Annotated in this window: 57 protein-coding genes and 1 tRNA gene; 26 read left to right on the top strand and 32 right to left on the bottom strand. The window is 71.3% G+C overall.

The features are described from left to right. Positions 1-37: 37 nt before the first annotated feature. Together glpK and BIU90_RS13945 are read right to left on the bottom strand one after the other, a co-directional pair. On the bottom strand, positions 38-1549 hold the full coding sequence (gene glpK / locus BIU90_RS13950) for a glycerol kinase GlpK (RefSeq protein ID WP_071300783.1): 1512 nt from the start codon (positions 1547-1549) through the stop codon (positions 38-40). 71 nt (positions 1550-1620) lie between these two features. Further along, positions 1621-2343, bottom strand: a complete 723-nt coding sequence (locus BIU90_RS13945; RefSeq protein WP_071300782.1) for an MIP/aquaporin family protein — start codon at positions 2341-2343, stop codon at positions 1621-1623. A 304-nt stretch (positions 2344-2647) separates the two neighbouring features. Between BIU90_RS13945 and dhaK the strand changes: the two genes are divergently transcribed. Genes dhaK through dhaM form a run of 3 tightly spaced genes read left to right on the top strand, consistent with a single transcriptional unit; the run spans position 2648 to position 5028 of the window. Beyond that, entirely contained in the window at positions 2648-3649 is a 1002-nt protein-coding gene (gene dhaK, locus BIU90_RS13940) for a dihydroxyacetone kinase subunit DhaK (RefSeq protein ID WP_071300781.1), read from the top strand. A gap of 27 nt (positions 3650-3676) precedes the next feature. Then, positions 3677-4303, top strand: a complete 627-nt coding sequence (gene dhaL, locus BIU90_RS13935) for a dihydroxyacetone kinase subunit DhaL (protein ID WP_071300780.1) — start codon at positions 3677-3679, stop codon at positions 4301-4303. Continuing rightward, positions 4300-5028: a dihydroxyacetone kinase phosphoryl donor subunit DhaM gene (dhaM, locus tag BIU90_RS13930; RefSeq protein WP_071300779.1), complete on the top strand. Its 729-nt coding sequence runs from the start codon at positions 4300-4302 to the stop codon at positions 5026-5028. The genes dhaL and dhaM overlap by 4 nt, the downstream gene beginning before the upstream one ends. A gap of 59 nt (positions 5029-5087) precedes the next feature. On the opposite strand, the gene BIU90_RS13925 is transcribed toward dhaM, so the two are convergent. Continuing rightward, positions 5088-5921 carry a helix-turn-helix domain-containing protein gene (locus BIU90_RS13925; protein ID WP_071300778.1) on the bottom strand — a complete coding sequence of 278 codons (834 nt, stop codon included), beginning with the start codon at positions 5919-5921 and terminating at the stop codon, positions 5088-5090. A gap of 102 nt (positions 5922-6023) precedes the next feature. Between BIU90_RS13925 and BIU90_RS13920 the strand changes: the two genes are divergently transcribed. Further along, positions 6024-6704, top strand: coding sequence for an SDR family NAD(P)-dependent oxidoreductase (locus tag BIU90_RS13920; RefSeq protein WP_071300777.1), 681 nt, complete (start codon positions 6024-6026; stop codon positions 6702-6704). Between the two features lie 130 nt (positions 6705-6834). Here BIU90_RS13920 and BIU90_RS13915 read toward each other — a convergent pair whose 3' ends face one another. After that, a complete protein-coding gene (locus BIU90_RS13915) occupies positions 6835-7443 on the bottom strand; it encodes a copper resistance CopC family protein (RefSeq protein ID WP_071300776.1) in 609 nt (202 codons plus the stop codon). 42 nt (positions 7444-7485) lie between these two features. Here BIU90_RS13915 and BIU90_RS13910 point away from each other — a divergent pair, with 42 nt between their 5' ends. After that, positions 7486-8526, top strand: coding sequence for an alcohol dehydrogenase catalytic domain-containing protein (locus BIU90_RS13910; protein WP_071300775.1), 1041 nt, complete (start codon positions 7486-7488; stop codon positions 8524-8526). 296 nt (positions 8527-8822) lie between these two features. On the opposite strand, the gene BIU90_RS18770 is transcribed toward BIU90_RS13910, so the two are convergent. After that, positions 8823-8975 (bottom strand): hypothetical protein, encoded by a 153-nt coding sequence (locus tag BIU90_RS18770; protein WP_175470220.1) that lies wholly within the window; start codon positions 8973-8975, stop codon positions 8823-8825. Positions 8976-9100: 125 nt separating this feature from the next. Then, complete coding sequence (locus BIU90_RS13905) at positions 9101-11467, bottom strand: excinuclease ABC subunit UvrA (RefSeq protein WP_071300774.1); 2367 nt, start codon at positions 11465-11467, stop codon at positions 9101-9103. 78 nt (positions 11468-11545) lie between these two features. On the opposite strand from BIU90_RS13905, the gene BIU90_RS13900 reads away from it, so the two are divergent. Continuing rightward, positions 11546-11938: a VOC family protein gene (locus tag BIU90_RS13900; RefSeq protein WP_071300773.1), complete on the top strand. Its 393-nt coding sequence runs from the start codon at positions 11546-11548 to the stop codon at positions 11936-11938. Here the strand turns inward: BIU90_RS13900 and BIU90_RS13895 are convergent. Both BIU90_RS13895 and BIU90_RS13890 read right to left on the bottom strand, forming a co-directional pair. Next, a complete protein-coding gene (locus BIU90_RS13895; protein WP_071300772.1) occupies positions 11922-12395 on the bottom strand; it encodes an NUDIX hydrolase in 474 nt (157 codons plus the stop codon). The genes BIU90_RS13900 and BIU90_RS13895 overlap by 17 nt on opposite strands. Before the next feature lies 1 nt (position 12396). Beyond that, positions 12397-13161, bottom strand: a complete 765-nt coding sequence (locus tag BIU90_RS13890) for an SDR family oxidoreductase (RefSeq protein ID WP_071301047.1) — start codon at positions 13159-13161, stop codon at positions 12397-12399. Positions 13162-13330: 169 nt separating this feature from the next. Here BIU90_RS13890 and BIU90_RS13885 point away from each other — a divergent pair, with 169 nt between their 5' ends. After that, complete coding sequence (locus BIU90_RS13885) at positions 13331-13804, top strand: NfeD family protein (RefSeq protein WP_071300771.1); 474 nt, start codon at positions 13331-13333, stop codon at positions 13802-13804. Next, positions 13801-15045, top strand: a complete 1245-nt coding sequence (locus BIU90_RS13880) for an SPFH domain-containing protein (protein WP_083403959.1) — start codon at positions 13801-13803, stop codon at positions 15043-15045. The genes BIU90_RS13885 and BIU90_RS13880 overlap by 4 nt, the downstream gene beginning before the upstream one ends. A gap of 66 nt (positions 15046-15111) precedes the next feature. On the opposite strand, the gene BIU90_RS13875 is transcribed toward BIU90_RS13880, so the two are convergent. The 9 genes from BIU90_RS13875 to BIU90_RS13835 all read right to left on the bottom strand — a co-directional run bounded on the left by BIU90_RS13875 (position 15112) and on the right by BIU90_RS13835 (position 25572). Next, positions 15112-15462 carry an RNA polymerase-binding protein RbpA gene (locus BIU90_RS13875; protein ID WP_071300770.1) on the bottom strand — a complete coding sequence of 117 codons (351 nt, stop codon included), beginning with the start codon at positions 15460-15462 and terminating at the stop codon, positions 15112-15114. A gap of 70 nt (positions 15463-15532) precedes the next feature. Continuing rightward, on the bottom strand, positions 15533-17086 hold the full coding sequence (lnt, locus tag BIU90_RS13870; protein ID WP_139195279.1) for an apolipoprotein N-acyltransferase: 1554 nt from the start codon (positions 17084-17086) through the stop codon (positions 15533-15535). Positions 17087-17097: 11 nt separating this feature from the next. Then, complete coding sequence (locus tag BIU90_RS13865; protein WP_071300769.1) at positions 17098-19581, bottom strand: RNA helicase; 2484 nt, start codon at positions 19579-19581, stop codon at positions 17098-17100. Then, a complete protein-coding gene (gene tatC, locus BIU90_RS13860) occupies positions 19578-20399 on the bottom strand; it encodes a twin-arginine translocase subunit TatC (protein ID WP_368086282.1) in 822 nt (273 codons plus the stop codon). The genes BIU90_RS13865 and tatC overlap by 4 nt, the downstream gene beginning before the upstream one ends. A 348-nt stretch (positions 20400-20747) precedes the next feature. Then, positions 20748-21707: a YafY family protein gene (locus BIU90_RS13855; protein ID WP_254787076.1), complete on the bottom strand. Its 960-nt coding sequence runs from the start codon at positions 21705-21707 to the stop codon at positions 20748-20750. 1 nt (position 21708) lies between these two features. Further along, the gene (locus BIU90_RS13850) at positions 21709-22728 is read right to left on the bottom strand and encodes a YafY family protein (protein ID WP_071300766.1); all 1020 of its coding nucleotides are present in this window, start codon (positions 22726-22728) and stop codon (positions 21709-21711) included. Between the two features lie 8 nt (positions 22729-22736). After that, positions 22737-23642, bottom strand: a complete 906-nt coding sequence (locus BIU90_RS13845) for an FKBP-type peptidyl-prolyl cis-trans isomerase (protein ID WP_071300765.1) — start codon at positions 23640-23642, stop codon at positions 22737-22739. A 44-nt stretch (positions 23643-23686) separates the two neighbouring features. Beyond that, positions 23687-24739, bottom strand: a complete 1053-nt coding sequence (locus tag BIU90_RS13840; protein ID WP_071301045.1) for a tRNA (adenine-N1)-methyltransferase — start codon at positions 24737-24739, stop codon at positions 23687-23689. Between the two features lie 44 nt (positions 24740-24783). After that, on the bottom strand, positions 24784-25572 hold the full coding sequence (locus BIU90_RS13835) for an HAD family phosphatase (protein ID WP_254787055.1): 789 nt from the start codon (positions 25570-25572) through the stop codon (positions 24784-24786). Positions 25573-25749: 177 nt separating this feature from the next. On the opposite strand from BIU90_RS13835, the gene BIU90_RS13830 reads away from it, so the two are divergent. Further along, complete coding sequence (locus tag BIU90_RS13830) at positions 25750-26673, top strand: proteasome assembly chaperone family protein (RefSeq protein ID WP_071301044.1); 924 nt, start codon at positions 25750-25752, stop codon at positions 26671-26673. Positions 26674-26878: 205 nt separating this feature from the next. On the opposite strand, the gene mshC is transcribed toward BIU90_RS13830, so the two are convergent. From mshC to BIU90_RS13815, 3 genes are all read right to left on the bottom strand, one after another. Beyond that, entirely contained in the window at positions 26879-28120 is a 1242-nt protein-coding gene (mshC, locus tag BIU90_RS13825; RefSeq protein ID WP_071300764.1) for a cysteine--1-D-myo-inosityl 2-amino-2-deoxy-alpha-D-glucopyranoside ligase, read from the bottom strand. Further along, positions 28117-28944, bottom strand: a complete 828-nt coding sequence (locus BIU90_RS13820; RefSeq protein WP_071300763.1) for an undecaprenyl-diphosphate phosphatase — start codon at positions 28942-28944, stop codon at positions 28117-28119. Before BIU90_RS13820 ends, mshC begins: the two co-directional genes overlap by 4 nt. 74 nt (positions 28945-29018) lie before the next feature. Further along, on the bottom strand, positions 29019-30341 hold the full coding sequence (locus tag BIU90_RS13815; protein ID WP_071300762.1) for a M20/M25/M40 family metallo-hydrolase: 1323 nt from the start codon (positions 30339-30341) through the stop codon (positions 29019-29021). A 147-nt stretch (positions 30342-30488) separates the two neighbouring features. Between BIU90_RS13815 and BIU90_RS13810 the strand changes: the two genes are divergently transcribed. Beyond that, positions 30489-30574 (top strand) — tRNA-Leu (locus BIU90_RS13810). Positions 30575-30738: 164 nt separating this feature from the next. On the opposite strand, the gene BIU90_RS13805 is transcribed toward BIU90_RS13810, so the two are convergent. The 7 genes from BIU90_RS13805 to BIU90_RS13775 all read right to left on the bottom strand — a co-directional run bounded on the left by BIU90_RS13805 (position 30739) and on the right by BIU90_RS13775 (position 38702). Next, positions 30739-31320 carry a hypothetical protein gene (locus BIU90_RS13805; protein WP_071301043.1) on the bottom strand — a complete coding sequence of 194 codons (582 nt, stop codon included), beginning with the start codon at positions 31318-31320 and terminating at the stop codon, positions 30739-30741. Between the two features lie 17 nt (positions 31321-31337). After that, on the bottom strand, positions 31338-32477 hold the full coding sequence (locus tag BIU90_RS13800; protein ID WP_071300761.1) for a zinc-dependent alcohol dehydrogenase: 1140 nt from the start codon (positions 32475-32477) through the stop codon (positions 31338-31340). Between the two features lie 172 nt (positions 32478-32649). Next, positions 32650-33975 carry an NAD(P)/FAD-dependent oxidoreductase gene (locus BIU90_RS13795; RefSeq protein WP_071300760.1) on the bottom strand — a complete coding sequence of 442 codons (1326 nt, stop codon included), beginning with the start codon at positions 33973-33975 and terminating at the stop codon, positions 32650-32652. Positions 33976-34101: 126 nt separating this feature from the next. Then, entirely contained in the window at positions 34102-34305 is a 204-nt protein-coding gene (locus tag BIU90_RS13790) for a hypothetical protein (RefSeq protein ID WP_071300759.1), read from the bottom strand. Between the two features lie 19 nt (positions 34306-34324). After that, the gene (locus BIU90_RS13785) at positions 34325-36130 is read right to left on the bottom strand and encodes a DEAD/DEAH box helicase (protein ID WP_071301042.1); all 1806 of its coding nucleotides are present in this window, start codon (positions 36128-36130) and stop codon (positions 34325-34327) included. 119 nt (positions 36131-36249) lie between these two features. Next, complete coding sequence (gene dinB, locus BIU90_RS13780) at positions 36250-37500, bottom strand: DNA polymerase IV (RefSeq protein ID WP_071300758.1); 1251 nt, start codon at positions 37498-37500, stop codon at positions 36250-36252. Next, on the bottom strand, positions 37497-38702 hold the full coding sequence (locus BIU90_RS13775) for an acyl-CoA dehydrogenase family protein (protein WP_071300757.1): 1206 nt from the start codon (positions 38700-38702) through the stop codon (positions 37497-37499). The genes dinB and BIU90_RS13775 overlap by 4 nt, the downstream gene beginning before the upstream one ends. Positions 38703-38737: 35 nt before the next feature. On the opposite strand from BIU90_RS13775, the gene BIU90_RS13770 reads away from it, so the two are divergent. Continuing rightward, positions 38738-39529 carry an SGNH/GDSL hydrolase family protein gene (locus tag BIU90_RS13770; protein WP_071301041.1) on the top strand — a complete coding sequence of 264 codons (792 nt, stop codon included), beginning with the start codon at positions 38738-38740 and terminating at the stop codon, positions 39527-39529. Between the two features lie 31 nt (positions 39530-39560). Here BIU90_RS13770 and BIU90_RS13765 read toward each other — a convergent pair whose 3' ends face one another. Continuing rightward, positions 39561-40793 carry a D-alanyl-D-alanine carboxypeptidase family protein gene (locus tag BIU90_RS13765; RefSeq protein WP_083403958.1) on the bottom strand — a complete coding sequence of 411 codons (1233 nt, stop codon included), beginning with the start codon at positions 40791-40793 and terminating at the stop codon, positions 39561-39563. 112 nt (positions 40794-40905) lie between these two features. Continuing rightward, positions 40906-41724 (bottom strand): RNA methyltransferase, encoded by an 819-nt coding sequence (locus BIU90_RS13760; protein ID WP_071300755.1) that lies wholly within the window; start codon positions 41722-41724, stop codon positions 40906-40908. A 94-nt stretch (positions 41725-41818) separates the two neighbouring features. Between BIU90_RS13760 and BIU90_RS13755 the strand changes: the two genes are divergently transcribed. Then, the gene (locus BIU90_RS13755; protein WP_071300754.1) at positions 41819-42673 is read left to right on the top strand and encodes a Sir2 family NAD-dependent protein deacetylase; all 855 of its coding nucleotides are present in this window, start codon (positions 41819-41821) and stop codon (positions 42671-42673) included. Positions 42674-42680: 7 nt separating this feature from the next. Then, positions 42681-43319, top strand: coding sequence for a histidine phosphatase family protein (locus tag BIU90_RS13750; RefSeq protein ID WP_071300753.1), 639 nt, complete (start codon positions 42681-42683; stop codon positions 43317-43319). A 46-nt stretch (positions 43320-43365) separates the two neighbouring features. Here BIU90_RS13750 and BIU90_RS13745 read toward each other — a convergent pair whose 3' ends face one another. Then, positions 43366-43587 (bottom strand): hypothetical protein, encoded by a 222-nt coding sequence (locus BIU90_RS13745; RefSeq protein ID WP_071300752.1) that lies wholly within the window; start codon positions 43585-43587, stop codon positions 43366-43368. A gap of 173 nt (positions 43588-43760) precedes the next feature. Between BIU90_RS13745 and BIU90_RS13740 the strand changes: the two genes are divergently transcribed. Further along, positions 43761-44519 carry a hypothetical protein gene (locus BIU90_RS13740; RefSeq protein WP_071300751.1) on the top strand — a complete coding sequence of 253 codons (759 nt, stop codon included), beginning with the start codon at positions 43761-43763 and terminating at the stop codon, positions 44517-44519. A gap of 73 nt (positions 44520-44592) precedes the next feature. Here the strand turns inward: BIU90_RS13740 and BIU90_RS13735 are convergent, their stop codons facing one another. Then, complete coding sequence (locus tag BIU90_RS13735; RefSeq protein WP_071301040.1) at positions 44593-45660, bottom strand: glycosyltransferase family 1 protein; 1068 nt, start codon at positions 45658-45660, stop codon at positions 44593-44595. A 5-nt stretch (positions 45661-45665) separates the two neighbouring features. Further along, the gene (locus BIU90_RS13730; RefSeq protein ID WP_071300750.1) at positions 45666-46694 is read right to left on the bottom strand and encodes an alpha/beta fold hydrolase; all 1029 of its coding nucleotides are present in this window, start codon (positions 46692-46694) and stop codon (positions 45666-45668) included. Between the two features lie 96 nt (positions 46695-46790). Here BIU90_RS13730 and treS point away from each other — a divergent pair, with 96 nt between their 5' ends. The 12 genes from treS to BIU90_RS13670 form a co-directional block, all read left to right on the top strand. Beyond that, positions 46791-48503, top strand: a complete 1713-nt coding sequence (gene treS, locus BIU90_RS13725; protein WP_071300749.1) for a maltose alpha-D-glucosyltransferase — start codon at positions 46791-46793, stop codon at positions 48501-48503. A 185-nt stretch (positions 48504-48688) separates the two neighbouring features. Then, on the top strand, positions 48689-49369 hold the full coding sequence (locus BIU90_RS13720) for a 3'-5' exonuclease (protein ID WP_254787075.1): 681 nt from the start codon (positions 48689-48691) through the stop codon (positions 49367-49369). A 72-nt stretch (positions 49370-49441) separates the two neighbouring features. Beyond that, the gene (locus tag BIU90_RS13715) at positions 49442-50563 is read left to right on the top strand and encodes a DUF475 domain-containing protein (RefSeq protein ID WP_071300747.1); all 1122 of its coding nucleotides are present in this window, start codon (positions 49442-49444) and stop codon (positions 50561-50563) included. 39 nt (positions 50564-50602) lie between these two features. Beyond that, positions 50603-51187 carry a TerD family protein gene (locus BIU90_RS13710; protein WP_071300746.1) on the top strand — a complete coding sequence of 195 codons (585 nt, stop codon included), beginning with the start codon at positions 50603-50605 and terminating at the stop codon, positions 51185-51187. 49 nt (positions 51188-51236) lie between these two features. Then, positions 51237-51818: a TerD family protein gene (locus tag BIU90_RS13705; protein WP_071300745.1), complete on the top strand. Its 582-nt coding sequence runs from the start codon at positions 51237-51239 to the stop codon at positions 51816-51818. Between the two features lie 49 nt (positions 51819-51867). After that, positions 51868-52446: a TerD family protein gene (locus BIU90_RS13700; RefSeq protein WP_071300744.1), complete on the top strand. Its 579-nt coding sequence runs from the start codon at positions 51868-51870 to the stop codon at positions 52444-52446. 54 nt (positions 52447-52500) lie between these two features. Continuing rightward, the gene (locus BIU90_RS13695) at positions 52501-53718 is read left to right on the top strand and encodes a toxic anion resistance protein (protein ID WP_139195277.1); all 1218 of its coding nucleotides are present in this window, start codon (positions 52501-52503) and stop codon (positions 53716-53718) included. 3 nt (positions 53719-53721) lie between these two features. Beyond that, positions 53722-54276, top strand: a complete 555-nt coding sequence (locus tag BIU90_RS13690) for a hypothetical protein (protein WP_071300742.1) — start codon at positions 53722-53724, stop codon at positions 54274-54276. After that, entirely contained in the window at positions 54273-54830 is a 558-nt protein-coding gene (locus BIU90_RS13685; RefSeq protein ID WP_071300741.1) for a TerD family protein, read from the top strand. Before BIU90_RS13690 ends, BIU90_RS13685 begins: the two co-directional genes overlap by 4 nt. Before the next feature lie 203 nt (positions 54831-55033). Continuing rightward, complete coding sequence (locus tag BIU90_RS13680; protein WP_071300740.1) at positions 55034-55555, top strand: hypothetical protein; 522 nt, start codon at positions 55034-55036, stop codon at positions 55553-55555. Between the two features lies 1 nt (position 55556). Continuing rightward, positions 55557-56720, top strand: a complete 1164-nt coding sequence (locus BIU90_RS13675) for an HpcH/HpaI aldolase/citrate lyase family protein (protein WP_071300739.1) — start codon at positions 55557-55559, stop codon at positions 56718-56720. Then, positions 56717-57634, top strand: a 918-nt coding sequence (locus BIU90_RS13670) for a phosphoribosyltransferase domain-containing protein (RefSeq protein WP_217640926.1), incomplete at its 3' end; no start/stop codon positions are given. The genes BIU90_RS13675 and BIU90_RS13670, both read left to right, overlap by 4 nt.

Raw genomic sequence — 57634 nt, 5'->3', positions numbered from 1 at the left:
CCGGCACCGGGCCTCCTGTCAGTGCGTCAGCAGCGGACTACTGGACGTCCTCGTCGACCCAGTCGAAGGTCTTCGTGACGGCCTTCTTCCAGAGGCGGAGCGTGCGGTCACGCTCCGCGGCGTCGAGCTGCGGCTCCCAACGACGGTCCTCCTGCCAGTTGGCACGGAGCTCGTCGAGGTTCGCCCAGAAGCCGACGGCCAGGCCGGCGGCGTAGGCGGCACCGAGCGCGGTGGTCTCGGCGACCACCGGACGGACGACGGGCACGTTGAGCATGTCGGCCTGGAACTGCATGAGCTCGTTGTTGGCGGTCATGCCGCCGTCGACCTTGAGCTCGGTGAGGTCCACACCGGAGTCCGCGTTGACGGCGTCCAGGACCTCGCGGGTCTGCAGCGCGGTCGCCTCGAGGGCGGCACGGGCGATGTGGCCCTTGTTGACGAAGCGCGTCAGGCCGACCAGGGCGCCGCGGGCGTCCGGACGCCAGTACGGCGCGAAGAGCCCGGAGAACGCCGGCACGAAGTACACGCCGCCGTTGTCCTCGACGGTCTTGGCCAGGGCCTCGACCTCCGGCGCGCTCTGGATGATGCCGAGGTTGTCACGGAGCCACTGGATCAGCGACCCGGTGACGGCGATCGAGCCCTCGAGCGCGTAGTGGGTCTCCTGGTCGCCGAGCTTGTACCCGACCGTGGTCAGCAGCCCGTTCTCCGAGCGCACGATCTCGGTGCCCGTGTTGAAGATCAGGAAGTTGCCGGTGCCGTACGTGTTCTTCGACTCGCCCTGGTCGAACGCGGCCTGACCGAACGTCGCGGCCTGCTGGTCGCCCAGGATGCCGGCGATCGGGACCTCGCGGAGCAGGTTCGACGACTCGACGTGGCCGTAGACCTCGGAGGAGCTGACGATCTCGGGCAGCATCGACTTCGGCACACCGAAGTCGGCCAGGATGTCGTCGCGCCACTGCAGCGTCTCGAGGTCCATGAACAGGGTGCGCGAGGCGTTCGTGACGTCCGTCTTGTGCACGCCGCCGTCGACGCCACCGGTCAGGTTCCAGAGGACCCAGGTGTCGGTCGTGCCGAACAGCAGGTCCCCGGCCTCGGCCTTCTCACGGGCACCCTCGACGTTCTCGAGGATCCACATGATCTTGGTGCCGGCGAAGTAGGTCGCCAGCGGCAGGCCGACGATCGCCTTGTAGCGGTCGGTGTCGCCGTCGGCGAGCTTGTCGACGAGCGCCTGGGTGCGGGTGTCCTGCCAGACGATGGCGTTGTAGACCGGCTTGCCGGTCGTCTTGTCCCACACGACCGCGGTCTCGCGCTGGTTCGTGATGCCGACCGCCGCGACGTCGTGGCGGGTGATGTCGGCGCGGGACAGGGCCTGGCCGATGACCTCACGGGTGTTGTCCCAGATCTCCGACGGGTCGTGCTCGACCCACCCGGCGCGCGGGAAGATCTGCTCGTGCTCCTTCTGCCCGACCGAGATGATCGAACCGGAGTGGTCGAAGACGATGGCACGGGTGCTGGTCGTGCCCTGGTCGATGGCGACGATGTAGTCGGCCATTGGTGCTCCTTACGGGTGTTCGGTGCCGGTCGGCCCCGACGATGGGGCCGGCCGCCGTGGACGGGTGTGGGTCAGGCGAGGGGGAGGAGCGCGTACGACAGACCGGCTGCGAGCGCACCACCGATGAGCGGTCCGACGACCGGGACCCAGGCGTAGGACCAGTCGCTCGAGCCCTTGCCCTTGATGGGCAGGAAGGCGTGGGCGATGCGCGGGCCGAGGTCACGGGCCGGGTTGATCGCGTAGCCGGTCGGGCCACCGAGGGAGACACCGATCGCGATCACCAGGAAGGCAACGGGGATCGCACCGAGCTCGGCGGGGGTCTTGCCGTTGGTGAAGGCGATGACCACGAACACGAGCACGAAGGTGCCGATGATCTCGGTCACGACGTTCCAGGCGTAGGAGCGGATCGCCGGGCCGGTGGAGAACACGCCGAGCTTGGCGGCCGGGTCGGGCTCTTCGTCGAAGTGCTGCTTGTACGCGAGCCAGACGATCACGGCGCCGATGATCGCGCCGATGAGCTGGGCGAGCCAGAAGAGCAGCATCGCGCCGACGGTGATGTTGCCGAGGATCGCCTGGGCCAGGCTGACCGCCGGGTTGAGCTGGCCGCCGGACTTGTAGGAGACGGTCACACCGGCGAAGACCGCGAAGCCCCAGCCGATCGTGACCATGAGGAAGCCTGCGCCGAAGCCCTTGGACTTCTTGAGGGAGACGGCTGCGACCACGCCACCACCCAGGATGATGAGCATCGCAGTGCCGACGAGCTCGGAAAGGAACTTGACTCCGATGTCGTCCATCGGTGACCTCCAGTGCTGTGAGAGGGGGTCCGGGCTGCTCCGGCACTCCCCGTCGAGTGATTGGGGCGAGCATACTGCCGGGTTTTCACGCGGCGCGATGGACACGTGAGCGATCGGTACGAAAGTGCACGAACGTGCAAGGGAGGTGTGCGCGAGGGGTCGCGGAGGCCGGTCTGCGCGGCAGCGGCGATGCACGAACGTGCATGACGGCCGAACGCCCGCCCGTTGTAGATTGGCGGCACTCCGGACGACGTCGGCGGTGTGCTGGCCGGTGTCCGTGTGTCCCGACCGTGGAGGCCAGCTCATGAAGAAGCTCATCAACGACCCGCACGACGTGGTCATCGAGACGGTCCGCGGGTTCGCCGCGGCGCACGCAGGACACGTCGTCCTGGTCGAGGACCCGATCCACCTGCACCGAACCGGCGCCCCGGTGTCGGGCAAGGTCGGCATCGTCAGCGGTGGTGGCAGCGGCCACGAACCCCTGCACGCCGGCTTCGTCGGGTTCGGCATGCTGGACGCCGCCGTGCCCGGCCCGGTGTTCACGAGCCCGACGCCCGACCCGATCGTCGCCGCGACGAAGGCCGTCGACGGCGGCGCCGGTGTGCTGCACATCGTGAAGAACTACACCGGCGACGTCCTGAACTTCGAGACGGCGGCCGAACTCGCCGGCATGGACGACGTCCGGGTCGAGACCGTCGTGGTCGACGACGACGTGGCCGTGCAGGACTCGCTCTACACGGCCGGACGCCGTGGGGTCGCCGGCACGGTCGTCGTCGAGAAGTGCGCGGGCGCGGCTGCCGAGCGCGGGGACGACCTGGACGCGGTGGCCGCCGTCGCCCGGCACGTCAACGACGTCACGCGGTCGATGGGCCTCGCGATCGCCCCGGGCACGGTGCCGCACGCGGGCGAACCGTCCTTCACGCTCGGCGACGACGAGGCCGAACTCGGCATCGGGATCCACGGCGAACCCGGCCGCGAACGCATCGCGATGGCGCCCGTCGACCAACTCGTCGACCGCGTCCTCGAGCCGGTGCTGACCGACCTCGCCGCCCCCGCTGGTTCGCGGCTGCTGCTCTTCGTCAACGGCATGGGCGGCACCCCCGAGTCCGAGCTCTACATCGTCTACCGGCGCGCCGCCGAGGTGCTGGCGGACCGCGGCTTCGAGGTCGCGCGTAGCTTGGTGGGCGACTACGTCACGTCCCTCGAGATGCAGGGCTTCTCGATCACCGTCACGGTGCTCGACGACGAACTGACCACGCTCTGGGACGCACCGGTCGAGACCCCGGCCCTGCGCTGGGGCCGCTGAGACCGACACACCACGAAGGGACACGCATTGGCGCTCGACACCGCATGGGCCATCGACTGGGTACGCCGCACCGCCGCGACGATCGACGAGCACCGGGCGGAACTCGTCACGCTCGACCGTGAGATCGGCGACGGGGACCACGGCGAGAACCTCGACCGGGGCTTCCGCGCCGTGGTCGAGGCCCTGGACACCGGCTCGTTCGACACCCCGGGATCGGTCTTCAAGACCGTCGCGACGAAGCTCATCTCCACCGTCGGCGGGGCGGCCGGTCCGCTGTTCGGCACCGCGTACCTCAAGGCCGCACAGGCCGCCGGCGACGCGGCCGCGCTCGACGCCGACACCCTGGTCGCGGTCCTCACCGCCGCCCGGGACGGCGTCGTGTCGCGCGGCAAGGCCGCCGTCGGCGACAAGACGATGATCGACGCGTGGACGCCGGCCGTCGACGCCGCCGCCACTGCTGCCGGCGCCGGTGAGTCGCCGGAGCGGGTCCTCGCCGCTGCGGCCGACGCCGCGGTCACGGGCGCCGAGTCGACCGAGCCGCTCGTCGCCCGCAAGGGCCGCGCGAGCTACCTCGGGGAACGCGCGGTCGGCCACCGCGACCCGGGCGCCCAGTCGACGGCGTACATCCTCCGCGCCGCGGTGGACGCGGCGTGACCGTCGGGATCCTCGTCGTCTCGCACAGCCGCGCGGTCGCGACGGGGACGGTGGAACTGGCTCGCCAGATGGCCGCCGACGTGCCGCTCGTCGCGGCCGGCGGGACCGACGACGGCGGGATCGGCACCTCGTTCGAAGCGATCACCGCCGGCATCGAGGAACTGTCCTCGGCCGACGGCATCGTCGTCCTGTGCGACCTCGGCTCGGCGTACCTGACGACGGACACCGCGCTCGACTTCCTGGACGACGACCTGCGCGCCCGGGTGCACGTGTCCGACGCCCCGCTCGTCGAGGGCACGGTCGCTGCAGCGGTCGCGGCCCAGACGGGTGGTGACGTCGCGGCGGTGCTCGCCGCTGCGGCATCGGCCGCAGGCAGCGGGGCGGACGACGGGACGGCCTCCGATCCGGACGCTGACCAGGACCGGACAGGAGGCCCGGCACCGGCCCCGTCCACCGGTCCGGCCACCGACGTGGCCGCGTCCACCACGGTGGAGCTCGTCAACGAGAGCGGGCTGCACGCCCGTCCGGCCGCCGAGTTCGTGAAGACGGCCGCGAAGTACGACGCCGCGGTCCGGGTCAACGGCGTCGACGCGAAGAGCCTGCTCGGCATCATGGCGCTCGCGCTGCCGCAGGGTGCGACCGTCACGATCGAGGCGTCCGGCGACGACGCGACCGAGGCCGTCGCCGCGCTGGACTCGCTGGTGCGGTCGGGCTTCGGGGAGTGACCCGGCGCAGGCGCTGACCGTCGGGGTCGCTGGCCTGCGTGGCTGCTGACTCCTGGGGCTCAGACCACGTCGAGGGACTGCAGCCCGGTGACCCGCACCAGGTCGAGTGCGGCGGCGTCCGGGGACCCGGGCACGACCGTGTAGACCACGATCCGCAGATCGCCCCCGGGCACGCTCAGGGTGTCGCAGTCGACCTCGATCGGGCCGACCGGCGTGCGCAGGGTCTTGCGGCTCGCTCGGTGCTCGGCCACGCGTGCCACGGCCCAGCGGCGCTCGAAGTCCGGTGACTCGCGACGCAGTCGTGCGACCAGGTCCACCAGGGCCCGGTCGGCCGGGTAGCGACCGAGCGCCGAACGCAGGTCGGCCACCAGGTCGCTGGAGAACTCCTCCTGGTGGTCGTCGTCGTACTCCACACCGTCGTGTCCGACCATGAAGTGCCGCCACACCAGGTTGCGCTCGATGCCGACCAGACGCTCGGGGTCGCCCGTCAGCGCGGCCCACAGGTCGTTCCACAGCAGGATGTCGTGCGTCGCGGTGAACACGGCGAGCGGCACGTCGCCGAGTCGGTCGATCAGGCGCTGCACCCCGGGCGTGACGTGGCGCGGCACCACCCCGCGGGACGGCGGTGCGGCCCCGGCGACGCGGAACAGGTGGTCGCGCTCCTCGGTGCTCAGACGCAGTGCCGTCGCCAGGGACCCGAGCAACTGTGGCGAGGGGTTCACCGACCGGCCCTGCTCGAGCCGGACGACGTAGTCGACGCTCACCCCGGCCAGCGCGGCCAGTTCCTCGCGTCGGAGACCCGGGGTCCGTCGGCCGGGACCCGCGGGCAGCCCCACGGCCTCCGGCGACACCCGGTCCCGCCAGGCGCGGAGCACGGTCGCGAACTCGGTCATGCGACCCATCCTGCCCCGGCGCCGGACCGGGCAGGTGGTACTGCCGGTCCCACCGTCGACCGGCACCTGGGAACGCGGGTGTGCGGCGAGCATGGTGGACGCATGACCACCACACTCATCACCGGAGCCAACCGGTCCCTCGGACTCGAGACCACCCGTCGGCTGCTCGACGCCGGCCACACCGTGTACGCCGGCATGCGCGACCCCGCGACCGGGGACGCTGCCCGTGCCCTCGGCGCGCACGTGCTGCAGCTCGACGTGACGGACCAGGCCAGCATCGACGCCGCGGTGACGTCCCTGCCCGAGCTCGACGTGCTCGTGAACAACGCGGGCGTCCTCGGGACCTCGTTCGGCGTCGAAGACCTGGACGCGGCGGCGATGGCGTCCGTCCTCGACACGAACGTGACCGGGATCGTCCGGGTCACGCAGGCGGCGCTCCCGTTGCTGCGCGCCTCGTCCACGCCGGTCGTGGTGAACGTCGCCTCGGGCGTCGGGTTCACCCGGTGGCTCACGACGCCGGGGCACGACGAGTACCCCGTCCCGTCGATCCCGTACGCCGCGTCGAAGGCGGCCGTCATCGCGCTGACCGTGCAGTACGCCAAGAATCTGCCGACGTTCCGGGTCAACGCGAGCGACCCCGGGTACACCGCGACGGAGTTCAACGGCTTCGGCGGCCACCAGACGGTGACCGAGGGCACGGACGCGACCGTCGCGCTCGCGACACTCGGGACCGATGGCCCCACCGGGGAGTTCCACGACCGGAACGGCCGGATCGCCTACTGACCACGGGACGGACGGGAGGCCCGCTGCGGGCCAGTGCCGTGCCTCCCGTCCGGGAGGTGCGGTGCAGGCCGACACCCTGGCTCCCGTCCGGGACGTGTCCGGTGACGGGCGGGGCCCGACGCGCGTCGGCTCAGTCGTCCGAGGGGGCGCGCCCGCGACGCGACGCGAGGACCAGGACCGCTGCGACGAGCAGGATCCCGGCGCCGCCGGCGATGAGGACCGGCAGGCTGGACGGCGTCTCCTCCGCCATCGGGACCGGCGTCGCATCGAGCGTCACGTCCATCTCGGTGGCCTCGTCACCGGGCTCGGCCGTCGCGCTGGTGGACGGTGTCGGAGTCGTCGCCGCTGCGGGCAGGTCCACCGCGAACGCGAGTTCGCCGGTGATCGGGTGGCCGTCGGGGGAGACGTACCGCCAGAGCAGGGTGTAGTCGCCGTCCTGGGGGTCGACGGCCTTGGACATCGTGGCGCCGTCGACCGCGACGTCCCCGGTCGAGACGTCGGTACCGCCGGCATCGCGGACCTCGATGCGCAGGCCGGAGTCCAGGCCCGCGAGTGGTGCCTCGGAGAACGTCAGGGCGACGCGGTCGAGCTGCTCGGTGACCGTCTGCCCGTCGGCCGGGGTGCTCGACACCAGGCCGGAGTGCGCATCGGCGCGGTCGGCGACCACGAGGCTGGTGAGGGCGACGACGACGGCCACGACGGACATCCGGACGCTGCGGCGGACCGCGGTGGAGGACATGCGCAGCATCCTACGGGGGCGCGCGGATGGCAGGATGACCGGATGCGTGCAGTCAGCTACTCCGAGTTCGGTTCCGTGCCCGAGGTCGTCGAGGTCGATCGCCCCGCCTGCCCGGCGGACGGCGTGGTCGTCCGGGTCGCCGCGACGGGTGTGTGCCGGAGCGACTGGCACGCCTGGCGTGGACACGACGACTCGGTCCGGCTGCCGCACACGCCCGGGCACGAGTTCGCCGGAGTCGTCGTCGCCGCCGGTGACGGCGTCCGGTCGCACGGCGTGGGGGACCGGGTCACCGCGCCCTTCGTCTTCGCGTGCGGGACCTGCGACGAGTGCCGCTCCGGCGCCACCCAGGTCTGCACGCAGCAGCAGCAGCCCGGCTTCACCCTGCCCGGCTCGTTCGCCGAGGAGCTCGTCGTGCCGCACGCCGACGTCAACCTGGTGACGCTGCCCGGCGCGGTGCCCTTCGTCGACGCCGCCGGACTCGGGTGCCGCTTCGGGACGGCCTACCACGCGCTGCACGCACGCGGCCGGGTCGCAGCAGGGGAGCACGTCGTCGTGGTCGGCTGTGGCGGTGTCGGCCTGTCGGCGGTCATCGTCGCCGTCGCGGCCGGAGCGCACGTGATCGCAGTCGACGTCTCACCGGGAGCGCTCGACCGTGCCCGGGCCCTCGGTGCCACGACGGTCGTGTCGGGACCGGACGCCGTCGACGAGGTCCGACGGCTGACCGGCGGCGGCGCGCACGTCTCCGTCGACGCCTTCGGCAGCCGGGCGACCTCGGTGACCGCCGTCGCAACGCTGCGTCCCCGGGGACGCCACGTACAGGTCGGGCTGCTGCTCGACGACGAGGCAGCCCCGGCCATCCCGATGGGCCGCGTCATCGGCGAGGAGCTCGAGCTGCTCGGCAGCCACGGCATCTCGGTGGGGGAGTACGCCGCGATGCTCGACGACATCGTCGCCGGACGGCTGCGCCTGGACGCCACGGTCGGAGCGACGATCACCTTCGACGAGCTCCCTGCGGCGCTCGTCGCCATGGACCGTCCCGCGATCACCGCCGGCATGACGGTGGCGGTGATCGACGCCGGGTGAGTCGGACCCGGGTGGAGCTCGGTCGCCGCGAAGACCTGAGGGCCGACTGGGCCGACTGCGCCGACTGCGCCGACTGCTTCGGGCTGTGCTGCGTCGCGCTGGCGTTCGCACGGTCCGCGGAGTTCCCGGATGGACGGCGTCGGAGGACTGACCGCGTCCCCCTGAGTTGACATAATATGCATTATCGGCGCCTCGGGATCTCGTCGGTGGGGCCAAAGGCGTCCGCACAGCAGAAAGCACCCGACGCCGTGGATTCCCATGGCGTCGGGTGCTTCTGGTTGTGCGAGCGAGACGGCTCAGGCGTCCGAGGTCGGCACGTCCTCTGCGTCGATCTCGAGCGCGGCTTGCTCGTCGCCGTGCTCTTCGAGCGTGCTGGGATCGGTGTCGGGCTGCTCGGGTGCCTCGTCCTGCGTGGTCTCTTCTGCCGGGTCCGGCTGGCTGTAGCTCATGCGCGGCACGCTACGCGCGCCGACCTGGGACGGTCGTCGGACGTCCGGTGGACGCACTGGTCGCGACCGGCATCGGACTGGAGGCTCGGTGTCGGCCCGACACGGAGCCTCCTGTCCGACGCCGGTCAGGCGCCGACGTACGCGGCGAGGTGCTGGCCGGTCAGCGTGGACCTGGCCGCGACGAGCTCTGCCGGGGTGCCCTCGAACACGACGCGCCCACCGTCGTGTCCCGCACCGGGCCCGAGGTCGATGAGGTGGTCGGCGTGTGCCATGACCGCCTGGTGGTGTTCGATCACGACGACCGTCCGACCGGCGTCGACGAGGCGGTCGAGCAAGCCGAGCAACTGGGCGACGTCGGCCAGGTGCAGGCCCGTGGTCGGTTCGTCGAGCACGATCACCCCGCCCGGCTCCCCCAGGTGCGCAGCGAGTTTCAGCCGCTGCCGTTCACCCCCGGACAGCGTCGTCAGGGGCTGGCCGATGGTGAGGTACCCGAGCCCGACGTCCACCAGCCGTTGGAGGATCGTGTGGGCGGCCGGGATCTTCGACTCCCCCGAGGCGAAGAACTGCTCGGCTTCGGACACCGGCATCGCCAGCACCTGGCTGATGTCCTTCCCGCCGAGTCGGTACCCGAGCACTGCGGCATCGAACCGTCTGCCCTCGCACTCCACACACGTCGTGGAGACTCCGGCCATCATGCCGAGGTCCATGTAGACCACGCCCGCGCCGCTGCACGCCGGACATGCGCCCTCGGAGTTGGCGCTGAACAGGGCCGGCTTCACGCCGTTCGCCTTGGCGAAGGCCTTGCGGATCGGTTCGAGCAGCCCGGTGTACGTCGCCGGGTTGCTCCGCCGCGACCCCTTGATGCCGCTCTGGTCGACCGCGACGACGTCGTCGCGGCCGGACAGCGAGCCGTGGATCAGCGTGCTCTTGCCTGATCCGGCGACCCCGGTGACGACCGTGAGCACCCCGAGCGGGACGTCGACGTCGACCGACTGCAGGTTGTGCCGGTCGGCTCCACGGATCGCGATGGCGCCGGTGGGCTGGCGGACGGTGTCCTTGACCGTGACCCGGTCGTCCAGGTGGGCACCCGTGACGGTCCCGCTCCCCCGGAGTCCGGAGACCGGGCCTTCGTAGCAGAGCGTCCCGCCCGCGGTGCCGGCACCAGGCCCGAGGTCGACCACGTGGTCGGCGATGGCGATGACCTCGGGCTTGTGCTCGACGACCAGGACGGTGTTGCCCTTGTCACGCAGGCGGAGCAGCAGGTCGTTCATCCGTTCGATGTCGTGCGGGTGCAGGCCGGTGCTGGGCTCGTCGAACACGTACGTGACGTCGCTCAACGACGACCCGAGGTGCTTCACCATCTTCACGCGCTGACCTTCGCCGCCCGACAGGGTGCCGGTCGGGCGGTCGAGCGACAGGTAGCCGAGGCCGATCTCGACGAACGAGTCGACCGCGGCACGGAGTCCGTCGAGCAGGGGGCCGACGGACGGTTCGTCGAGCGTGTGCAGCCACGCGGCGAGGTCGGTGATCTGCATCGCGCAGACGTCGGCGATGCTCGCACCGGCGATGGTGGACGACCGGGCGACGTCGTTCAGCCGGGTGCCGTCGCAGTCCGGGCAGGTGGTGAACGCCACAGCGCGGTCGACGAACGCGCGGATGTGCGGCTGCATCGCCTCGCGGTCCTTCTGCAGGAACGACCGACGGACCCGGTGGACGAGTCCCTCGTACGTCATGTTGATGCCGGCGATCTTCTGCTTCGTCGGTTCGCGGTACAGGAAGTCCGCCCGCTCCTGTTCGGTGAAGTCACGGATGGGCTTGTCACGGTCGAAGTACCCGGACTCGGCGTACAGCCGCACGTTCCAGCCGTCGGTGCCGTAGCCGGGGATCGTCAGGGCACCGTCCGACAACGCCTTGCTGTCGTCGTAGAGCTGGGTCAGGTCGATGTCGGTCACGCTCCCCCGGCCTTCGCACCGGGCACACATGCCGCCGAGCCGACTGAACGAGACCTTCTCGGCCTTGGCGTCGAGCCCACGCTGCACCGTGATGGCCCCGCCGGCAGTGACGGTCGCCAGGTTGAACGAGAACGCGTTCGGCCCACCGATGTGCGGCTGACCCAACCGGCTGAACAGCACACGGAGCATGGCGTTGGCGTCGGTCACCGTCCCCACGGTCGAGCGCGGGTCGGCGCCGATGCGTTCCTGGTCGACGACGATGGCCGTGGTCAGGCCGTCGAGCACGTCGACGTCGGGGCGCCCGACCGACGGCATGAACCCCTGCAGGAAGGCGCTGTACGTCTCGTTGATCATGCGCTGCGACTCGGCGGCGACCGTCGCGAAGACCAGCGAGCTCTTGCCGGAGCCCGAGACCCCGGTGAAGACCGTCAGGCGACGTTTGGGCAGGTCGACGTCGACGTCACGCAGGGTGTTCTCGCGTGCCCCGCGCACCCGGATGCGGTCGTGGCTGTCGGCGACCGGCGTCGTGGAGGTGTCCATGGCGATCAGGGTACCGACGAGTACCGGCCCGGCAGAAGGGCCGGCCACGACCTGTGGAGAACGGCCATACTGTGCCGCATGGCACTCCGCTGGTACTCGATCGTCGTCGACAGCCACGACCCGCACGCCCTCGCCCGCTGGTGGGGCGAGACCCTCGACTGGCCCGTCGTGTACGAGTCGGACGACGAGGCCGTCATCGCGCCGGCGTGGTCGCTCGACCTGGCAGGGACGGTACCGCGGGAGCAGCAGCCGCAGGGTCTGGTCTTCGTCCCCGTCCCGGAGGGCAAGACCGTCAAGAACCGCCTGCACATCGACCTGGCACCGGCACCGGACGACGCGCACGACGAACAGGTCGAGGCGCTCGTCGCCCGCGGTGCCGAGCGGGTGGACGTCGGCCAGACCGACGTGCCGTGGGTGGTGCTGGCCGACCCCGAGGGCAACGAGTTCTGCGTGCTCACCCCTCGGGAGTGAGTCGTCCCTCCCCCGCGTGGCGGACCAGCTCGGGCAGCTCGGCGGGCTCGAACGGCTCGTCAGTCGCCTCGAGTTCGTCGGCCGTCCACCAGCGGGCGTCGAGGATGTCGACGCGCTCGTCGTCGGTCCACTCGGCGTCGGACAGCGTGAAGCCGGCGGTCCGCACCACGTAGAACTCGGCGTGTCCGCGGTCGTGGTCGGCTTGGTCCCACGTGACGTCGAAGTCCCACGCCCAGACGGACGCGCCCGGATCGTCGATGACGATGCCGGTCTCCTCGCGGAGTTCACGGATCGCCGCGTCGCGATGCGACTCGCCCGGGTCGACTCCCCCGCCGGGGGTGATCCAGCGGTGGAACCCGTCGGAGGACGGTGCGTTCGTGTCCATCAGGAACACGCGGCCGTCGGGGTCGAGCAGCAGGATCCGCGAGGTGCGACGCAGACCGGGGCGGGCCGTCACGTCAGGCCTGCGTGAAGCCGGAGACGTCGCCGACCAGCCGGGTGTGGTCGGCCGGGACGGGCTCGACCGCGGCGAGGGCGATCTCGGCCGCGAACTCGGAGACGCTGTAGAGCTTGCCGACGGCGCCGCGGCGTTCCTCGATCGCACCGGGGTTGATGCGGTTCAGCAGCGTCGCGGTGATCGTGCCCTCGATCATGTCGCCGGACACGACGACGAACTCGATGCCGGCGGCCTCGAGCTGCGGCACGAGTTCGCGCAGCGCGGTCTCGCCGGCGTACTTGCTCTTCGCGACCGGCAGGTACTCCGGCAGGGTCTCGGCGGTCTCGACGAAGTGGGCCTGGTGGCTCGTGACGAAGACGACGCGCGACCCCGCGGCCATGTGCGGCACGGCGGTCTGCAGCATGTCGACCTGGGCGTCGCGGTTCAGTCGGAGCGCGTAGTCCTCACCCATCCCGGACTCCATGCCGCCCGAGGCGTTGAGCACCAGCAGGTCGATCCCACCCCAGGCCTGGACGACGGCGTCCACCATCGCCTGCACCGAGTCGTGGTCGGTCAGGTCCGCGCCGACGGCCAGGGCGTCTCCACCCGCGGCGACGACGCCCTCGGCGATCTGCTCGGCACGGCGGGCCTTGTTGCGGTAGTTCACGACGACCTTGGCGCCGGCCTCGGCCAGGTACCCGACCGTGTCAGCGCCGATGCCGCGCGACGAACCGGTGACGAGGGCGCGCTTGCCGGCGAGGGCTCCGGCGGCGAGGGGGTTGCTCACGGTGGTGTTCTCCTGTTCGGGGTCGTACACGGCCGCTCGAGCCTACCAATCCCCCCGGAGCCGACCGCCCCTGCCGACGATGTCGGTCGTCATCAGATATGTTGAACGGACTTGAACCGGTCGTCGCGACGCAGCGTGAGCCGTGCGCGTCCGAGGGAGGGAGGATCGCGTGACCATCACCGAATGGGTCCAGGCACTCGTCTGGATCGCCCTGGTCCTGGTGCTGGGGGTGGTCGAGGTCTTCACCCTCGACTTCATCTTCATCATGCTGGCCGCGGGGGCCGCCGGCGGGCTGATCGCCGCGCTCATCGGCGCACCCTGGTGGCTGTCCGCCATCATCGCCGCCGTGCTGGCGCTCGTGCTCCTCGGCCTGGTCCGGCCGCGCGTGCTGCAGGCACTCGGACGGAACGCCGACCCGCACCGCACCGGCGTCGAAGGGCTGGTCGGCATGCCCGGCACGGTCGCCGTGGCCTTCACGTCCTCCGCCCCCGGCCAGGTCCGCCTGGCCAACGGCGAGACCTGGAGCGCCCGGATCGACGCCGCAGCACCCGAGCGCGCACCCGCGCTCGGCACCCATGTCGTCGTCGAGTCCATCGAGGGCTCGACCGCCGTCGTCCGCATCCAACAGAAGGCAGCTCCATGACCCTCGCACCCGGGACGATCGTGCTCTTCGTACTGATCGCCGTCATCGTCATCTTCGTGATCGTCGTCCTCGCCAAGGCGATCCGGATCGTCCCCCAGGCGACGGCGGGCATCGTCGAGCGACTCGGCAAGTACCACAAGACCCTCGACCCGGGGTTGAACCTCTTGGTCCCCTTCATCGACCGGCTCCGCCCGCTGCTCGACATGCGCGAGCAGGTCGTGTCGTTCCCGCCGCAGCCGGTGATCACCGAGGACAACCTGGTCGTGTCCATCGACACGGTCGTCTACTTCCAGGTGACGGACGCGCGTGCGGCCACGTACGAGATCGCGAACTACCTCGGTGCCGTCGAGCAGCTCACGACCACCACGCTCCGCAACGTGGTCGGTGGCCTCAACCTCGAAGAGGCGCTGACCAGCCGTGACAACATCAACGGCCAGCTGCGCGTCGTCCTCGACGAGGCGACCGGCAAGTGGGGCATCCGTGTCGGCCGTGTCGAGCTCAAGGCGATCGAGCCGCCCGTGTCGATCCAGGACGCGATGGAACAGCAGCTCCGAGCGGAGCGCAGTCGTCGTGCCGCGATCCTGCAGGCCGAGGGCACGAAGCAGTCGCAGATCCTCGAGGCAGAGGGCCAGCGTCAGGCAGCGATCCTCGCGGCCGAGGGTGACGCCAAGGCCCAGGTGCTCCGTGCCGAGGGTGAAGCCCAGGCCATCGCCACGGTCTTCGACGCGATCCACGCCGGCGACCCGGACGAGAAGCTGCTGTCGTACCAGTACCTGCAGACGCTCCCGAAGATCGCCGAGGGCACCTCGAACAAGCTCTGGATGATCCCGAGCGAGTTCACGGAAGCGCTGTCCGGCATCGCCAAGGGCTTCACCACGTCACGTGCCGGCGGCGCCGCTGGCACAGGGGGCGCCGGTGCGGCTGCGTCCGGCGGGACCGACTTCCTCGAGAAGATCTCCAAGCTCGCGAACGAGAGCCTCGCCAACACAGCGGCCGCGAACGCCGCCGGCGGATCCTCGCTGCCGGACGCCAACGCCACCGCGGCGGACATCGTGCCGGACTCGGCGCTGGACGAACGCCTCGCCGAGTCGAACCGCAGCGTCGACGAGAAGCTCGCCGCAGCGGCCGAGGCCACCCGCCGCCAGCTGCGCGACGACGAGCGAAGCGCCGCCCAGCACGACAGGAACGCGCAGCAGGACCCGAACGGCCAGCACGACCCGAACGCCCAGCAGAACAGCTAGGCGCCGACAGCCAGCACGACGAAGGCCCGCTCCCCCATCGGGGAGCGGGCCTTCATCGTCAGTCGGCTACGCGCCGCGCCGAGCACGCAGGAACGCCAGACGCTCCTGCAGCAGTTCCTCGAGCTCTTCGCGTGAGCGACGCTCGAGCAGCATGTCCCAGTGGGTACGCGGTGCCTTGACGTCCTCGGCTGCGACCTCGACGGGGACACCGTCATCGCCGAGCAGCCGTCCTTCACGCCCGCTGCGCGGGTCGTTCCAGCTCTGCGGGACCTCGGCATCGGCCGAGAAGACCACGTCGAACGTCTCGCCGGACTCGTCCTGGTAGACCGCACGCTTGCGGTCCGAGAGCTCGACGCCCTCTTCGCTCTGGAGGCTCTGACTCCCGAGCCGCATGCCGCGGAGACTCCGATCAGCCATGGTGGACTCCTCTCAGTCGTTCACCCCTTGCAACACTGTCCCACGCGGGTTCGTTCCGACCCGGCTGCATTCACAGACGCTTCCCAGTGCGACGACGTCGACCCCACGGCGCACACGCGAGCAACACGAGCAGCCCGCCGAGCGACAGCACGAGCGTCACGAGGCCCGAGGCCACCGTCGCCGGGGTCGTCGAGGTGCCGAGCGGGACGTCGGTCACCATCGAGGTCGCGGTGTACTCGGGCACCCGGTCGATCGTCCGACCGGTCGGGTCGATCACCTGCGAGGCGCCCACCGTCGAGATGTTCACGAGCGACCGACCGGTCTCGATCGCCCGCATCCGCGCGATCTCCAGTTGCTGCAGGTTCTCGTCGGTGCCCGAGAAGTCGGCGTTGTTCGTCTGCGCGAGGATGACCTGCGCTCCCCCGCGGGCCATGTCCTGCGTCAGCCCGTCGTCGACGATGTCGAAGCAGATCGCGATCCCGGCCTTGATGCCCGCCACGGACAGCACGTTCGGCTTCGTCCCCGGGGTGTAGTCCCGCTGCAGCAGCCCGATCAACGACGGGGCCAGCTTCGAGAAGAACCACCGATCGGGCACGTACTCGCCGAAGGGCACGGGGCGCTTCTTGTCGTAGGACGACTGCCACCCGTCGGCGGTCCACACGAACGACGTGTTGTGCAGCACCCCGGTCGAGGTCTGCGTGATCGCCCCGGCGACGATCGGCGCGTCCACCGAGCGGACGACCGAGTCGAGCGCACCCGCGATCACGGGCTGCACGCGGGGATCGAACTCGGCAGACGCCTCGGGCCAGACGACCAGGTCCACGCCCTTCGCGTCGACGTCGGTCGCGGCGACCTGGGACTGCAGCACCTCGCCGGGTGCTGCGCGGTCGAAGTACCCCGCCGGCCCGTTGCCCTGGACTGCCTCGATGCGGATGCTGCCACGCACGGCGGTCGGCCACGCGGGCACGGCGAGCACTGCGGCGACCAGGACACCGGCCAACGCGACGCGGACGCGCAGTTGCAGTCCGCCGACCAGCCCGAGCGACACGACGACGGCGACGCAGTACACGACGACGAAGGACACCCCGAGCACGCCGACCCAGGCGGCCAGGTGGGCGAAGGGGCTCTCCGACTGCGACAGCGCGACGCGTCCCCAGGCGAACCCGCCGTAGGGCCAGCTGCCTGAGAACCACTCGCGTCCGGTCCACAGCGCGGCGATGACGGCCGGGAGGCCCCACACGCGTCCAGCGGTCGTCGTCACGACACGCCCGACCCATCGGTACGCGAGTGCCACGGCGACGCTGCCGAGCGCGAACAGAGCCGCCTCGAACAGCGCGAGCGCTAGCCACGGGACCGGCCCGAGGTACCGTCCGGCCCAGGAGATGGCCGGGACCCAGAAGGCGACGCCGCCCAGGTAGCCGAGCCAGGCGGCACGCCGCCAGCCCTGTCCCATCGCCGACAGGAGCAGACACGCCACCGCCGGGTACGCCAGGAACCACCATCCGGGCGCCGGGAAGGACAGGGCGAAGAGCACCCCGCCGATGACCGCGAGCGGGGCGGCCTGCCGCACCGGCAGCGCTGCGAACGGCGCGCGCGGACGCACGCCGACGTCGGGGACCTGCACTGGGCCTCCTGTCAGACCGTCGCGTAGGCGACGATGCCGCGGCGGACCGCGTCCGTGGCCCGGCGCGCGGTGTCGGCGAGGTCCGGGTCCCCGGCGTTCTTGATCTGGTCGAGCAGGTCGATCACCTGCTTGCACCAGCGGACGAAGTCGCCGGCGGCCAGGTCGAGCGAGCGCAGGACGTCGTCGAGCGGTGACCCGGACGCCCAGCGGAACATGCCGAGCGCGATGGCGGGGGTCGGCGGCTGCGAGCCGGACAGCCGGGCGTCACGTTCGATGTCGTCGAGGCGCGACCAGATCGTCAGCGTCGCGTCGAGTGCCGCTCGGAACGATCCGCGGGGCAGGGCGTGCTCGGTGCCCGGTGCGTCCTCGCGACGCGGCTGGTACACGATCGTCGCCGCCATCCCGGCGAGCTGACCCGGCGTCAGTTCCTTCCAGACCCCGGTTTCCAGGCACTCGGCCACCAGGAGGTCTCGTTCGCCGTAGATGCGCTGCAGGCGACGTCCACCGGCTGCGACCCGGAGCTCGCCGTCACCACGCGCGAGCACGGCGTCGGACTGGTCGGCGGTGGCGCGGTCGGCGGGCACCAGGTACCCGAGCTGCAGCAGCACGTCGGTGACCCGGTCGAACGTGGTGGCCACGGCCCCGGTGCGCGACCGGATCTGCTGCACCAGCTTCTCGTTGACGCGCTTGAGCTTGTACCAGCGCTCGGCCCAGCGGGCGTGGGCCTCACGCTCGGGGCAGGCGTGGCAGGGGTGCCGCTGCATCGACCGACGGACCTCGGTGATCGCGGCCTGTCGTTCGGCGCGGGCACCGTGCGAGGCCTCGCGGCCGCCGGGCACGTTCGTGCGCTCGAGGTCGGACAGGCGACGACGGAGTGCCGCGTACTCGGTGAAGTCACCGAGGTGACACTGCATCGACTTCTGGTAGCCGTCGAGGGACTCCTGCTGCGAGCGGACCTTGCGCGCCAGGTCGACGACCGACCGGTCGGCCTGGAACTGCGCGAACGAGGTCTCGAGGACCTCGCGCGTGCGCCGGCGGCCGAACTGCTCGATGAGGTTGACCGCCATGTTGTAGGTCGGCTTGAACGAGGAGTTGAGCGGGTACGTCCGACGGCTGGCCAGCGACGCGACGGCCTGCGGCTCGAGGCCGTCGGACCACTGGATGACCGAGTGCCCCTCGACGTCGATGCCCCGGCGACCGGCGCGCCCCGTCAGCTGGGTGTACTCGCCCGGCGTGATGGGGACCCGGGCCTCGCCGTTGAACTTCTCGAGCTTCTCGAGCACCACGGTGCGGGCAGGCATGTTCACACCGAGGGCCAGCGTCTCGGTGGCGAAGACCACCTTGAGCAGCTTGCGCTGGAACAGGTCCTCCACGACCTCTTTGAAGGCAGGGAGCATGCCGGCGTGGTGCGCTGCGACGCCGCGCTCGAGCCCCTCGAGCCACTCCCAGTAGCCCAGCACGGCCAGGTCCTCGTCGAGCAGCGTGCGGCAGTGGTACTCCGCCGTCTCGCGGATCTCGTTGCGTTCGTCGCGGGTCGTCAGGGACAGGCCGGACCGGACCACCTGACGGACGCCCTGGTCGCAGCCGTTGCGGCTGAAGACGAAGAAGATCGCGGGCAGCAGCATCCGCTCGTCGAGCATGTGCGCGATGTGCTCGCGGTGCGCCTTCTCGGTGCGCGGGCCACGGCGGTCGACGTAGCCGCCCCGACCGCGACTCCCCCGGTGACCACCGCGGGAGTCGTTCCGCGAACCGCCTCCGACCAGGCGCAGCAGCTCCGGGTTGACGCGGTTGGTCGCCGCGGCGCCGGACGAGTCGAACAGGTCGACCATCTTGTTGCCGACGAGCACGTGCTGTTCGAGCGGGACCGGGCGGTCCTCGGACACGATGACGTCGGTCTCCCCACGGACCGTCTGCAGCCAGTCGCCGAACTCCTCGGCGTTCGACACCGTCGCCGACAGCGAGACGAGACGGACCTCGGTCGGCAGGTGCAGGATGACCTCTTCCCACACGGCACCGCGGAACCGGTCGGCCAGGTAGTGCACCTCGTCGAGCACCACCCACGCCAGGTCGTCGAGCAGGTCGGAGTCGGCGTAGATCATGTTGCGCAGGACCTCGGTCGTCATCACGACGACGCGGGCGCGCGGGTTGACGTTCGTGTCGCCGGTGAGGAGCCCGACCTCGGTCTCGCCGTAGACCTGCACCAGCTCGGCGTACTTCTGGTTGCTCAGTGCCTTCATCGGCGTCGTGTAGAACACCTTGGCCGTCGGCTGGCGCATCGCCAACCAGATCGCGAACTCGGCGACGATGGTCTTGCCCGCGCCCGTCGGGGCAGCGACGAGGACGCTGCGGCCCTGGTCGAGCGAGTCACACGCCGCGAACTGGAACGGGTCGAGGTCGAAACGCAGGTCGTCGCGGAACAACTCGAGGTTCCGGGAGCGGTTGCGGACCCGCGCTGCCTGGAACCGTTCCGCAGCGCTGAGCCCCGTGCCCGTCACAGGCCGTACTCGGCGTCGAGCTTCGCCTGGCGCTTGGCGAGGCGCCGGTCGTGGAACCACGTCACGACGCAGGCGGCGACGTAGAGCACCGTCATCGGCACCGCGAGCAGGAACATCGAGATGACGTCGGCGCTCGGCGTGACGATCGCGCAGAACACCAGGATGCACAGGATCGCGACGCGCCAGGACTTGATGATCGCGTCCGCCGTGAGGACCCCGACGAAGTTGAGCAGCACGAGGAACACCGGCAGCACGAACGCGATGCCGACCGCCACGATGAGCTTGATCGTGAAGTCGTAGTAGGCCTTGGCGTCGACGATCGACGTGTCCTGGCTCGACACGAAGCTGCCGAGGATGCCGACGATGTGCGGCAGGACGTACCAGCCGAAGGCACACCCGGCGAAGAACAGCGGGATCGCGGTGCCGAGGAAGCCCCACACGTACTGCTTCTCGCGCCGCACCAGCGCCGGGACGATGAACGCCCAGATCTGGTAGAGCCACACCGGGCTGGCGAGGACGATGCCGATGGTGATCGCGATCTGGAGCCGCAGGTCGAAGGCCCCGGTGATCATGGGGAAGTTGAGCTCGGCGGTGTGCCCGCCGACCTTCGCCAGCTCGGTCACGGGGGCACGGAGCGAGTCGAGCACGAACGGCGTGAGGAACCACCCGCCGACGGCACCCACCACGACCGCGAGGACCGCCTTGAACAACCGGTTGCGGAGCTCGATCAGGTGCTGTCCGAGGGACATGCGGCCTTCGGGTTCCTTGGGACGGCGACCCTGCCGCTTTGCTCGCCCGCTCGCGGTCGTCGAAGCCATGCCCCGATCCTACGACAGCGGGACCGACAGTCCGCGGCAGTGCCGAGAACGCACAGCCGCGCCTGCCGACTGGCGTCCGCGCCGCGGGCCGACGTCGGCGTCCTGGTGCGTGGGATCCGGAAGGCGCGCTGGACGGGAGGCTCGGGGCGGGCCCGACCCGCGCCTCCCGTCCGGTCGCGTGGTCGCGACACCCCGTGGGCGGCCGGCGAGGTGCCAAGACTCGCCGTCCTCGTCATGTCGAGGTGGCGCGATCTGTCGCCCGCGTGCCCGTCGAGCGACGGATCGCGGCACCTCAGCAGAACCGAGCGGCGTGTTGCGCGATCTCAGGCCGGGCCGAGCGTCGAGCGGTCAGGCGTCGAGCGCGCTGAGGGCGAACGCGCGAACCGCTTCGCGCGCGGCCGGCGGGTCGAGCACGACGGCGCGGCCGGGCAGGCCCGCCACCAGGCGGACGACTCCGTCGAACCCGGCCGAAGCGGCCAGGCGGATGCGGACGCGTCCGTCGCCGTCGGGGGCGTCGGCCGTGTCGGCGAGGAAGTCAGCGACGAGGGGCAACGACGACGCTTCGAGCTCGACCGTCACGATGACGTCCGTCGCCGACTGCTGGAACAGCGTGTCCGGGATCTCGACGTCGTCGATCGAGCGGGTGGCGGCGCGGTCGTCGACCCGCACGGCGGACATCCGGTCGAAGCGGAAGGTGCGGAGGGCCTGCCGGTCGAGGTCCCACGCGCGGAGGTACCAGTCGGTGTCGATCGACTCGACACGCAGGGGGTCGACCCGGCGGGTGCTGCCCTGGGTCCGCGGACCGGCGTAGTCGAACACCAGACCCCGGCACTCGGACATCGCCTGGCGGATGGTCGTCAGCGTGGCGTCGTGGAGTTCCTGTCCCACGGCGACGGTGCCGGCGGCACCCCCGGCACCCCGCGAGAGCTTCGCCATCAGCGCACGGATCGCGTCACGGTCGGCGGCCTCGGGCAGGGCGGACAGGTACTGAAGGCCGGCGATGAGCGCCGAGGCCTCGCGCGCGGAGAGCCGCGGGGAGTCGTCGATCGCCACCAGGTTGGTGAGCACGATCATGTCGTTCTGCTCGAAGTCGTCCCAGGCGATGTCGAACAGGTCGCCGTGCTGGTACTGCATGGTCTCGCCCGGGATGCCGGACACCGCGATCAGCTCCACGGCACGACGGATGCGGGGCTCAGGGACACCGAAGTGCCGTGCGGCCTCGGCCACCGAGACTCGTTCTCGGTCGATCAGGTACGGCACGAGGGCCAGCAGGAACGCCAGCTTGTCCTGCGCCTGCAACGGTTGCACGTCAGCCAAGGTCGGCCCCCTCGCTGTGGTCGGCGACGAGTCCGCGCAGGCGTGCGGTGACGCGCTCGCGCAGGTCCTGCGGTTCGAGCACGTGGACCTCGGGTCCGAACGCGGCCAGCTCCTCGGCCAGGATCTGCGGGTCGACGTAGTGCACGAGCAGCACGCCCGGGTCGCCCACCGTCGTGTCGCGCCGGCGTCCGAGCCGACGTTCTGCGTCCGAACCGGCAGCGACCGCGATCGTCGCGGTGCGCTCGGCCCAGATCCGGTCGAGTTCGGCCAACGCACGTTCGCCGGCGCCGGCTGGTGCCGGGTGCTGCCCGACCGCGAACTGCGACACCGGGCCGACGATGCGTGAGAGCAGGTAGTTCTTGACCCCGTCGGTCGAGGGCTCGTACGCGGTGAGCATCCACCGCCCGCCGTGCTGGACGAGCGCCAGGGGGTGCAGCTCGCGCCGACGTGCCTGGTGCTCCCCCGGGGTGATGTAGTCGAAACGCACCGCAGCCGCACGGTCGAGCGCGGAGCGCAGCGGTTCGAACCCCGCGTCGCGCGCCCGGAGCCGCGGAGCGTAGGCGGCGGTGCCGATGCCCCCGACGGCTTCGTCGCCGCCGGCGGATCGGACCTTGAGCAGCGCACGACGCGAGTCGTTGGACAGCGCGCCCTCACGCCAGGCCATCGCCGCGAGCGACAGCAGCGCGGACTCGTCCGGGGTGAACCGGACGTCGAGGGGCAGGTCGTACTCACCCTTCGGGATGCGGTAGCGCAGCGTCTGGTTGTTGCCGGCCGCACCCGGGGTCTCGATGGTCTCGAGTGGGATCCCGAGATCACGGACGTCGTCCTTGTCCCGCTCGAACTGCCGCTCGAGCGAGGCGTTGTCACCGCCCGGCGTGAACCGCTGCCGGTAGCCCTGCACGTTCGCCAGGATCTCCGACTTGGTCAGACCGGACTCGGTCGACAGCAGCGCGAGCACCAGGCTGAACAGCCGCTCTTCCGCGGGTACGCGGGGCACACGGGTGGTGGGCACGGACCGTCCTAGGACCTGATGGACCCGAGCACGTCGATGACGTACGCGTAGGCGGCACCCTGCTGGTGGACGACGGCGAGCACCTGGTCACCGACGTGCCGACCGAGGAGCGCAGTGCGCACGCCCTCGGCGATCTGGCCCTTCGCCAGCGGGATGGTCGCCGCGCCGGTGCCGTCGGTCCAGCTGGACCCGGCGACGGTGGAGTCCGCCTGCCACGTCACAGCGGTGTACTTCACGACGGCGGTGTCCTTGTCCGTCAGGACCGACCCCGACCCCTTGCGGAGCAGGTGGGTCTCGTCGCCCGAGGGCGCGGAGGTCGACGGCACCGTGATGCCGGGGGCGCCGTCCGGTGCCAGCACGACGGCGGGCATGCCGTCGCCGGCGAGCTGCGGGGTGCCGGTCGCGCGGGCGTCGAAGGCCTTCTTGACGTCGATCACGGCGATGACCGCGTCCTGCGTCCCGCTGGTCGGCGCGCCGGAGCTGCTCAGGGCGCTCTGCGGCAGTGCCACGGCCAGGCGGTCGCCCACCTTGGCGCACTCGAGCGCCTTGCCGAGCGCGCCGGCGTTCTTCGAGCCGGCGGTGACGGGGGCGGTCTGTCCGGCGTAGCCGCTGGTCTGGGCGACCTTGCCGCTGGCGCCGTCGACCAGGGTGTACTCGATCAGGACGGGGGTGCCGTCTCCGATCGTGCGCCCGGTGCCGTCGCGCACGACGGACACCTGCGTCCCCTTCGTGGTGAGCCCCTTCGGGATCGACACCTTCGGTTCCTTGCCGAACGCACCGGTCGCGGTCACGGCCTTGGACGCGGCACCTGGTGCGGCGCACGTCGACGGAGTCGAGCCGGCGCCGTTCGACGCGCACGCGGTCAGCGATGCGGCCAGGGCGATGGTGACCAGGAGTGCGGGGATGGTGCGCACGGACCCTCTTTCCGTTCGGTGCAGGACGAGCGACGCCAGGTAGCCTACCGGTCCGCGCTCGGCGTCTCGGCCGTGTCCACAGGCGCGGACGACGCGGCTTCGGCAGCGGCGACCTTGCGGGCCTGGGCAGCCGACTGACGCGCCACCTTGCGGAGCTTCTTGTCGCTCGCCGACCGCTCGCCGACGGCGCCGGGGGTCCAGGCCTCGACGTCCTCGTCGGAGAACTCGGCCTTGCCCGCTCGCCGCTTGAGGTTGGGGAGCACGACCCCGTCGGCCAGGCGTCGGGCCGTCACGAGGAAGCCGGTGTGGCCGACCATGCGGTGGTCCGGGCGGACGGCGAGCCCCTCGACGTGCCAGGTGCGCACCAGGGTCTCGCTCGACTGCGGGTCGGTGAAGCGGCCGGTGTCGCGCAGGGCCTCTGCGGTCCGCGACAGCTGCGTGACGGTGGCGACGTAGCAGACGATGAGGCCGCCGGGCACGAGCGCGTCCGCTGCGGCGTCGACGCACTCCCACGGCGCGAGCATGTCGAGCACGACGCGGTCGACGCTCTGCGGCTCGGTGGCGTCGGGCAGTTCCTCGACCAGGTCGCCGACGGTCACGCTCCAGTTGTCCGGCACGGCGCCGAGGAAGGTGCCGACGTTGCCGCGGGCGATCTCGGCGAACTCCTCTCGCCGCTCGAATGACTGCAGACGACCGGTCGGACCGATCGCACGGAGCAGCCAGAGCGACAGCGCACCGGAACCGACGCCGGCCTCGACCACGCGGGCACCGGGGAACACGTCCGCGAAGGCCACGATCTGGGCCGCGTCCTTCGGGTAGACGATCGCGGCGCCGCGGGGCATCGACATCACGTAGTCGTTGAGGAGCGGGCGGAGTGCGAGGTACTCGTCCCCGGAGCTCGCCGTGATGACCGACCCGTCCGGCTGCCCGATGACGTCGTCGTGCGCGAGCATGCCGCGGTGCGTGTGGTAGATCACGCCGGGCTCGAGCGACAGCGTCGTGAGCTTGCCCTTCGGACCGGTGAGCTGCACGCGGTCACCGGCCCGGAACGGGCCGCGGGGCGGCGTGTGCGGCGCGCCGCCGGCGGTGTGGGGCAGGCCCGAGGTGTCGAGCAGGCCGGTGGTGTCGGGCAGCTCGGCGTTCACGAGGTGACCCCCTCGGTGTCGGTGGCGGACCGGTCGTCGGCACCGGGGCCTCCAGGCCGTCCTGCTCCGGACCCACCGGACGCTCCGGACCCACCGGCGCGCGCGGCCAGGGCCGGCGACGTCAGCGCGACCAGGCGGTCCACGTCGACCCCGGCGAGCGAGGTCAGGTAGACGTCCCCCGCGGTCTCGGGCAGCGGGACGATGTGCTCGACGGCGATGGTCACGGCGCCGGACGCGACGGCCGCGGCGACGCCCGTGGCGGAGTCCTCGATCGCGACGCAGGCGGTGGCGTCGACGCCGAGCTGGGCCGCTGCGCTGAGGTAGGCCTCGGGGTGCGGCTTCGGGTGTTCGACGTCGTCACCGGCGACGACCACCTGGAACGCGTGGTCGGCGAGGGCGTCCGCGGCGACGAGCGCCATGTTCCGACGGGACATCGTGACGAGGGCCGTGGGGATGCCGCGGGTGTGGAGCTCCTGGATGAGCTCGCGGGCGCCCGGACGCCAGGGCAGGTCGTCGCCCTGCAACCGCTCCATCACGTACGAGGTCATCCACTGGACGATCTCCTCGACCTCCATGTCGACGCCCTTGTCGCGGAGGATCTCCCCCGAGCGCTCGAGGCCGCTCCCCACCAGGGAGAGTCCGTCCTCGTGGGTCCACTCGGCGCCGTACCGGCCGGTCAGCTCCACTTGGGACTGCTGCCAGATCGGCTCGGTGTCGATGATCGTGCCGTCCATGTCCCACAGCACGGCTGCGGGCTGGACGAGGGCGGGAGGATGCGCGGTCACGGGCGACGAGTCTACCGGCGCGGCGGTGCCGCGCCGCATGCCCGGTGCTGCCCAGCGACGCCGCGCCGTGTGCGGGGTGCGACCCAGCGACGCCGCGCCGTGTGCGGGGCCTACAGTGGATGCCTGATCGTGTCGGGCGTCGGTGGCGCCCCACTCCACCTCCAGGAGGTCCGCTCCGTGCCACAGCACTCCCCCTTCCACGACGGCCGGCTGCTCGTCGTCGCGTTCGAGGGCTGGAACGACGCCGGCGAAGCGGCCAGCGGCCTCGCCCGGCGGATCGTCGACGCGCTCGACCTCGACGAACTGCGGGAGATCGACGGCGAGCAGTACGTCGACTACCAGTTCAACCGGCCGAACGTGGGCAGCGACGACGACGGCGCGCGCGGCATCCAGTGGCCCCGCATCGTGCTGCACGGCCCGGGCGCGGCGGGACGCCCGGTCATCGGTGCCACCGGGTCCGAGGCGGCGCGCGACGTCTTCGTGCTGGTCGGCCCGGAGCCGTCGCGCACGTGGCGGGCGTTCTGCGCCGAGGTCATCGACCTGGCGGACGTGTACGCGATCGACGCGGTCGTCTTCGTGGGCGCGATGCTCGCCGACGTCCCGCACACCCGGCCGATCTCGGTGTTCGTCTCGAGCGAGAACGCCTCGGTGCGGCAGGCCTTCGACGTCGACAAGTCCTCCTACGAGGGCCCGACCGGCATCCTCGGCGTGCTCTCCGACACGATGGACAAGGCCGGTCTGACCACGCTCTCGCTGTGGGCGTCGGTCCCGCACTACGTGCACAACGCCCCCTCCCCGAAGGCCACGCTCTCGCTGCTCGACAAGATCGAGGAACTGACCGACGTCACCGTCCCCCGTGGCACGCTGCTCGACGACGCGACCCAGTGGGAGGAGGGCATCGACGCCCTCGCCGCGGACGACGAGGACATGGCGTCCTACATCGGGCAGCTCGAGCAGGCGCGGGACACGGTCGACTCCCCCGAGGCCTCCGGGGACGCGATCGCGCAGGAGTTCGAGCAGTACCTGCGGCGTCGGGAGCGCAAGGACGGGCCCGGTCAGGCCGGCGAGGGGCCGTGGCGGCCCCCGCAGCCGCCGCAGTAGCCGCGAGTCCACCGGACGGGAGGCCGGGTGCCAGCTGGCACCGGGCCTCCCGTCCGTCTGTGGTCACGTCGCGGACCGCCCCGGTGACACGACACGCCGCTCAGGTCCGCCCAGGTGCCGATCGTCGTCGGTCCTGCCCGTTGAGGTGCCAGAATTCTGGCACCTCAACGGGGCGGGCCGGTTGATCGGCCGCGTGCGGAGCAGGTCAGCCGATGCGGATGCCGAGCAGGGCGTCGACCGCGTCGACGAGCTCGGGCGTGGCGCGGGTCCCCCCGGCGACGGCCGTGTCGACCGCCGCGACCGCCCCGGGCGTGTCGAGGTCGTCGGCGACCCGGGCGCGGAGCCGTGCGACGACGTCGTCGGCATCGTCGGCGTGTCCGACGCTGCCCGCAGCCCACGCGTCCCAGGTGGTCAGGCGGCGCGTCGCGCTGTCGAGCTCGGCGTCGAACCACTCCCAGTCGTCCGAGTAGCGGTGCGAGAGCAACGCCAGCCGGATCGCGCGCGGGTCGGCGCCGTCGTCGAGCAGCCCCCGCACGGTGACCAGGTTGCCGAGCGACTTCGAGATCTTCTCGCCCTGGTACGCGATCATCCCCGTGTGCACGAACGCCCGCGCCAGGGGCTGGTGCGCCAACGCTGCCGCGTGTCCCGCGCTCATCTCGTGGTGTGGGAAGACCAGGTCGCTGCCGCCGCCCTGCACGCTGATCGGCAGGCCGAGGCGGTCGCCCGCGATGACGCTGCACTCGATGTGCCAGCCGGGCCGCCCCGGGCCGACGGGGGTCTCCCAGCTCGGCTCGCCGTCACGCGCGGCACGCCAGAGCAGCGGGTCGAGCGGGTCGCGCTTGCCGGGTCGGTCGGGGTCGCCGCCGCGCTCGGCCGACAGCGTCAGCATCGTGTCGCGGTCCAGGCCGCTCTCGTCGCCGAGTGTCCAGGCCTCGGTCGGCCGCTGCACGTCGTAGTACAGGTCGTCACCGGCGGCGTCGGGGGTGGGCACGGCGTAGGCGTAGCCGGTCTCCTGCAGGAACGCGACGGCCTCGGCAATGCGCTCGACCTCATCGGTCACGGCCACGTAGTCGTCCGGCGGCAGGATGCGGAGCGCCTCCATGTCGCGTCGGAAGAGGTCGATCTGCGACGCGGCGAGGTCCTGCCAGGCGATGCCGTCACGAGCCGCACGTTCGAGCAGCGGGTCGTCGACGTCGGTCGTGTTCTGGGCGTACTCGACGTCGAAGCCCGCGTCGCGCCAGGCACGGCCGAGCGTGTCGAACGCCAGGTACGTCGCGGCGTGACCGAGGTGCGTGGCGTCGTACGGCGTGATGCCGCAGACGTACAGCGCCGCACGGTCGTCGCCGTGAGTCGGGTCCACCGGCGTCCCGCTGGCGGTGTCGTGCACGACGGGGCGTGGACCGGCGCCGGGGACCTCGGGGACGGACGGGGCCTCCCAGGCCCTCACGGCTGGATCACCTGGAGCGACAAGAGCACGAGGAGAACGATACCGAGTGCCACCCGGTAGTAGACGAAGGGCATGAAGCTGCGCTTGCTGATGTAGTTCATGAAGGCCGCGATCACGACGAAGCCGACCCCGAACGCGACGACCGTCGCCACGAGGGTGTCCACCACGCCGAACGGTGCTCCGGTGTCGCCGAGGCTGGTCGCGGCCTCGTACAGGCCGGACAGGAACACCGCGGGCACGGCGAGCAGGAACGCGAAGCGGGCGGCGGCGTCGCGCGTGTAGCCGAGGGCGAGGCCCATCGACACCGTGGCGCCGGAGCGCGAGACACCGGGCACCAACGCGAGGACCTGCGCCAGGCCGATCAGGATGCCGCCGCCGAACGTCATCTGCTCGATGCGGCGTTCCTTGCGGCCGACACGGTCGAGCACGCCCAGCACGACACCGAACACGATGAGCACGATCGCGACGATCCAGAGGGAGCGGAAGGTGGTCTCGATCGTGTCCTGCAGCAGCAGACCGACGACGCCGATCGGGATCGTGCCGAGGATGACCAGCCACCCGAGTCGCACGTCGGGATCGGTGCGCGGCACCTTGCCCGACAGCGATCCGAACCAGCGCGACACGATCCGGGTGATGTCCCGCCAGAAGTAGATGAGGACCGCGGTCTCGGTACCGAGCTGGGTCACCGCGGTGAACGCCGCGCCCGGGTCCTGCGCGTCCGGCAGGAACAGCCCGACGATGCGGAGGTGCGCGCTGGAGGAGACGGGCAGGAACTCGGTGAGTCCCTGCACGAAGCCCAGGAAGATCGCCTCGAGGATGTGCACGGGCGCGGCCTTTCGGTCGTCGGTGGTCGGTCGTGTCCGGCGGCGGAACGAACCGCACGCGACCGCTCAGTGTGTCAGTACGACGCGAACAGGTCGCCGAGCACACGCCGCCCGAACGCCAGCGCGTCGAGGGGGACGCGCTCGTCGACGCCGTGGAACATCGCGGGGAAGTCCACGTCGGCCGGCAGTTGCAGCGGCACGAAGCCGTACCCAGCGATGCCGAGCGTCGACAGCGCCTTGTTGTCGGTCCCCCCGGAGAGAAGGTACGGCAGCACCGGGGCGCCCGGGTCGTGCCGCCCGAGCACGTCGCGCACGGCGTCGACGAGCGGTCCGCCGAAGTCCTGCTCGAGCCCGATGTCGCGGAAGGACGTGACGACCTCGACCTGGTCGCCCGCGAGCTCGCGCACCCGTGCCAGCACCGTCTCTTCGTCACCGGGCAGGCACCGGACGTCGATCAGGGCCTCGGCCGCGTCAGGGATCACGTTGTGCTTGTACCCGGCCTGCAGCACCGTCGGGTTCGCCGTCGTGTGCAGCGCGGCGTGGATGAACCGCGACGCCGACCCGGTGGCGAGCGCGACCTCGTCAGGGCCCGTCACCGCGGGGTCCACCCCGAGGAACCGGGCGATCTCGGCGACCATCGCGTCCGTCGTCGCCGACAGGCGGACCGGCCACTCCTCGCTGCCGATCCGGGCGACGGCGGCCGCGAGCTTGGTGACCGCGTTGTCCCGGATGACGTGCGAGCCGTGGGCAGCCGTGCCGGTGGCGACGAGCTTGAGCCAGAGCAGGGCCTTCTCTCCCGTCTGCAGCAGGTAGGCGCGGCGGTCCCCGAGGGTGATCGAGTAGCCACCGACCTCGCTGATGGCCGCCGTCGCACCGGCGAAGACCTCGGGGTGCTCCGACACGACGTGGTGCGAGCCCAGGACGCCGCCGGCTTCCTCGTCGGCGAAGTACGCGAACACGAGGTCTCGTTCGGGTGAACCCTGCGCAGCGATGACGTCCCCGAGGGCGGTCAGCATCATCGCGTCCATGTTCTTCATGTCCACGGCGCCCCGACCCCAGAGCATGCCGTCCCGCACGACGCCGCCGAACGGGTCGACGCTCCAGTTCGCCGGGTCCGCCGGGACGACGTCGAGGTGTCCGTGCACCACGAGCGCGGGCTTGTCCGGGTTCCGCCCGGGCACACGGGCGACGACGCTGACCCGGTCGGGTTCCGACTCGAACAGCTGCGGCGCGAGGCCGAGCTCCTGCAGCTTCGCTTCGACGTAGTGGGCCGCCTCGGTCTCCCCCGACGAGCGGCCGTTGCCCCAGTTCGACGTGTCGATGCGGATGAGGTCGCGGGCGATGGCGGCGGTGGCCTCGAGCTCGGTGTCGGTCGGGGCGTGCGCGTCCGTCGTCATGCCTGCAACGCTACCGGCCGCCGGTGACGCCGGACGCGCCCGGGATGCCCTTCGGTGTTCAACGGGCGTTCAGACCCGTGCTAATGTCTTCTCCGGCAGCAAGGCCGGGGAAACCCGCCGGCGCGGCCGTACAACTGAAGACATCCCGTCCGGATGGCGGAATTGGTAGACGCGCTAGCTTGAGGTGCTAGTGCCCGTATTAGGGCGTGGGGGTTCAAGTCCCCCTTCGGACACGCAGTGTTGAGACACGCGGCGAACGGCTCACCTTCGGGTGAGCCGTTCGTTTTTGTGCGCCCGGACGGGTGCGCCTGACTCGGAGCGACATCGTCGACGTCGTACGACGTCGACGATGTCGCTCCGAGTCGGAACGGCGGTGCGGCGAGTCGGCGGAAGTACCCTAGCGACGGCGGACTGCCCGACGCACGACGAGCACCACGAGCCCGCCGACCACGATGGCTGGCCAGTTCACGACGAACGGGTCCATCCACGTGTGGTGCGTGTCCGGCCGCGTACTGGCGAGGCGCGACGCGATCGGTCGCTTCCCTCGCTCGGCACCGATGCCGGTCTCCCCGACCAGGTCGTCCGGCCGCCCGCGCAACGCGTCGGTGACCCGGTGCGCTGCCACGTCGATCCTGTCGCCCAGGACGAGCAGCATCCAGTGCGCCAGCCTGCCCTCGCTGAATCGGCGGTAGGCGTACCGCCGCACCGCTCCGGCGAGTCCCCGGAGCGGTTGCGCCGTCCCGAACACCGGTGTGAGGTGCGCATGTTCGATCGACCGTTCACGCCCTCGGCCACCGGTCTGCTGCTCCGGCCGTTCCCAGTGCGCGCCGGTGGTGCCGGCGTCGCGCGACAGCTTCGGCACCGACGGGCGGTCGGCCGGGTCGAGGTCGCTCCCCCATCCGGGGATCCGCGCCCGGAGCTCGTCCGCACTCGGGTGGTTGCGCCGCCCGTCCGCGATGTACGCGATGTGGTCCGTCATCGTCCCGTCCTCCTCGCTCACGGCACGACCACCGTCTTGATGCACCCGTCGAGCTTCGCGGAGAACAGGTGGTAGCCCTCCGCGATGTGCTCCAGCGGGATGCGGTGGGTGATGATGTCGCTCGGTTTGAGGTGGCCCGCCTTGATGTGTTCCAGCAGCCGCGGCCACTGCCGCTTCACGGGTGCCTGGTTCATGTGGATCGTGACGCCCTTGTTCATCGCGTCCCCGAACTTCACCAGGCTCGGGATCGGGCCGTACGCGCCCATCGCCGACACGGTGCCGCCCTTGCGGACGCCGTCGATGGCCCAGTTCAACGCGACCGGGGAGCCACCCTGCATCTTGAACTTCGCAGCACTCACGTGCTGCAGGAAGTCGCCGTCCGCCTCGGCACCCACCGCGTCGATCACGCTGTCGGCGCCGAGGAAATCGGTCTGCCGCTTCATCTCGACCACGACGTCGTCGACCTCGGCGTAGTTGATGGTCTCGGCCTGCGCGAACGTCCGTGCCTTCTCGAGGCGGTACTCGAGCGCGTCGATCACGATCACTCGGCCGGCACCCATGAACCAGGCGGACTTCGCCGCGAACAGCCCGACGGGTCCGGCCCCGAGCACGACGACCGTGTCACCCTCCCGGACGGAGGCGAGTTGCGCACCGAAGTACCCGGTACCGAGCGCATCGGTCATGAGCAGTGCGTCGTCGGGGTCGAGCCAGTCCGGGATCACCTGGGGGCCGACGTCTGCGTAGGGCACCCGCACCAGCTCGGCCTGTCCGCCGTCGAACCCACCGGTGGTGTGCGAGTAGCCGAAGATCCCGCCGACCGCGGTGGCGTTCGCGTTCACGTTGTGGCAGTTGGTGAAGAGTCCCCGGGCGCAGAACCAGCAGGTCCCGCAGGAGATGTGGAACGGGACCATCACCCGGTCGCCGACACCCAGGTGTTCGACCGAGGACCCGATCTGTTCGACCACGCCGATGAACTCGTGGCCGAACGTGTGACCGACGCGGGTGTCGGGCATCATGCCGTGGTACAGGTGCAGGTCGGATCCGCAGATCGCGGCCCGCTCCACCCGGACGATCGCGTCGTTCGGGTGCTCGATGCGTGGGTCGGGCTTGTCCTCGACCCGGACGCGGTAGGGACCGCGGTACGTCATGGCGCGCATGGACGCTCCTCTCGCTCGTGGACACCAACGTCACGCGAGGTGCGTGCAGGCGACCCCAGGAAGGTCATCGCGCGCAGGAATCGACGGCGGATCGAGGAGTGGCGGAGCCGAGACGGACGGGAGGCCCGGTGCCAGCTGGCACCGGGCCTCCCGTCCGTCGTGTGGGTGCGTCCTACTTCGTCGCGTCGACGAAGGAGCGGCGCGGGTCGGTCTCCTTGATCAGCGAGGTCGCGTCGCGGCCGGACACGGCCCCGGTCACCCAGCCGATGACGATGCGTGCCTTGCGGTTCAGCGTCGGCATCGCGTAGACGTGGTACGCACGGTGCGCCATCCACGCCAGCAGGTTCGTCATCTTGATGCCCTTGATGTTCGCCGCACCCTTGCCGACACCGTACGACGCGACCGTGCCGATCGAGGGGTGGCGGTACTCGGTCAGCGGCGAGCCGGTGATCGTGGCGACGACGTTGTCCGCGGCGACGACGGCCTGGCGGACGGCGTTCTGCGCGTTCGGCGGGTAGTACGCCGGCTGCTTCTCGGCGGTCAGGTCGGGGACCTGCGCGACGTCACCGAGGCCCCAGACGCCGGCCGTGACCTCGTGGGTGTCCTCGGCCTCGACCTGGAGCTTCGCGTTGGCGGCGAGGTGCCCCTTCGGCCCGCGCGGCAGGTCGGACGCGTCGAGGAGCGGGTTCGGCTTGACGCCGGCCGTCCAGACGAGCAGCCCGGTGGCGAACTCGTCGCCGTCCGAGAGCTTGACGACGCCGCCCTCGCAGCTGGGCATCGTGGTCTTGAGGCGCACGTCGATGCCACGGGCGCGGAGGGACTCGAGGGTCCACTTCGACAGCTCCGGGCCGACCTCGGGAGCGACGCGGTCGAGCGCGTCGATGAGGACCCAGCGCGGCTGCTCGCCGGCGAGCGACGGGTACGTCTTGATGGCGGCCTGCGACACGTCGAAGAGCTCGCCGATGGCCTCGACCCCGGTGTAGCCACCGCCGATGAAGATGCTCGTCAGCAGACGACGACGCTCGTCCTCGTCACGGGTGGCAGCGGCCTTGGCGATGTTGTCGAGGAGCTTGGCCCGAACGTAGGCGGCCTCTTCCACGGTCTTGAAGCCGACGCCGACCTCGTCGAGTCCGGGGGTCGGGAAGGTCCGGGTGACCGAGCCGAGCGCGACGACGAGCTGGTCGTAGCCGAGCGTGCGGTCGTCGCCGCCGGCCGTGGCGATCGAGACGGTCTTGTCGGCGGACGAGATCCCGGTCACCTTGCCCTGGATGACGCGCGTCTTCCGGAGCGCACGACGCAGCTCGACGGTGACGTCCTTCGGGTTGATGTGGCCACCGGCCACCTCCGGCAGGAACGGCAGGTACGTGTAGTACGTGTTCTGATCGACCAGGGTGATGCGCATCGGCACCGTCGCGGCGTGCTTCTGCAGCTGCTTGACGGTCGCGTAGCCGGCTGAGCCGCCACCGAGGACGAGGACGTGAGGGATCGAATCTGCCATGCGTCTGGTCTACTCGATCAGACCCCGCCACGTCATGTCCGCCGCGCACATCAGCCAGATCCGGACGAGATCAGCGACGCGTGTCGCGCAGATGGGCGGTCGCGCCGCCGGGAGGCCGTGGTGGCGTCAGCGACGTGTGTCGCGCAGGCGCCACCAAGCGGTCTCGGCGAGTTCCAGGCCCATGTAGACGCCGTGTGCGGTCCGGCGGGACTCGACCAGGCTGAACCGACGCAGCCGGTACCCGCCGCCGAACCGGTCGATGACGGCCTCGGGCGAGGCGTCCTCGGTCCGCTTGACCAGCCAGGTGCGGTCGTCGACGGCGACGATCACGGGAGCACCACGTGGGAGGTCATCGTCGGTTGCCGATGCGCGAGCGCAGGATGTCGATGCGCTTCTGGATCTGCTCGATGCTCGCCTGCGCCACGGCCGGTCCCCCGCTGATCCGCCGGAGTTCGGCGTGGATCGCCCCGTGCGGCTCGTTCGCGTGCCGGGACCAGATCGACACGAGCCGCTGCAGCTCGGACCGCTGCTCCTTGAGCGTCATGTACATCGGGCGGTCCGGCTCGGGCGCCTTGGGCTGCCCGTCCTTGACCGTGCGGCCCTTCGATCGCTTGGCCTGGGTGGCCTGGCGGGCCTTGAGCAGGTCGCGGACCTGGTCGGGTTCCAGCAGCCCGGGGATGCCGATGAAGTCGAGCTCTTCGAGGGAGCCGATCTCGCCGCCGGTGCCGAACTCGCCGCCGTCGTAGAGGACCCGGTCGAACGAGGCCTGCGAGTCGAGCGCCTCGAACGGCTGGACCTCGAGCAGGCTCTCCGACGCGCGCTCTTCCTTGTTGGCCTCGGCGACCATCGCGTCCTCGGGGTTGTACATCCCGTCGTCGGCGTCCTTCGGGCGGTCGAGGGCGTGGTCGCGCTCGAGCTCGAGGGTCGCGGCGAGGGCCATCAGCCCAGGCACGCTCGGCAGGAACACCGACGCGGTCTCCCCACGGCGACGGGCCCGCACGAAGCGACCGATCACCTGGGCGAAGAACAGCGGCGTGCTGGCGCTGGTGGCGTAGACGCCGACGCACAGACGCGGGACGTCGACGCCTTCGGAGACCATCCGGACGGCGACCATCCACCGCGAGGTGTCCGCGGCGAAGGCCCCGATCCGGCTGGACCCGGCGGCTTCGTCGGACAGGACGACGGTGGGCCGCTCCCCCGTGATCTGCTGCAGGATCCGGGCGTAGGCGCGGGCCGTCGTGGTGTCGGTCGCGATGACCAGTCCCCCGGCGTCCGGGACCCCGCGGCGGACCTCGGTCAGGCGCTTGTCGGCGGCGGAGAGCACGGCGGGCATCCACTCGCCCTCGGGCGAGAGTGCCGTGCGCCAGGCCTGGGCGGTGATGTCCTTGGTGACCTGCTCGCCGAGGGACGCCGACATCTCGTCGCCCATCCGGGTCTTCCAGCGCATCTGTCCGGCGTAGGCCATGAAGAGCACCGGACGGACGACGCCGTCCGCCAGGGCGCGACCGTACCCGTAGTTGTAGTCGGAGATCGAGGTGCGGATGCCCTGCTCGTCGGGGGCGTACTGCACGAAGGGGATCGGCGCGGTGTCCGAGCGGAACGGGGTCCCCGACAGCGACAGCCGGCGGGTGGCACCGCTGAACGCTTCTCTGATGCCGTCGCCCCACGTCAGGGCGTCGCCACCGTGGTGGACCTCGTCGAGCACGACGAGCGTGCGACCGCCCTCGGTGATCCGCCTGTGCACCTCGGGGTTCATGCCGACCTGGGCGTACGTGATCGCGACGCCCTGGTAGTGCCGGCCGAACATGCCGTCGCCGTTCTTGAACATGGGGTCGATGCGGATGTTGACCCGGTCGGCGGCGTCGGCCCACTGCCGCTTGAGGTGCTCGGTGGGGGCCACGACGACGATCCGGTCGACGGTGCCGCGTGCCAGGAGCTCGGTGGCCAGGCGGAGCGCGAACGTGGTCTTGCCGGCGCCGGGCGTCGCCGCGGCGAGGAAGTCGCGCGGCTCGGTCTCGAAGTACTTGGTCAGTGCCTCGACCTGCCACGCGCGGAGCTTCGATGCGGTGCCCCAGGCCGCACGGTCCGGGAACGCGGGCGACAGGTGCTCGGCGGCGGCGTTGCCGGCGATCTCCGCCAGTTCGGCCGGAGCCAGTTCGGCCGGAGCCACATCGGCCGGAGCCAGTTCCGCCGGCGGCAGATCGGCCGTGGCCAGATCTGCCCTGGCCGGCTGCTGTTCGTCCTCCGCTGCGCTCACTTGACCTGATTCTACCGTCACCCGATGTCCTGCCGGGCGTGCGGCGGTCGCTGCTCGGGCGTGCCGCGCACCAGGGACGCAGGCTTGAGCACGCCGGCACCGAACCGCGCCGTGACCGCGTCGACGGTGGTCTCGGTCTCACGCCACGGCGCGTCGTCGTCCCACAGCGCGTTGCTGGCGGCGGTCGGCACGAGGTTCTCCCCGCGGACGCCGATGAGCCGGATGCGGTTGCCGGGGCGGTGCAGCACGTCGTACAGCTCGACCGCTTCGCGGTGGATGCGCCGCGCGACGTCGGTCGGCTCGGCGAGGGTGCGGGACCGGGTGAGCGTGGTGAAGTCGGTGTACCGGACCTTGAGCGCGATCGTGCGACCCTGCACCTCGGCGCGACGCATCCGCACGGCGACCTTCTCCGACAGACGCAGGAGCTCGCGGGCCACGGCGTCGCGGTCGGTCAGGTCGGTGCCGAACGTCACCTCGTGCCCGATCGACTTCTCGCTCACGCCGGTGTCGACGACGCGGGGGTCACGGCCCCAGGACAGGTCGTGCAACCGCTGCCCGCCCGCCGGGCCGATCGCGTGCACGAGCGAGTCGAGCGGGGTCGTGGCGAGGTCACCCACCGTGCGGATCCCCCGGCGCTCGAGGACCTCTTGCGTCTTGCCGCCGACGCCCCAGAGCGCGGACACCGGCTGCGGGTGCAGGAAGCCCACGGTGTTCGCCGCGGGGACGACGAGCAGTCCGGCGGGCTTGGCCCGGCTCGATGCCAGCTTGGCGACGAACTTGGTGGAGGCGGCACCGACCGAGCAGTGCAGGCCGGTCTCCTGGAACACGGCGGCGCGGATGGCGGTACCGATCTCCCACGGCGTGCCGTACAGCCGGACGGCCCCGGCGACGTCGAGGAACGCCTCGTCGATGCCGAGGCGCTCGACCCGCGGTGTGAAGCGGTCGAACACGCTCATCACCGCGCGGGACTTCGCCTGGTACTTCTCGAAGTGCGGTTCGACGATGACGGCGTTCGGGCAGCGGCGCTTGGCGACGGCCATCGGCATCGCGGAGTTCACCCCGTAGCGCCGGGCTTCGTACGTGGCGGCCGTGACGACGGAGCGGTCGGAGTCGTGTCCGACGATGACCGGCAGCCCCACCAGGTCCGGACGGTCGAGCAGTTCGACGGAGGCGAAGAACGCGTCCATGTCGACGTGCAGCACCGTCGCCGTGACGTCGGCGACGGGCTGGTCGGAGACGAGTCGGTTGCTGCCGTCCTGCTTGCTCACGAGGCGATGCTGCCATCCGCCACCGACACCGCCGGTGCGGACGCGGACGCCGACGACACCGGGCCGAGCACGGCGCTGGCGATCGTCCGCGCTGCGGAGTCGCGCGACGACGGGTGGTACTGGCCCGCGCGCACGTCCCGCGCCAGGCGCGCCAGCTCACCGGTCGCCCGGAACCCGGATCCGCCCGCGATGCGGAGTGCCTCGTCGACGACGTGCTGCGCGGTGTCGACCGTGCGCGCCTTCGTCCCGACCAGCAGCGGGAACCACCGGCTGCCGTGGTCGACCTGCTCGTCCACGTCGCGGGCGAGCGCGTCGACCTGCAGGGCGACGGCGTCGACGGCGCCCTGGGCATCGGCGACCGCACGGCGGACGTCGGGGTCGTCGCTCCGCAGCGTCCCGTCCATCGACCGGCGCGCCCGCACGGCCTCGACGGCGAGCTCGAGCGCACGGGTCGCGATCCCGACGTACACCGACGCGACGAGGAGCTCGAACGCGGCGAACACCCCGAAGACCAGCGGGTCGGCACTCGGTCCCAGGGGCAGCGACCGCACCATGCGCTCGGCGGGCACGTGCAGCCCCTCGAGCAGCGTGGTCCGGCTCTGCGTCGCACGCATCCCGAGCGTGTCCCAGTCGTCGAGGTGGCGGACCCCGCCGTCACTCCGCAGCGCGAACCCGTGCACCAACCGCGGCTCAGCGCCGGAGACGTCCTTGCCGAACACGCTCAGCACGTCCCACGCGGGCGCCAGCGACGTGGACACCTTGGTCCCGGTGAACCGGTACCCGCCCGCGCCGTCCGGTTCGGCCGACGTCGTCGAGTCGAACAGCACCCGGTCGTTGCCGGGCTCGCTGACCCCGAAGGCGAGCAGGCGGTCCGCCGCGGCGTGGTCCGTGACGGTCTGGAGGAACGACTCGCCCTGCGCGGACACGCTGCGGGCCGCCTGCACCCAGACCTGGTGCATCCCGAGCCCGAGCGCCGTCGCCGGCGCCGCCTGGGCCAGGTGCCGCTGCACCGCGGCGGTGGCGCGCAGGCCGAGGCCGCTGCCGCCCTGGGCGACGGGGACCCCGATCCGCAGGTACCCGGCAGCGCGGAGCTCGGCGAGGTCCTCGGCGCAGAACGCGTTCTCGGCGTCGTACCGCGGCGCCCGCTCGGCGATCCGGGTGAGCAGGTCCGCGGGGACGGTCCAGGAGTTGGCCTCGGTCATGGCACGAGACTACGTTCCAGAGGGTGTCAGAACTCGTGTCAGATCGTCATCCGTGGTCCAGGTACGTCGCGATCGGTGACTCGTTCACCGAGGGGCTCGGTGACCCTGACCCGACCGCTCCCGGGGGCAACCGCGGCTGGGCCGACCGGGTCGCCACGTTCCTGGCCGGCCGGACGGACGACTTCGCGTACGCCAACCTGGCCGTCCGGGGTCGACTGCTGCAGCAGGTCATCGACGAGCAGGTCGACGATGCCCTCGCACTCGGGCCGGACCTGGTCACGGTGTCCGCCGGCGGGAACGACATCATCCGCCCCGGGTCCGACCCGGACGAGATCGCGTCCCGCTTCGACGGCATGATGACCCGACTGCGCCGTGACGGCGCCGACGTCGTGCTGTTCACCGGCCCGGACGTCGGGATGACCCCGGTGCTCGGGATGGTGCGCGGCAAGGCGGCGATCTACAACGAGCACCTGCACGCGATCGCGCTGAAGCACGGCGCGCTGGTCGCCGACATGTGGGCGATCCGCGGCCTGCGCGACCCGCGGATGTGGGCACCCGACCGCCTGCACCACTCCCCCATCGGCCACGCCACGATCGCCGCCGCCGTGCTCGACACGCTCGGCGTCCCACACGAACTCGCCCCGACGACGCCCGAGCCCCTGGCTGCGCGACCCTGGCGCGAGGCCCGCGCCGAGGACCTCGGCTGGGCGAAGGAGTACCTGGTGCCCTGGGTCGTCCGACGGATCCGGCACACGTCCTCCGGCGATGGCATCACCGCCAAGCGCCCCACGCTCGAGCACCTCGAGGTCCCCGCCCGCGACGCCTGACCTCGCCCCGGCCCCGGCCCCGGGCAGTGCGTCAAGCGCCCTCGAACGGGTTCGTCCACCGCCACCAGATGCCGGGGTCGGGGATCGCCTGCTCGAGGACGAGCGGCACCGACACCGGGTCGTGGTCGCTGATCGAGAAGGTGACCCGCCCGACGCGCTCGCCCTTCGTTCCGAGCGTGACCGAGTCGAGCTTCGTCGCGGCGCGCACCGTCGTGGCGCCCCACACCAGGACCTCGGACGCCGTCGCGGTCACGGCGTCGGTCTCGTCCTTCCACGGGGTCGAGTACGCGCCGAACGACTGCCCGGCGTGCGTCAGCGTCACGACGTGGAAGTTGTCGGCGACCGAGTGCAGCAACCGCTGGACGTCGGCGTCGAGCGAGTCGTGGTCGACCCCGCCGAGCATCGCCCCGATCACGGTGACCGACCGGCCGCCCCGCTCGTAGGTGGCCGCGAACAGCAGGCAGGCGCCGGCTTCGTCCAGGGTGCCCGTCTTGATGCCCTCGACCCCGTCGATGCCGAGGAGCTTGTTCGAGTTCTGGATGGTGCCGACGTTCGGCACCGACACGGTCTTCGTGCCGACCACTTCCTTGACGACCGGGTTCGCCAGGGCGAGCTGCCCGAGGTCGACCAGGTCCGTCGCGGTCGACGTGTTCGTGGCGTCGAGTCCGGTGGGTTCGTGGATCGTCGTGTCGTCCAGCCCGTGCCGGTCGAGCCACGCCGTGGCGGCCTTCTGGTAGGCGTCGAGCGACCCGAACGCCCAGATCGCCAGCGACCCGGCGTAGTTGTTCGCGGACTTCATGAGCATGACCTGCAGGGTCTGGTACTCCGACAGCTGCAGACCCGCCGGCATCGGGGCCACCTCGCCGTTCACCGCGAGGTACCGGGCGTACAGCCCCTGCATCTCCGGTGTGAACGCGATCGTCGGACCGGCCTGCCCCTGTGACAGCGGCTTGGCGTCGAGGACGACCAGCGCGGTGACCACCTTCGAGATGCTCGCGATCGACCGGGGCTTGGCGTCCCCGCTCGTCTTCAGGCTCTGCGGGAAGTCGGGGGCCTCGACCGCGGTGGCACCGTAGGCGGGGAACGACAGCGCCGGCAGCGTGGCCGTGGGCGCCGCGTAGGACGTGGTCGTCGCGCTCGCCGGCGAGAACGGCACCAGCGCAGCGGCGACCAGGTACCCCACCGCGAGCACCAGGACCGCGACGACCGAGATGGTCACCGGCCTGCGGACGGCGGAACGGGGGCGGCGGACGACTCGTGACACGACACACGAGCGTACCGGGGGGTGGTACCCACCATCTGGGGAACCGCCGCGTTCGTGGCGGACCCGCACCGGGCCTCCCGGCTGTGGAGGAGGACCTGCTGCAGCGGAGGGGCTACCGGGCCGCGCGCTGTGCCGCTGCGACGGCCCAGAGTCCGACGGCGCTCGCCGCTGCCACGTTGAGGGAGTCGACGCCGTGGTGCATCGGGATCCGCACCGTCGTGTCGGCGGCGGCGATCGCTCGGGGCGTCAGCCCCTGGCCCTCGGTGCCCATCACCAGTGCGACCCGCTCCGGGACGTCGGCGGCGAACGCGTCGAGGTCGACCGAGCGGTCCGTCAGCGCCATCGCGGCGACGTGGAAGCCCTGCGCCCGGAGCTCCTCGCCGGCGTCGGGCCACTCGCCGATCCGGGTCCACGGGACCTGCAGCACCGTGCCCATGCTGACGCGCACGCTCCGGCGGTAGAGCGGGTCGGCGCACCGGGGACTGACCAGCACCGCGTCGGCGCCCAGCCCCGCGACGCTGCGGAACACCGCGCCGACGTTCGTGTGGTCGACGACGTCCTCGAGCACGACGACGAGCCGGGCGTCGCGGACGACCTCGGCGACGGTCGGCAGCTCCGGCCGGTGCATCGACGCGATCGCACCGCGGTGCATCTTGAACCCGGTGAGTTCCTCGAGCAACGCGTCCGGCCCGACGAACACCGGGCCGTCGTGGTCCGCCACCAGCGGCAGGACCTCGGCGAGCCACTTCTCCTGTACCAACACGCTGCGCGGCACGTGGCCGGCGCGCAGGGCACGCTCGATCACGGTGTTGGACTCGGCGATGTAGAGCCCGCCCTCGGGCTCGGTCACCCGGCGCAGGGCGACGTCCGTCAACCGCTGGAAGTCGTCGAGTCGGGGGTCGTCGAGGGTGTCGATGCGGACGATCTGCACGTGCGGCTCGGTTCTGGTCTCAGGCCCCGACCGGCGGCACGGTGTGCACGGGAAGGGGCGGGGTCGGTCGGCTGTTGAGGGTACCGTGGACACGATGGCGACGAGCGACGCGACGAGCGGTGCGACCGAGACGACCGACGACCTCGACCGGGTCGCCGAGCTGCTCTCCGGCAAGCGCATCGCCGTGCTCTCCGGCGCCGGACTCAGCACCGACTCGGGCATCCCCGACTACCGCGGTGCCGGCCGGGTCGTGCGCACGCCGATGACCTTCCAGGAGTTCCGGTCCGACCCAGCCAAGCGGCAGCGCTACTGGGCCGGGTCCCACCTCGGGTGGCGGACCTTCGCCGCCGCCGTCCCGAACACCGGGCACCGTGCGCTCGCCGACCTCGAGCGCGCCGGAGTCGTCTCCGGTGTGGTCACGCAGAACGTCGACGGCCTGCACCTGCGCGCGGGATCGCGCCGGGTGGTGGAGATCCACGGCTCGATGGACCGCGCGGTGTGCCTGACGTGCGGGCAGGTCTTCGCCCGCGCCGACCTCGCCGCGACGCTCGACGGGCTGAACCCCTGGATCGACGAACCCGGCTCGGTGCGACTGCAGCCGGACGGCGACGTGGAGATCACCGAGGTCGAGCGCTTCGTCGTGCCGGACTGCTCGGTGTGCGGCGGCGTGCTCAAGCCCGACGTCGTCTTCTTCGGCGAGTTCGTCCCCACCGAGAAGTTCGCCGAGTCGGTGTCGATCGTCGCGGACGCCGACGCGCTGCTCGTGGTCGGGTCCTCGCTCACGGTGAACTCCGGCGTCCGGCTGGTCGACCACGCCGCACGGCGGAAGCACCCCGTCGTCATCGTCAACCGCGGTGCCACCCGCAGCGACCGGCGCGCGGCGGTCAAGATCGACGCGGGCACCACCGAGACGCTCGAGGCGCTGGCCTCGCGGCTCGCTCTGTCATGATCGACCTGTGACGACCCACCTGTACCTCGTCCGGCACGGCGAGACCGACTGGAACAAGCAGCGCCGCATCCAGGGTTCGACCGACATCCCGCTCAACGACACCGGGCGGGGCCAGGCCGCCGAGACCGCGCAGCTGCTGACCCGTCGTACGTTCTACGCGGTCGTCGCCTCACCGCTGTCCCGCGCGTACGAGACCGGCTCGATCATCGCGGAGCGCCTGGGTCTCGCCGCGCCCGACACCTACCCCGGGCTGGCCGAGCGGTCCTACGGCGACGCCGAGGGCCTGACCGACGACGAGGTGCTGGCGCAGTACCCGGACGACGTGATCCCGGGGCGGGAGTCCCGCGCCGCGCTGCTCGCGCGCGTGACCGAGACGCTGGGCGAGGTCGCCATCCGGTTCGACGGCGGCGTCGTCGTGGTGGCGACGCACGGCGCGGTCATCCGCAGCGTGGTGAACGCCGCCGCGCCGGGCACGGCCGACCGGGCCCGCACCCCGATCCGCAACGGCTCGGTGCACTCGTTCCGATGGGACCCGGAACGCTTCCACGCCGAGCTGGTCGAGTTCGACGACCCGATCGAGGACGTCTCGGACGCGCCCGGCCGGTACGCCTTCGACTACCAGAACCCGCTCGAGCGCCGCAGCTGACGCGGAACCCGGACCGACCGGTCTCCGGAACGGATCGACCGATCCGTCAGACCGGTCCGCCGGGGTAGCTCGTCGCGCCGTCCACGCGTGCCGCCTTGACCTGCGCCTCGGCCAGCTCGCGCGCGCCGTCGGGGCCGGTCGAGCGGGGCGCCAGCGGGTCCTCCAGGTGGCGGAGTCGACGGGCACGGACGGACGCGGTCACCGCGATGACGACCGCCACGGCGATGACGACGACGAAGAACACGGCGATGAACAGGATGACGGACACGATCGACCCCCTCGGTCACCGACAACGCTATCGCTGCCCTCCCGGAACGCGACGAGGTCGTTGTGGGATCGCAACCTGGTGCTCGTGGGGCCGACGGCGCCTCCGGACTAGCATCCACAGCACCGGTCGCCGAACCCACGGGCACCGGGGCGGAACCGACGTGAGGGGGCGACATGAGCACCGACGGACCGGGGGAACACGGTCGGCATCGCGGCTGGATCGCCGACGAGGACGAGGACGACGACCTCGGTCGCGCCTTCGGGCCGGACACCGCATCGGTCCCGACCCGGACGACTCCGCAACGCGTCCGCTCGTGGTCGCTGCTGCTCGCTGGCGTCGTCGTGGTCGCGATCGTCATCGTGGTCGTGCTCGGCACCATCACGGGTCGGGTGCAGGACGGGATCGGCGGGATGTTCCCGCGTCCGCAGGCCGCGCTCGACGGCTTCGTCGCCGACGCCCGGCCACTCGAGGGCGTGACCGCGGTCCGCGAGGCCGACCCGACCAAGACCTCGTTCACCAGCTACGACGTGACCGCGACGGTCACCGCGTCCGAGTCCCTCGACGCAGCGCGTCAGACGGCGCTCGTCGAGCAGCTGAGCGCCGAGGCGAAGGACGCCAGCGGGACCGGCGTGCACGTCTGGGCGGTTGCGGACCTCGGCACCGTTGACGTCGGCGTCTCGCCGTCAGCGGCGCGGACCCGACAGCGTCTCGAGCTCGGCCGCCAGCTCTCCGGCATCGCGGGGGTCGAGCAGGTGCGTTGTGTCTGGACCGAGCGCAGCGCCGGACGCTCGGACGCACCGGCCGACCAGTCGGTGTCCGTCGAGACCGCCGCGACCGGGGTCGACGTCGCCGCTGTGCAGGCCCAGGCGACCGAGGCCGTGCAGCGGGTCTTCCCCGGAGCAGCGGTCACCGTGACGACCGCCCGCAGCTGAGCACGGAGCGCACGGCACGACCGTCCGCAGCTGACGACCGAGCCCGCGGCAGCGCGCCGGACCGGACCGCAGCTCAGCGTGCGCGGTCCGCGACCGCCCGCTCGACCGCCTGCAGCACGCGCTCGGCCGAGTCCGCCCACCGGAACCTTGCCGCCTGCGCGACCGACGCCTGCGAGGCGGACGGCCACCGGGCCTCCAGGCGGCGGACCGCTGCCGCGACGGCGGACGGCGACGACGGGTCGAAGTACTCGGCGACGTCCCCGCCGATCTCGCGGAAGATCGGGACGTCGCTGACCGCCACCGGCGTGCCGACGCCCATCGACTCGACCAACGGGATGCCGAAGCCCTCGTCGTACGAGGCCGTCACCAGCGCCGTGGCGGACCGCAGCGTGGCGAGGTACTCCTGGTCGGAGGCGCCGTCGTGGAACACGATCATCCCCGGCGCGAGCACATCGAGGCGTGACCGGTCCGCGTCGGACACGCGGGACATGCAGTGCAGCGTCCAGTCCGCGCCGAGCAGCGGCAGCGCCGCGGCGAGCGTCTCGACGTTCTTGTAGGGCATGAACGACCCCATGTACACGAGCAAGTGCTCGCGCGGTCCGTCAGCGGGACGGACCGCGGCGGGGTCGGCGGCGTTGTAGGCGACCGTGACCGGGCGCCTGGTCAGGCGGTGCTCCGCGATCAGCCCGGCCGTCGTCTCGGACACCGTCACGACGCCGTCGGCACCGTTCAGCAGCATCCGCTGTGGCCACCAGGCCAGGTGGAACGCACGCCACCCGAGCCGGATCGGCCAGGAGAACTCCCGCGGAGGCGTGCGGTTCCGGTAGTAGATCAGGTCGTGCAGGGTCAGCACGAGGGCGTAGTCGCGGCCACGGGAACCCATGGTCTGCATCGGCGAGAACACCGCGTCCAGCCCCAGGCGGTTCACGTGGCGGGCGACGAACGGCTCCCCCGGCTCGGTCGGCGCCGGCACCAGTTCCCACGGCAGGTGCGCGGGCAGCGACGCAAGTTGCCGCTCGTCGTGGACCAGCAGGACGACGTCGTGGCGGTCCGGCAGGTGCGCGACGACGCCGGCCGTGAAGCGGCTGATGCCGTCGTGCCGGCCGATCCGGACGTACCGGCAGTCGATCCCGATCCGCAGGCGGTTCACGAGGGGTCCCCAGGCTTCGGTTCCGTCGTCCGTTTCGGTTCCGTCGGTCGCTTCGGTTCCGTCGTCCGTTTCGGTTCCGTCGTCCGTTTCGGACGGGAGGCCCGGCTCGGCTTCGCGGCGCGCGGCGCCTTCCGCACGGGGTCGGCCATGCGCCGCAGGGTCGCGTCGGCCGCGGCGGCAGGCGTCTCGTAGTGCACCAGGTGCCCGACCTCCGGCACGACGACGAGCTCGGCGTCGTGCAGCCGTGCCGCCAGCGCACGCTGTTCCGGCAACGCGGTGATGTCGTCGCGCTCGGCCGCGACGAGCAGCACGGGCACCCGGATGCGGTCGGCGTACTCGGACACGTCGTGCGTGACGGAGGTCCGGAACGCCTCGAGGACACTCGTGCGGTTCGCGAAGGCGGAGAAGTAGCGGTCGTGCTGGTCGTGCACCCACCGACGCATCGCCGGGTCGTGCGACTTCAGCATCGCGACGCTCATCGCACGGACGATGCCGCGGTTGCGCAGGATGCCGAGCCCGAGCGGGCGCGGCAGGGCGGCACCGGCGCGGTAGTACGCGATCGCGATGCCGGTGCCGATCGCTCGCGGCCCCTGCAGCGCGGGCGCGGCGATCGGGTTGACCAGGACGAGCAACCGGGTGTCCAGGCCGTCGGCGACCGCGGCCGAGACGACGATCGAACCGAACGAGTGCCCGAGGACGACGGTGCCGCGGTCGAGCCCGAGCCGGTCGTGGAACGCGCGCAGCCACCCCACGTAGCCGTCGACGTCGGACACCGGGAGCGGGTCCGAGGAACCGAAGCCGGGCAGGTCCGGCACGATCACCCGGACGCCGGTCAGGTGCGCCGCGATCGACTCGAGCCCGTGGTGGTCACCACGGAACCCGTGGACCGCCAGCACGGTCTGGGTGGCGTCCGACGGGCCGTACTCCCAGAAGTGGGTGGTGCGGCCGTCGACCTCGACGGCACGGTGCACGACGGGCGTCGCAGCCATCAGCGACGCGTACGGGGACAGGACCGGCGGGTGCATCCGCGCCAGTCTATGGAACGCACTCGGGAGCATCCGCCTATCGTGTCCGGAGCGGGTCGCTTCGTCCGGTCCGCTCGCCTTCGACGAGGAGCACGGTTGACCTTCACAGCCCCGATCCAGCTGCCCGGACTCACCCTCGACCCGCAGTGGTACAAGCGCTCGGTGTTCTACGAGTGCATGATCCGGTCGTTCGTCGACTCGAACGGTGACGGGATCGGCGATCTGCAGGGCGTCATCGGCAAGCTCGACTACCTGCAGTGGCTCGGCGTCGACGCCCTCTGGCTGCCGCCGTTCTTCCGCTCGCCGATGCGCGACGGCGGGTACGACATCGCCGACTACAAGGCGATCCTGCCCGAGTTCGGCACCCTCGACGACTTCCGCGAACTCGTCACCAAGGCGCACGAGCGGAACATGCGCATCGTCATCGACATGGTGATCAACCACACGTCCGACCAGCACGAGTGGTTCCAGCAGTCCCGCGAGGACCCGGACGGCCCCTACGGCGACTTCTACGTGTGGCGCGACACCGACGAGGACTACGCGAACATCCGCATCATCTTCGTCGACACCGAGGAGTCGAACTGGACGTTCGACCCGGTCCGCCGACAGTTCTTCTTCCACCGGTTCTTCTCGCACCAGCCCGACCTGAACTACGAGAACCCCGCCGTGGTCGAGGCCGTGTACGACGTCGTGCGGCACTGGCTCGACATGGGCGTGGACGGGCTGCGCCTCGACGCGATCCCGTACCTGTTCCAGTCCGAGGACGGCAACGGTGAGGGCGAGCCGGAGACACACGAGTTCATCAAGAAGCTCCGCTCGATGGTCGACGACGAGTACCCCGGGCGTGTGCTGCTGGCGGAGGCGAACCAGTGGCCCCGCGAGACGGCGGCGTTCTTCGGGACCGACGAGGAGCCCGAGTGCCACATGGCGTTCGACTTCCCGGTCATGCCCCGGATCTTCTACTCGCTGCGGGCCCAGCACGCCTCGGAGCTCAAGGCGATCCTGTCGGAGACCCTCGACGTGCCGTCCTCGGCCGCGTGGGGCGTGTTCCTCCGCAACCACGACGAGCTGACGCTGGAGATGGTCAGCGAGGAGTACCGCCAGGCGATGTACGGCTGGTACGGCTACGACCCGCGGATGCGCTCGAACATCGGCATCCGCCGCCGGCTGGCCCCGCTGCTGGACAACTCCCGCGCCGAACTCGAACTCATCCACGCGCTGCTGTTCTCGCTGCCGGGCTCGCCGTTCCTGTACTACGGCGACGAGATCGGGATGGGCGACAACATCTGGCTGCCGGACCGGGACTCGTCGCGCACGCCGATGCAGTGGACGCCGGACCGCAACGCCGGGTTCTCGACCGCCGACCCCGGCAAGCTCTACCTGCCCGTGGTGCAGTCGCTGGTCTACAACTACGCGCAGGTCAACGTCGAGGCGCAGCTCGCCCAGTCCCGCTCCCTGCTGCACTGGGTGCGCAACGTGATCCACGTGCGGAAGGCCCACCCGGTGTTCGGCATGGGCACGCTCGCGGTCCAGGACACCGACAACGAGAGCGTGCTGGCGTTCGTCCGGTCGTGGGAGGGCACGGGTACGCAGTTCGGCCCCTCGGCCGAGGACGTCCTCTGCGTGTTCTCGTTCACGGTCAACCCGACCACGACGACGATCCACGCGCCGGAGTTCGCCGGTCGACCGCTCTACGACCTGTTCGGCGGCAGCTCGTTCCCGTCCTTCGACGACGACGGCAAGGTGACGCTGACGCTCGGCACGCAGTCGTTCTACTGGCTGCACGTCGGCGCGGTGCCGAACGCGTAGCCGCGCTCGGCACGCAGTCGTTCACCTGGCTGCACGTCGGAGCCGCGCCGAACGCCTGACCCCGGCGCGTGCGGCGGGGTGTGTCGGTGCGGCGGGCTAGCCTGACCCGCGTGACGTTCCCCACCGCGCAGCTCGACCCGCCATCCCCGGCCCAGGACCTCTCGACCCGGCCCTGGTGGCACGCGCTGGGGGTCTTCGACCTCGAGACCACCGGCATCGACGTCGAGACCGCCCGGATCGTCACCGCGCACGTCGGCCTCATCGACATGACGGGCCGCAGCATCGTCGAGGGCTCCTGGCTCGCCGACCCCGGTGTCCCGATCCCCGAGCAGGCGTCGGCCGTGCACGGCATCAGCACCGAACGTGCCCGCGCCGAGGGGCGCCCCGCTGCCGAGGTCGTCGCCGAGATCGTCGCCGCGGTCGAGGCCGTGTTCGCCCGGGGCATCCCGCTCGTGATCTACAACGCCCCGTACGACCTGACGCTGCTCGACCGAGAGGCGCGGCGCCACGGCATCGCGTCGCCGGTCATCGGCAACGTCGTCGACCCGCTCGTCATCGACAAGGCGCTCGACACCTACCGCAAGGGCAAGCGCACGCTCGAGGCCGCGGCCGCGCTGTACGGCGTCGAGCTCTTCGACGCCCACGACGCCGGCGCCGACGCGATCGCCGCAGGCCGGGTCGCCCAGGCCATCGCCGCACGGTTCCCCGACGAGCTGTCCGTCTCGGCCGAACAGCTGCACCGCAAGCAGGTCGCGTGGTGCGCCGACCAGGCCACGTCGTTCCAGGAGTACATGCGGAAGCAACGCGATCCGGCCTTCGTCGCGGACCCGCGATGGCCGCACCGGAGCGCCGACCCGAGCATGTAGCATGCTGAACGAGACGCCAGGCTCGCCTGGCACGTCGCACGTTCACGCTCGACCAGGGGGAGATCGACCCACGTGTTCCTGAAGACCTTCGGCTGGTCACTGGCCATCACCGTCATCGCGATCGCCGTCGCCTTCGTCTACGGCGGCCCGAGCGCCGCCGCGATCACGCTCATCCTCGGGGTGCTCGAGGTCAGCCTCAGCTTCGACAACGCCGTGGTCAACGCCCGGATCCTCGAGCGGATGAGCCCGTTCTGGCAGAAGATGTTCCTGACGGTCGGCATCGTGATCGCCGTCTTCGGCATGCGCGTGCTGTTCCCGCTGCTCATCGTCGCGGTGACGGCGAACCTCAACCCGGTGCAGGCGATCACGCTCGCGCTCGAGAAGGGCTCCATCGACGAGCCCGGCAGCTACGCCTACGTCCTGCACGCCGCGCACCCGCAGATCGCCGCGTTCGGCGGCATGTTCCTGCTGATGATCTTCCTCGACTTCATGTTCGAGGACCGTGACATCCGCTGGCTCACCTGGCTCGAGAAGCCCCTCGCCTTCGTCGGCAAGCTGCCGATGGTGAACGTCGTCGTCGCCCTGGCGGCGCTGGCCGTCGCGGCGACCTCGTCCGGCGACCACCAGTCGGTCGTGCTGATCGCGGGCATCGCCGGACTCATCACGTACTTCCTGGTCACCGGGCTCGGCGGGCTCTTCGACGTCGGCGACCCCGACGACGACGGCAACGCGCTCGACAGCTCCGACCACATGGTGGCCGAGGCGGACCGCATCGCGCGGGGCAAGCGCGTCGGACAGGTCGCCGGTCGTGCTGCCTTCCTGCTGTTCCTGTACCTCGAGGTCATCGACGCGTCGTTCTCGTTCGACGGCGTCATCGGCGCCTTCGCGATCACGGCGGACCCGATCATCATCGCGCTCGGCCTCGGCCTGATCGGCGCGCTCTTCGTCCGGTCGCTCACCGTCTTCCTGGTCCGTCAGGGCACGCTGGACGAGTACCAGTACCTGGACCACGGCGCACACTGGGCGATCGGAGCACTGGCGATCATCCTGCTCGTGACGATCACGACCGAGGTCAACGAGGTCGTCACCGGCCTGGTCGGCGTCGTCCTCATCCTCGCCGCGTTCATCTCGTCCGTGGTGCGCAACCGTCGCGCCGCGGCCGAAGCCCCGCAGCCGGTGTCGGTCTCACACTGAGCCGCACCGCTGATCCGTTCACCGAAGAAGGGTTCTCCCATGGGTCTCAGCCTCTCCAAGGGCCAGGCGCTCTCGCTCACCAAGCAGGACGGCAGTGCCCTGACGCACGTCCGCCTCGGGCTCGGGTGGGACGCCGTCGCGAAGAAGGGCCTGTTCGGCCGGAAGTCCGGCGGTGACGTCGACCTCGACGCCTCGGCGGTGTTCTTCTCCGCCGACGGTCAGCCGCAGGACTACGTCTGGTTCCAGCAGCTCCGCAGCAAGGACGGGTCCGCCCAGCACACGGGCGACAACCTGACGGGGGCCGGCGACGGGGACGACGAGACCATCCGCATCGACCTGAGCGCCGTGCACCCCGCGGTCGCGTCGATCGTCTTCGTCATCAGCAGCTACAGCCGCCAGACCTTCGACCGGGTCGAGAACGCGTTCTGCCGCGTGATCGACGACTCGACGCCCGGTTCCCCCGAGGTCGCCCGCTACGAACTCACCGAGAGTGGGCCGCACACGGCGATGGTCATGGCGAAGGTGACGCGGTCAGGAGCAGGATGGACCTTCACGGCCGTCGGCAACCGCGCGGACGGTCGGACGGTCCTCGACCTCGTCGGGCCCGCTGCCGCGGCGCTCTGACGACCCACGGACCCGACGCACCACCGCACTCCCACGGAAGAAGACCTGCATGGCGACGCTCTCCCTGTCCAAGGGCAGCAACCTCTCGCTCACCAAGACCGACCCCGGCCTGCGCAAGGCGATGGTCGGCCTCGGCTGGGACCCCCGCACCACGGCCGGCGAGCAGTTCGACCTCGACGCCTCGGCCTTGCTGGTCGGGGCGAACGGTCGGGTCCGCTCGAACGACGACTTCATCTTCTACAACCAGCTCAGCTCGGTCGACGGCTCGGTCCGGCACCAGGGCGACAACCGCACGGGCGAGGGTGACGGGGACGACGAGCAGATCCTCATCGACCTCGACCTCGTGCCCGCCGACGTCGAGCGCGTCGTCATCGTCGTCACGATCGACCAGGCCGAGGCACGTCGGCAGAACTTCGGACAGGTCCGCGGAGCGTTCTGCCGCGTGGTCAACGACGAGACCCAGAACGAGGTCGTGCGGTTCGACCTGACCGAGGACGCCGCCGCCGAGACCGGCATGATCTTCGCCGAGGTCTACCGCTACGACCGCGAATGGAAGTTCCGCGCGGTCGGCCAGGGCTACGCCACCGGACTCCGCGGCGTCGCCACGGACTTCGGCGTCGTGCTCGACTGACGACCCCGCATCGCACTCCAGTACCGCGCACCCGACGAAAGGACCGATCATGGCCGGACTCACCCTCGCGAAGGGCGGCAACCTGTCGCTGACGAAGACCAGCCCCGGGCTCACCGTGGCGACCGTCGGACTCGGCTGGGACCCGCGCACCACCACCGGCGAGCAGTTCGACCTCGACGCCTCGGCCCTGTTGCTCGGCGCCGGCGGCAAGGTCCGGTCCGACGCCGACTTCGTCTTCTACAACCAGCCCGCGTCCTCCGACGGCTCCGTCCAGCACCATGGCGACAACCGGACCGGCGAGGGGGACGGTGACGACGAGCAGATCGTGATCGACCTGGCGAAGGTCCCGGCCGACGTCGAGCGCATCGTCATCGCGGTGTCGATCGACCAGGCCGACGCGCGCCGCCAGAACTTCGGGCAGGTGCGCAGCGCGTACTCCCGCGTCGTCGACCAGGACGGCACCGAGATCGTCCGCTACGACCTCTCCGAGGACGCCGCCGCCGAGACCGCGATGGTCTTCTCCGAGCTCTACCGGAACGGCAGCGAGTGGAAGTTCCGCGCCGTCGGGCAGGGCTACAGCTCCGGACTCGCCGGCGTCGCCGGTGACTTCGGCGTGCAGCTCGGCTGAGCCGCACGCACCACCGCCCGCCACCACTGACCGACCCTGACCAGGAGCACGACCATGCCCGGACCGCTCACCCCGCCAGAACCGCTCGACGGCGCCGAGGAAGCACTCGTCCTGCGCCCAGCCGACGCGGCGGAGACGATCGCCGCCGACGACGCACCGGGCATGGTGCCGGTCGACCCGGAACGCCAGGCGCAGATCGCCGAGCAGGCACGCGAGTTCGTCGACGAGGTGGCGTCCCTCGACCCGCGCTCCCCCGCCTTCACCGAGAAGGTCGACGGCATCAGCACGATCGCCGGCAAGGAGATGACCCAGTCCGGGCAGTTCTCCTCGCGCATGCTCGAGCGCTCCTCGTCCTCGGTCGCCGGTGCCAAGCGCAGCGGTGACAGCGCCCAGGTCCGCGTGGCGTCGACCCTCGGCGAACTCCGCTCGACCGTCGAGGACCTGACGCCGAACCAGGCGGACCTCAGCGTCGGCCGGAAGATCCTCGGGATCATCCCCGGCGGCAACAAGCTGGCCAAGTACTTCCAGCGGTACGAGACCGCGCAGACCCAGCTCGACCACGTCATCAAGTCGCTGATGGCCGGGCAGGACGAACTCCGCAAGGACAACGCCGCGCTCGCGAACGAGAAGACCCAGCTGTGGGAGAACATGCAGCAGCTGAGTGAGTACGCCACCTTCGCGAAGGCCCTCGACGCCGCGGTCGTGCAGAAGGTCGAGTCGCTCCGGAACAGCGGGCGGGTCGACGAGGCGCAGAAGCTCGAGTCGGACGTGCTGTTCCCGGTGCGCCAGCGCCACCAGGACATCCTCACGCAGCTGGCCGTCTCCGTGCAGGGCTACCTCGCGATGGACCTGGTCCGCAAGAACAACACCGAGCTGATCAAGGGCGTCGAGCGCGCGCGGACCACCACCGTCGCCGCGCTCCGGACCGCCGTGGTCGTCGCCCAGGCGCTCGCGAACCAGCGGATGGTCCTCGACCAGATCGACGCCGTCAACAGCACCACCAACGCGATGATCCTGCAGACCAGCGAGATGCTCCGCGACCAGACCGCCCGGATCCACCAGCAGGCGACCAGCTCCGGCGTCAGCGTCGAGACGCTGCAGCGCGCCTTCGACAACGTCTTCCAGACGATGGACGCCATCGACTCGTTCCGGTCCGACGCGGCCAAGAACATGGCCTCCACGGTGACGGCCCTCGAGTCCGGGATCGAACGCGCGAAGCCGTACCTCGAGCGCTCGGTCCAGTCCGACCCGGACCGTCAGATCGCCCGCTGACCCGTGCGCTCCCGGTTCCACGCGCTGTTCGGTCGTGACGACGACGACCGTGCCGACACGACCACGCCGTCGACGGCCGCTGCCGAGGCCGCCCGCCGCATCGACGTGCGCGGTTCCGGTGGCGCAGCGGACGACGACGCGGCCGTGGACGCCCTCGACGCGCTCCGCGCCTTCGTCCGCGCCTCCGGGGCTGCGCTGCCCACGGTGGTGTCGTCACGGGTCCGGCACGTCGAGGACGGTCTGCGCGACGCTGCCCGGACCGTGACCGCACAGGGGGCTTCCACCGAACAGCGGTTCCTGTTCCAGGCGCTCGTGACCGACTACCTGCCGACGCCGGTGCGCACGTACCTGACGTTGCCGGCGTCCGACCGCACCCCCGACAGCGACGCGACCCGTACCCTGTCGGCGCAGCTCGACGTGGTCGACGAGACCGTGTCCGACATGCACGCCCAGATCCGCAGCGGTGCCATCGCGGAGCTCTCCACGCACGGACGCTTCCTGCGCGACCGGTTGGGCGACGGGGACTCCTCGCTGGTCCTGGGCGGAGGGCCCTCGTGAGCGGGAGCCTGGTCCCCGGCGCGAACGCGGCCCTCACCGCCGAGAACCCTGGGCTGCAGCACGTCGTCGTCGCGCTCGCCTGGGACCAGATCCCCAGCCGCGGTCCGTCGGCCGAACTCGTCCCGGTGGCGATCGTGTGCGACGTCCACGGGCGCGTGCTGTCCGACGAGGACCTGGTGTTCTTCAACCAGCTGGAGAGCGCCGACGGCAGCGTGCGGTTCCTCGACGACGGTGATGCCGAGGAGATCGACGTCGACCTCGGGAACGTGCCGGACCAGGTGGACACCATCGTCTTCGCCGTCTACCTCGACCCGGATCCCCGTGCGCCGAAGGACTTCGGGTCGGTGCGGTCGATGACGATCCGGGTCCACGGCGACGACGGCCGCGAGCTCGTGCACTTCGACATGCCCCCGGACCGGAACCGCATGATCGACGCGGTCCTGCTCGGGGAGCTGTACCGGCACCGGGCCGACTGGAAGTTCCGCGCGGTCGGCCAGGGGTACTCGACCGGCCTCGCCGGCATCCGCGCCGACTACGGGATCGGCCAGCGGTGACCAGCACGCACCCGTACCTGCGTCGGCGGGTGCGTCCCACCCCGGCGAGCCCGACCCCGGCAGCAACCGCCGCCGCGGCACCGCCCCAGGTCCGCCCCGCCGCGGCACCGCCCCAGGTCCGACCATCAACAGCATCGCCCCGGACACGACCAGCCTCGCCCCCGGCCGAGGCCCCGACCCCGTCGACCGCGCGCGCTCCGCGGGTGCGTCCCCACAGCCTCCAGCCCTTCGCTGCCCCCGACCCACGCGACGTCCGCGTGCTCGGCCCCGACGAGCCCGTCGTCCGCGTGGACCGACGACGCTCCGCCGTGGGCGTCCTCACGGTCACGAACGCGACCAGCACCGCATGGGAGAGCACCGACTGGGTCGTCGGTGCCTGCACTGCCCAGGGGCAGCAGGCCGGGCGCGAGGCGGCGACGTCGGGCAACCGTCCCCTGGTCGGCTACCACGACGGGCACGCCCTCGTGGCACTGCGGCACGTGCGGCAGCTCCGCCGCGCGCTCTTCATGCCGCGCGACCCGGCACCGGTCGTCGTCACCCTGCAGGACGGCACGGCGCTGACCCTCGACGCGGGCGATCCCGAGACCATGCACCTGCTCGCCGTGACCGTGGTCGACGGCATGCTCGAGCTGCGCGCCGAACCGTTCCCCCGCGCGTCCCACGACGGCGACGTCCTCGCGGCGTTCGGCTTCACCTTGTCACCCCCGACGATCGGCAGGTCCTGACGTGCGGCACTTCCAGGCGCTCAGCGCCGAGCCCGACCTGTTCCTGCACCCGCCGGAGGACATCCGCCGCGACACCGACCCGGAGCTCCGCGCGGTCGCTCTCGGCGCGACGCTGTACACGCCGGGGATCCGCCCCGACCTGGTCCGCGACGTCTCACGGCAGGCGGCGGCCGGGGCGGGCGCCGTCGTGCTGTGCGTCGAGGACTCCGTCGCCGACGCGGACCTGCCGGAGGCCGAGCAGCACGTCATCGACGCACTGCACACCCTCAGCACACACGACGAGGCGACGCTCCCCCAGCTCTTCGTCCGTGTGCGGACCCCGGAGCACCTGACGGACGTCCTCGGTCGCTGCTCGGACGCGGCGCTCGGCGTGCTGAGCGGTGTCGTGCTGCCGAAGTTCGAGAACCCCGGCGACGCGGGCCTGGCGTGGTTCGACGCGCTCGACGCGGTGAACGCCCGGCTCGACGACACGCACCGGTTGCTCGTCATGCCGATCCTCGAGTCGCCGCGCATCATCCGGCGGGAGACCCGGACGCGCGCCCTCGCCGACATCCGGCGGCTGCTGCTCGACCGTCGGCGGGACGTGCTCGCCGTCCGGATCGGCGCCACCGACCTGTCCAGCGTGTTCGGCCTGCGCCGCCCGGTCGACCTCACCGTGTACGACGTGCAGGTCCTCGCCTCCGTGATCGGTGACGTGGTGAACGTCCTCGGGCGCTCGCAGGGCGGGTTCGTCGTCACCGGGACGGTCTGGGAGCACTTCCCGGACGCCGAGCGCATGTTCCGTCCCCGACTCCGGACCACGCCGTTCGAGCAGGCCGGCGACCTGGCACTCCGCCGCCGACTCCTGCTCGACGGCTTCGACGGGCTGCTGCGCGAGGTCTCGCTCGACCGCGCCAACGGGCTGATCGGCAAGACGGTGATCCACCCGCGCCACGTGCCCGTCGTCAACGCGCTGTCCGTGGTGAGCCACGAGGAGTTCGCCGACGCGTCGGACGTCCTCGCGACGGACGGGGGCGGGGTCGCTGCCTCGCGCTACCGGAACAAGATGAACGAGATGAAGCCCCACCACTTCTGGGCGGAGCGCACGTTGCTGCGGGCCCGGGCCTTCGGCGTCGCCGCGCCGGACGTCGGCTTCGTCGACCTGCTCGAACGGAGCCTGCCGTGACCGCCGTGACCATCCCCAGCCCGGCAGACCTGGGCATCAGGCTGATCGACACGCCGGGGCCCGACGCGCAGAGCGCCGACGGACCGGGGCCCGATGCGCCGGCGGCCGACACGCCGGACCACGACACCGTCCCCCTCGACGCCCTGGTTCGCGTCGCCCTGCGGCGGAACCCGAAGCGCGCGCACCTGCTGGTGTCGACGGTGCTCGCCAAGCACGTCCCCACCGTCCCCGCACTCGCGTTGTTGGCCGGCGAGCTCCTCGGCGCGCGCGTCGCGGACGTGCTCGCGCCCGAGCCGGACGGGACGCCGCGGGTCGGCCCGGAGGCGATCCGGCGCTGCACCGCGCTGCTGCGTGACACCGAGCGACTCGGCCCCGAGCGGACCGAACAGGACGCGACGACCTTCCGCACGGCGCTCGCGACCCGCCGCCCGGACCTGCCCGACGTGCGCACCATCGGCTACGCCGAGACGGCCACCGCCCTGGGCGTCCTCGTCGCCCAGGCGCTCGGATCGGCATCGCTGCACTCGACCCGCCTGCACCCGGGCGACCGCACCCCGGCCGCCGCCTTCGAGGAAGCGCACTCGCACGCGACCGCACACCTGCTGCTCCCCGACGACCCCGACTGGCTGCGTCCCGGCGGCACGGTCGTCCTGGTCGACGACGAGCTGAGCACCGGCGCGACGGCCCGTGGCACCGTCCGCGCGCTGCACGCCCTGGTCCCGCAGGCCCGCTGGGTCATCGCGAGCCTGGTCGACCTGCGGTCCGACGCCGACCGCGCCGCGATGGACGCCCTGGCCGACGAGCTCGGCGCACCCGTCGACGTGGTCGCGCTCGGCTCCGGCCGGGTCGAGCTGCCCGAGGGACTGACGGCCGTGGCGGCCGACCTGATCGCGTCGGCTGCCGGTCCGGCGGCT

Source organism: Curtobacterium sp. MCBA15_001 (genome assembly GCF_001864835.1).
GTDB lineage: Bacteria > Actinomycetota > Actinomycetes > Actinomycetales > Microbacteriaceae > Curtobacterium.
This window is presented reverse-complemented; position numbering and strand designations above follow the sequence as displayed.

Bases quoted from the DNA above. Each gene is read 5' to 3' on its own strand.
- glpK (WP_071300783.1), bottom strand. From the start codon at position 1,549: ATGGCCGACTACATCGTCGCCATCGACCAGGGCACGACCAGCACCCGT.
- BIU90_RS13925 (WP_071300778.1), bottom strand. From the start codon at position 5,921: ATGACCGAGTTCGCGACCGTGCTCCGCGCCTGGCGGGACCGGGTGTCG.
- BIU90_RS13905 (WP_071300774.1), bottom strand. From the start codon at position 11,467: ATGGACACCTCCACGACGCCGGTCGCCGACAGCCACGACCGCATCCGG.
- BIU90_RS13800 (WP_071300761.1), bottom strand. From the start codon at position 32,477: ATGCGCGCCATGACGTACCGCGGTCCCTACCGCGTCCGGGTCGAGGAC.
- BIU90_RS13795 (WP_071300760.1), bottom strand. From the start codon at position 33,975: ATGGCAGATTCGATCCCTCACGTCCTCGTCCTCGGTGGCGGCTCAGCC.
- BIU90_RS13710 (WP_071300746.1), top strand. From the start codon at position 50,603: ATGGGTCTCAGCCTCTCCAAGGGCCAGGCGCTCTCGCTCACCAAGCAG.
- BIU90_RS18770 (WP_175470220.1), bottom strand. From the start codon at position 8,975: ATGAGCTACAGCCAGCCGGACCCGGCAGAAGAGACCACGCAGGACGAG.
- BIU90_RS13695 (WP_139195277.1), top strand. From the start codon at position 52,501: ATGCCCGGACCGCTCACCCCGCCAGAACCGCTCGACGGCGCCGAGGAA.
- BIU90_RS13755 (WP_071300754.1), top strand. From the start codon at position 41,819: ATGGCGACGAGCGACGCGACGAGCGGTGCGACCGAGACGACCGACGAC.
- BIU90_RS13910 (WP_071300775.1), top strand. From the start codon at position 7,486: ATGCGTGCAGTCAGCTACTCCGAGTTCGGTTCCGTGCCCGAGGTCGTC.
- tatC (WP_368086282.1), bottom strand. From the start codon at position 20,399: ATGGCTTCGACGACCGCGAGCGGGCGAGCAAAGCGGCAGGGTCGCCGT.
- BIU90_RS13705 (WP_071300745.1), top strand. From the start codon at position 51,237: ATGGCGACGCTCTCCCTGTCCAAGGGCAGCAACCTCTCGCTCACCAAG.
- BIU90_RS13775 (WP_071300757.1), bottom strand. From the start codon at position 38,702: ATGACCGAGGCCAACTCCTGGACCGTCCCCGCGGACCTGCTCACCCGG.
- BIU90_RS13740 (WP_071300751.1), top strand. From the start codon at position 43,761: ATGAGCACCGACGGACCGGGGGAACACGGTCGGCATCGCGGCTGGATC.
- BIU90_RS13915 (WP_071300776.1), bottom strand. From the start codon at position 7,443: ATGTCCTCCACCGCGGTCCGCCGCAGCGTCCGGATGTCCGTCGTGGCC.
- BIU90_RS13730 (WP_071300750.1), bottom strand. From the start codon at position 46,694: ATGCACCCGCCGGTCCTGTCCCCGTACGCGTCGCTGATGGCTGCGACG.
- BIU90_RS13945 (WP_071300782.1), bottom strand. From the start codon at position 2,343: ATGGACGACATCGGAGTCAAGTTCCTTTCCGAGCTCGTCGGCACTGCG.
- BIU90_RS13900 (WP_071300773.1), top strand. From the start codon at position 11,546: ATGGCACTCCGCTGGTACTCGATCGTCGTCGACAGCCACGACCCGCAC.
- BIU90_RS13805 (WP_071301043.1), bottom strand. From the start codon at position 31,320: ATGACGGACCACATCGCGTACATCGCGGACGGGCGGCGCAACCACCCG.
- BIU90_RS13880 (WP_083403959.1), top strand. From the start codon at position 13,801: ATGACCCTCGCACCCGGGACGATCGTGCTCTTCGTACTGATCGCCGTC.
- dhaK (WP_071300781.1), top strand. From the start codon at position 2,648: ATGAAGAAGCTCATCAACGACCCGCACGACGTGGTCATCGAGACGGTC.
- BIU90_RS13815 (WP_071300762.1), bottom strand. From the start codon at position 30,341: ATGACGACGGACGCGCACGCCCCGACCGACACCGAGCTCGAGGCCACC.
- BIU90_RS13700 (WP_071300744.1), top strand. From the start codon at position 51,868: ATGGCCGGACTCACCCTCGCGAAGGGCGGCAACCTGTCGCTGACGAAG.
- BIU90_RS13920 (WP_071300777.1), top strand. From the start codon at position 6,024: ATGACCACCACACTCATCACCGGAGCCAACCGGTCCCTCGGACTCGAG.
- BIU90_RS13875 (WP_071300770.1), bottom strand. From the start codon at position 15,462: ATGGCTGATCGGAGTCTCCGCGGCATGCGGCTCGGGAGTCAGAGCCTC.